This is a genomic window from Lysinibacillus sp. NPDC094177 (genome assembly GCF_050279145.1).
GTDB lineage: Bacteria > Bacillota > Bacilli > Bacillales_A > Planococcaceae > Lysinibacillus.
Genome location: NZ_JBNNTW010000010.1, coordinates 33,810 through 91,480 on the forward strand (window position 1 = coordinate 33,810; position 57,671 = coordinate 91,480).

The following is a 57,671-nucleotide window of genomic DNA, read 5'->3' on the forward strand; positions in this document are numbered from 1 at the left end:
AAAGAACCCCGCAAGCGACGGATAAAACTCGCCAAACGACGGAAAGAACCCCGCAAGCGACGGATAGCCCGTCAAGCGACGGAAAGAACCCCGCAAGCGACGGATAAAACTCGCCAAACGACGGAAAGAACCCCGCAAGCGACGGATAGCCCGTCAAGCGACGGAAAGAACCCCGCAAACGACGGATAAAACTCGTAAAGCGACGGAAAGAACCCCGCAAGCGACGGAAAGAACTTGACAATCGCCGTATAGCCTCATGCAACTGACGGATAGTGCGTCACATCACTTTTAAAATTTCAATAAAATAGCGTTACCTGACGGGTCCTCTGTTTGGAATCCTCCATCTATATTAGTAACCGGTGCACCAATTGCACGGAGATTTTCTTTCATTGTTGCTGCTTGTTCTTCATTGTCTAGACGCAGTGAAAATGTTTTTAAACCAACCATATTTTCACCAAGCTTTGGTGCGTTTTCAGAGTGCCAAGTGTTTAAACCGATATGATGGTGATAGCGGCCAGTTGAGATAAATAAAGCTTGTGCTCCATAGCGAGTGACAATCTCAAATCCTAATCCTTTTGTATAAAATTCCTCAGCAGCAGCTAAATTAGAAACTGATAAATGAATATGCCCCATAACCGTATCAGCTGGTAGGCCATCCCATCTACCATCGCCTTCCTCTAATATAGAATGGATCTTAAGAGGTTCAGTAACCATATGAACTTGGTCGAAATGCCAAGTCCATTCACTTTCAGGGCGATCAGCATAAACCTCGATGCCGTTTTTGTCAGGATCATTTAAATATAATGCTTCACTTACATCATGGTCGGATGCTCCGAAGTACACGCCGTTGTTATGGAAATGAGAAATGATATTGGCTAAATCACGACGAGTAGGCAATAAAATTGCAAAGTGATAGAGTCCAGTTGTTAAGCTCGTTTTTTCTTCCACTGTTTTGGGTTGGACGATTGTTAGTAAAGCCGTTTTGCCATCCGCTGTTAAAGTTGCTTTATGAGATTCCTGATGTAAAACTTTAAAGCCAATTACCTTCTGATAATAAGTTAATGAACGTTGTAAATCACTCACTTTAATTTCAACATTTGTAACATATGTGTTAGGTTTTTCATGAAAATGCATAGTAAATTACCTCCAAATATAAGTTGTATTTAATTATTAAGTTACTTTATGTAAGTAAGTTTATTTTATAAAGTGTAGAAAGTCAAGTAGTGATATTGATTCTGTCATTCACAACATTTGATGATGAGCGTTTTTTTTTTTTTTTTGAATTTTATCAATTTTTGCTTAATTTATAACAAAAATTGATTTTGAAACTTTTGTAAACTGGTAGCTTAAGCTTCTTAATAGGACTTTATGAGTACTTTAATGCCACTATATAAATGCAAAGTCTAATTTTACTAGGCTTCTTTTATTTCTATATGGAAATTATTTGTGATATCAAACTCCAAGTATCTATGAGTTATCTGATTTTTCCCAAGTTTTGTTCTAATTATAACAAAACTTGATTAGGAAATATTTATTTCCAATGATATGTTGTTAACATACCCGTGGGAAAACAGAGAAGGGGGGCTAAAAATTAATATTAGGTTAGGAACTATTTCAATGCAGATATGAACAAAATTAGGAATATCTAATAGTGGAGCTAATGCTGGTGGAGGATCATCATGGGCTACTACTTCTACTAAAACCAAGTATTGGGAGAATAGTAACGGAGCTAAGGAATCTTCATATAGTTCCAATGTGATTGTTTCACCTAAAGGAGATTATAGAACTGGAACTATTTCTGTTGTTAATACCGCTAAAGTAAAATTATCAGGAGATAAGAAGTCTTATGAGATTTCAGCAGGGGCATAAAAAAATATACGTAATATTATCCCTAATAACTCAAACTTCACAGACTGAAATCGACAAATAAGCCTTGATATAATTAGGAAGGCTGGCGATCCATTGCTGAAGTTGACTTTTGATTAGTTTCTGGATTTTTGTATTTGTCTTTTTTAGGGTATCTTCAAGAAGCTCGATTAATTGCTGTAAAGCGACAGCCCATTCGAGTTCATTTACTTCATCGCAAAGTTCATAGAAAATGCCACCTAATGTTCGCTGGTCGGTATGGCAGCGATTTTGCCAGGACAAAACGATATATCTAGAAAAGACAATGGTTGTGTGACTGATGAGTAAATCATAAGACATCCCTTGAAATTTTTTTTGAAGTTTCAATAATGATTTGGTTGTCTTAAAGAAGACTTCGATGTACCAACGCATGCCATAAATACGAATGATTTCTTGTTCAGAAAGCGTACAGTCCGTGCTAAGAATGGCAAGCCACTCACTCTTTTTATTTCTATTTTGAACAAATACAACCTTTACCTGGATGCCATTTGCCATCGTTGTATGAATCGATCGCAAAATTCCTTTCTTGTCTGGGACAGGTGTGGCAATCTTATACAATTCTTTTAAAGAGAGTCGTTGGTTGTTCATCAAATAACGTTGGTTCGTATTTTTCACCATACCAATGACATCCAGACCTAGTTCAACGATGGATTGGATGAGCGGTTGTTGTGTAAACCATGTATCCATTAACACATAATCAGCGGTTACACCTGCTTGTAAGGCTCTTTCAAGCATACTCGGAATGATTGTAGGAGCCGATTCTAACGCTTCTACACGACGTTTATAGCCCGATGTACGTTTGTCGATGTTGTTCGAAATGCCATTGATTTGTGCATTTTTTGAACTCAGTAACGTAAAATCAAGCGGCATAAATGTAAAGCCGTCTGACCAACCCAAAGTAAGCATACGAAAGCCTTTATAGAAGCGCTTCGTTAAAGAGGAATGATCCATACAACGTGCTAGAAGCTCAACCTTTTTACTGCGATTCCGATCAAACATCGAATCGTCAATAATCAGTGTTTTTGTGCGCTTTTCATCTGTAAGTGCATCGACTTTTTGAACGGCGTGTGCGCTTAAAAAGGTTAAAAATCGACGCCAAGCAAATTTAGAATGATTCATAAAACGATAAACGGCATCTTTGGCTGGATAACAATCTCCCTTTTTTTGATGATGAAAGGGTACACCAACTCTTATGATGAAAAATTAAACAGAATACGAGTTGAAACAAATAAGAATTTGTAAACCCAAACTTCTTCGTAATGCCAGCTTTTCATAAATGTTTAAAAATTTCCAATTCATTAAAAATAGATTTTAATTCTTTAGACAGTCGATTGTTTGGTCCATTATGCTCTATCATAATGAAAGCACCTCTTTCGTTTGGTAGTGTATTCTAGTCAAATTCACTATACCAAAGAATGAGGTGTTTTTTGTATTTATAAAACGTTTTGTCAAGAATCCTATTGAAATTGTAAAGAACCAAACAAGCTCAATGATTAAGCCGATTTATATTGGTACGAAGTTTGAGTAATAACTTATGCGTAAAATATATCTAATCGAAAGGGGGAGACATTGGTAAGTATTTTTAGTTTTTCACATCTTAGTTCAAGTTAAAAATATTCTCTATAAGTATTAAAATTCAATTTAAGGGATGGTTAAAAATGGAGAAATATTTAAAAATTTTGTTAGCATTTAGTGTTGTTTTTATTTTAGGGATTTTCAAAATAGACTATGCTCAAGCGGAAGAAAAATTTTCAGACAATACAGACAATAATTCCGAAATGTATGAATTAAAGAACATTGAAGAAGACAACAATGTCCTAACACCGTTTGCTACTTTTTGGGGTGACAGTGGAACATCGACATTTAATTATTCGCCAAATGCAAGAGCCTTCAGTTGGACTTTAAATATACCCGGTGCAGCAGGAAATTTTTTATCTTTTACTTGTAGAGCTGATATTTATACTCAGTCTACCGGTGCTTTTAAAGGGTCAATGTATTTTTCAGGAGGGGGACTGGTCCTGGAGTATCTGGTTTGGCTGATATAAAGGGCGTTTCTTTGACAAAAGGAGTTAGTTACCTTGCGAGATTTGTAGGAGAAGCAGTGGAATCCCCTTCTTTAAAAGTACACGCTGTAAGTTATTTAGCATATCAAAACGGAGTAGCTTTTACCTACTAGTATTTTAAAAAAGAGTGAGGTGCGAATTTTTGTTTGATTTAAATAATGCTGAAAATAATCAACTCAATTTAGAAACAACAGCTCCGTACTCTTTAAATTACTTAATATTTATACAAAACTTATTTTTAAATAATAATAATAATCAGCAGCAGTCTTTATTTCCTGATTTTAACAGTTCTGATTGGGGTATCTTACCTGAGGGTGAATTTGACATTGAGTTTAAAAAGATATGGAATGAAGTAATATATAAAAATGTGCAAAACCAATATTACGATAATAACGGTGTTTTGGAAAATGATAGTTCATTCTACCGACAACTGTTTGATAGAAATGTAAATGGAGAGTTTGGATTTTCAGAAAGTGTTAAATTATTTTTATCTTGGTGGAATGGATTCTATGGGAAAATAGCTATAGAAGGATTATTTGAAAGTGGAGGCGGACATGAAATATATAACGAGTTATCAAAGTCTCTAAAATTATATAATCTAAATAATAGTCAATTTAAGATAAATATTATTTACGATAAACAACGATTATTTTCTACAACTTATTCCTTATCTTATGCAGTTTTACCTATTCAAGAACTTTTTTTAAATAAAACAGAAATTGTACCGAATTTATTAGAAGGGTTTAAAAAACCATAATAAAACAAAAAAGGTATTGAGGTTTAAATTCCCAATACCTTTTTTTGGTTTATTCCAATATGGTGTAGTTAATGGTAATAGTAAGTTACGTACTTATTTATGTAGAAGTTAATATCTCAAACTTCGCAGCTAGATAAACTAGCTCAAAACAGATGGCTGTAGGTTGCCCTTTAATGGATTTATGTTTCTTGACACTATTTTTAGGTATACAAAAAGCACCTCTTTCTTGTGATTGCTAGAAAACACTACCAAGCAGAAGAGGTGCTCCCACTATGATAGAACGACCAAAATAATCAACTACCAAAAGAAATTTATCACGTCTTTCATGAATTAGAAATCAATAAACATCTAAGAAACGCAGGGATTATAAAAGGATTTGGCTTTTCGACAAGCTATTTATTTCAACTTGTCTTTTGCCTCGTATTCCAACACAAAAGCCGGTTTACCTTGCTTCAAAGTAAAAAAGGTGACCAATATCCAGGAAAAGATACGGTTTATCGTTTCCTAAACTATTCGAAATTTGCATGGCGTCGATTTCTCACTCTATTCAGTGCACATACGATTCAAAAAGTGAGTGTGCTTACCAACGCAGATCGACCAAAAGTACTCATTGTAGATGATTCCATGTATGACCGTAATCGCAGTAAAAAGGTAGAACTACTAGCGCGCTGTCGTGACCATTCTTCAACGGGTAAACGTTTTTATAAGGGCTTTCGGATGCTTACTTTGGGCTGGTCAGATGGTGCGACATTTATGCCCGTTGACTTTGCTTTACTAAGTTCAAAAAAGGCACAGGTGAATGGCATTTCCGAACAGATTGATAAACGTACTTCTGGCTATAAGCGTCGAATCGAAGCATTAGAAACAGCATCATCGCTTGTGCCAAGTATGGTTGACCGTGCGTTACAAGCAGGTGTACCGGCTCAATATGTGCTCATGGATAGCTGGTTTACACACGCACCCCTTGTTCAATCCATCGTTGCACTAGGGATGGATGTTATTGGTATGGTCAAGCCAACGAAACAGCATTATCTAGTAGACGATCGTTGCCTTTCGTTAAAAGAATTGTACAAAATCGCGAAGCCTGTACAGGGACCAAAAGACATTTTACGATCCATCCAAGCAACATTGAAGAATGGTGTGCCTGTAAAGATTGTCTTCATTCAAAATCGCAATAAGAAAAGTGAATGGCTGGCGATTCTCAGCACCGATTGTACGCTTTCAGAACAAGAAATCATCCGAATCTATGGCATGCGTTGGGATATCGAAGTCTTCTTTAAAGCGACGAAATCACTACTGCGTCTACAAAAAGAATTCCAAGGCACATCTAAGTAATCCTTTTATTGTTTAGTTTTATGAAATTTAAAAATTCTTCTGGAATTGATGATATTGGAGAAAATACGAAAGAATTGTATGTTTTGGAATATTGGGAGCAAAAATTAAAAGTATACAATCAAGATACTCATAAGTTTATTAGGTATTGGAATGATACTGAAAACGAGTTTCAATATAACTTTAAAGAATATAGCGACGTTTTGACGAGTGGAAATAGTATATCAAATAATTTTTCGATTATTCGTTATACAGAAACGGGAGTTAAGACATTATTAAAACTACCTGCAAACGAAGCGTTGTTTCCACTAACAATTGATAACAAAGATAATATGTATTTTTGTAGAATTTATTATAATGATGATAAAACTGAGAAAAAAAGGGTTATATCAAAGTATAGTAAAAAAGATAATCAATTGGATGATTTAGCTATTGATGTTGGTAAACTTATGGATGTTAGTGTTATAGGGAAAAAATTATTTTTTACTTCTTTCGATGAAAAAGAACAAAAGTATGAATTGTATGAATCAAGTTTAAAAGGTAAGAATGAAATAGAAATGATAGAAAGTAATTTAGAAGGTTCCGAGATCTATAATATTAATGGGGAATTGTATTTGAAGTCTGCAGAGGGAAAATTAGTTTCACAAGTGAAAGAATATCCTTCGGGAGAGATAACGATTTCTTATAAGGATTGGTTATTATTTTTAGATGTTAAAGAAAATAGCTCCCAAAACTTACGTATTTACTCAATTGATAGCGAAAAGTATATCTATAAAACAAAAAATTTAAATGGATATAATCTAAATGGATATAGACTTACAATTTTTAAAGATGATTCTACAAAAAAAATAGATTTAAAATCATTAAATTCAATATAGTTTTATTTTGATTATAAAAGGAATTAGTCATATCAATAAAGTTTCACTTCTGCGGAATTATGTCATCAGATTAGTTATTATCTTTTGATATGACTGTTTTTATGAAACGAATTTTTTATGCAGGGTGTACGTTATGACACAGTTGATTTTTCTTGTAAATAAAATTGTGAATCCGTATGCAAATAACACATATTAACACGCTGCACCTCTCTGAACTATAAAGGCATCAATTAAAGGAGGTGCCTTTTTCGAAAACAAGAAAATCACTAAGCATTTTATTCATGCTTAGTGATTTTCTTGAGGTATTATTTGTCTGATCTGTAGTCGCCTTCGTAACCAGCAGTGAAAATTGCAGCTAAAAACGCAACAGTTACACCAATAATTAATAGTAAACTCATGGAAGAACCCTCCTCATGTTTATAAAGACATCTTTTTTTAGTATAGCCTATCTACTATAAAAATGAAACGACATAGAGGAATAAAATATGTCAGAAATGGTTCAGAAATAACTATTTCGGGAAAACTATAGTAGAGGTGATGATAATGGAAAAAAAGGTTCCGAATATCGAAAACGGTACAATGGCTAGAAATTTTAAAGATTTAAAGGATTTAGGAAAGCAGATGGAGCATTTGCGTGATGGTCAAGAGCTTGTAGAAGACGATCGAATTCCAGACCCTATTCAAGTAGATGATTATGAAGAGGAAGCAAAAGATTGATAAGAAATTACCTCTGAAATTTTCCTCATTTTTCTTAAAACCAATTTTTTGTATAATGGAACTAGGAAAAGAAAGGGGTTGTTATTCTTGAATTTACAATCAACAAAAACATTAGCAAACGGTGTGGAAATGCCTCGCTTTGGCTTAGGTGTTTATAAAATGACAGAGCGTGATGAGACTTTGCAGGCTATTGATATAGCTCTTAAATTTGGCTACCGAGCTATTGATACGGCTTCTCTTTATGGTAATGAGGCTGAGGTGGGCGAAGCTATTCGTCACTCAGACGTTAAACGTGAGGATATTTTTGTGACGACAAAGGTCTGGAATAATGACCAAGGCTATGATGAAACATTACGAGCATTTGAAGTCTCATTGAAAAAGCTAAATATGGATTATTTAGATTTATATTTAACTCATTGGGCAGTACCAGAAACATTTGAAGAAACGTATAGAGCAATTGAACGTTTATATGATGAAAAATTAATTCGTGCAACAGGTGTCTCAAATCACCATGAGCATCATCTACAAAAGCTATTAGCTAAAGCAAATATTACACCAATGGTCAATCAAGTAGAGGTGCATCCATATTTACAGCAAGACGCATTAAAAGCATTTTGTAGTGAGCATGGAATTGCTGTTACGGCATGGTCTCCATTAGGTCGAGGTGGAGTACTTGATAATCCAACGATTACGGAAATTGGTCACGAAATAGGAAAGACAGCTGCACAGGTAGTGCTACGCTGGCATTTACAAAATGATACACTTGTCATTCCAAAATCAGTGACACCAAGTCGTATTGAGGAAAACGCACAGATTTTTGATTTTGAATTAACACTAGCTCAAATGGATAAAATAGCTGTGTTAAATCGCAATGAACGATTTGGACAGGACCCAGATAACTTTAAATTTAATTTTTAATAGAAATCCCGCTCTCTAATTTGAGAAGCGGGATTTTGTAAATATATTATTTAGATTCTTTTACAAAAGGAATGTAGTTAGAAAGCATTTTTGCCATATGTGCACGTGTAGCATTGTTACTTGGCATAAATTTGCCGTTCACGCCGCTAACAATCTTTAAGTCTTTCATAAGTGCAATAGCATTTTGAGTTTCAGCGTTATATTGAGAAATATCACTGAAATCTGCTTTTAAACCAGCTTTTGCATCGTGTTGTAGGTTGTATGCACGAGCAAACATTAATGCAAGTTGAGCACGAGTTACTTTTGTATTAGGATTGAATTTACCATTCACACCTTGTACAATTCCTGCTTCAGCAAGTGCTGTAATTTCTTTTTGTGTTGCAGGATTTACATTCGCAAGATCAGAGAATGTTGTTTGACCTTTTGCTTCAAGCTTTAAGGCACGTGCGATAAATGATGCAGCTTGTGCACGAGTTAAGTTTGCGTTCGGTGAATATGTTGTTGCAGTAGTACCATTTGTTAAATCATGGTAATAAAGATCACGAACATAGCCTTCTGTTTCTGAACCTTTTGCAATATCAGTGAATGGAATTTTTGCGATAATACGCCCTTCTACTTTAGGATCGACTGTTTTCAGCGTTTTTAAGTGATCGATAAACATTTCATAGTCAATTGTACCAGGCTCACTTACACGTCCGTCTGCATAGGCTTTTTTCAGTGTATCGTAGTTGTCTCCACCTTTAGCAGTGAATGTATTTGTTGCACCTTTATAGTATGCTGCTTTATCAAGCTCTTTACCATTTAATTTAATAGAGGTAACACGTTTACCAGCTGGTGCTTTTCCATCAAATTCAACTTGTAAACCAGAGAAGTGGAGGAAGCCACCAGCTTCTTTCGGGAACTCTTTCACACTATGTTCAACGATATCATATATTTCAGCACCAGTTACTTTTACGATTCCAAGTGCATTACCGTATGGCATGACTGTCATAACTTCGCCAAGAGTAATATCTCCTGCACCAATACTTTCACGGATACCGCCACCATTTTGGAAGGCAAATTGTACTTCAGGATCAATTTTCTTTGCGCCAGCAAGCATACCATCAGTAATTAAGTTACCAAGATTTGTTTCACGAGTACGAACGTGACTACGTTGTCCATCAAGTGCTGAAACAGCTGTTTTGCCTATTGATTGGTTTAAAATTTTCGAAACTTGTTCTTTATATGGAGCTAACAGTGCTTCAGCCTCAGCGTCAGCTTTGACATCCTTTAAAGCATGTAATTGACCAAAATAGTCAACAACTGCACCGTTATCGTCGAATGTTAGATCTAATTCACCTAAATTTTCGCTATATTGGCCTGTTTGAACGATAATTGTAGGGTTCTTAAATGATGTTTCAGCTTTCACAGGTTTGTCCAACTTTGTATGTGAATGACCACCTACGATTACATCGATGCCTTCTACAGATTTTGCTAGTAATTGGTCATTATCCCAATCTACGGAGTCATTGAAGCCTATGTGTGTTAATGCGATAATTTTGTTAACACCTTGTTTTTCAAATTCTGCTACTGCTTTTTTTGCAGTTTCGATATAGTTTGCAAATTGAACGTTAACAACGCTTGAAATCGTAGGTGTCTCTTCTGTTGTTAAACTGAAAATACCTACTTGTTCTCCATCGATTTCTTTAACAATACCGTCATAAATTTTACCGTTTTCAAAGTCTTTTGTGACAGTTTTGAATTGTAAGCCATCAAATAAAGAATCTTTCGAAAAATCTAGATTGGACCCTAGTAATGGGAACTCTGCGCCCTTAACAAATTTCGCAAGTGCAGCATGTCCTTCTGGGCTTGATCCTAAATCGAACTCATGGTTACCAAAAGTCATTGCATCGTAACCCATTAAGTTCATTAACTTCATATCAGCCTCTCCAGCAAATTCGTTAAAGTATAAAGTACCAGAGAAAACATCACCAGCATCTAACAGAAGTGAATTTGCATTTGCAGCACGAAGTTCTTTTACTTTTGTTGCACGCTTTGTAGCTTCCTCAGCGTGTGAATGTGTGTCATTTGAGTGTAGAATTGTTAATTTGAAATCGTCTTTCTTAGCTGTTGGTGTTGCTTCCGCTGCATGTGCGGCAAAACCGGGTGTAGCTAGTAAACTAGCAGCTAGAGTTGTTGCTACAATACTTTTAACCCATTTCATCAATGAATTCCTCCTCATATTAGTCAGATGACTGACAATTTAATTTTAATTCTATCATGAAAGAAATCCAACGTCATTACCAATAATGGAAATGTATATTAAAATTACTGTGAAAAATAGATGAAAGAAATGTTGAATAATATATTTATACTTTTTTGAAACTATAAGTAAATAGATTGAGGTAAAGGCTCATTACCATTACGTGTGGTTTATTTCCGTTCCGACTGGGATCTTTTAGCGCTGCCGCTTCGCTTTCGCGCAGAAAACATTTGTTGCTGTCGCTTCGCTTTCGCACAGTTAAAACATTTGTTGCTGTCGCTTCGCTTTCGCACAGTTAAAACATTTGTTGCTGCAAGGTCTCATCTGTGACGCTAATCCCCAAGGAATCGCCCAGTCGGTACGAAAGTCAATTTATATAAATGGATTACATTTTAACAAGTGTCATTGTCATCCATAACTTTTGGTGATGAGCCGAAGTAATGGAATCTATATTGACTTAGGATTGACATCTATTCTGGACTATGGTCGATGATGAGCGTAAGAAATAAAAAAGGAATACAAAAACTGCACTTCCTATTGTTAGCTGTCCAACAATAGGAAGTGCAGTCCAATAATTACTGCTCGTCTTTTACAACGATTGGCTTATTTAAAAATGGATGTTCGAATTCTAATTGAATAGCATGGAGCTCATAATCACCACTTGCTGTTTCTCTTGCTCCATACATTGTATCTCCTATAATCGGATGACCGATATGTGCTAGATGTACGCGAATTTGATGTGTTCTTCCTGTTTCAAGAATTAGATGGACAACACAAGAGCTTTTATAGCGCGCTACAACTTCATAGTGAGTAACCGCATGCTGTCCAGTTTTTGAAACGACACGTCTTGTTGCATGATGTCGGTCTTTTCCGATTCCTTCAGAAATCGTGCCAGATGAAGAGCGTAAATTCCCTTGCACCTCTGCGGCGTATGTTCGAATAATGGATTTTTCCTCAATCATACGGTCAAAAATTGATTTTGCTAAAGGATGTTTTGCTACAAGTAACAAACCTTGTGTCCCTTTATCTAATCGATGGACATGCTCCGCATAAGTACCGCCTTGCTCTTTAATATGAGCCATAACATGATTCATACAAGTGTGGGTATCGCGTGCATCATTTGGATGTGTCGACATGCCTTTTGGTTTTGAAACGATTAAACAATGATCATCCTCATAGACGACATCAATTGCACAAACCGGTGTCGGTTGATAATTGGATGTCGGCATCGGGAATGTAAATTTTAATTCTGTTCCAACCTGTAGTGGATCATTCCACTGAATAGGCTCTCCGTCAACTGTAGTGATAGCCTTCGCCATTCGCAATTCATGGACTATCTTTTTACCGAGTCGCCAATTATTACGTAGTAAATCCTCGACTGTCAAATTATTCGTGTTTATTTCATAGTGAAACATAAATCTTCCTCCGTAGAAAAGACCGTATTCCAATTGTAGAACACGGTCTCGTAATTAATTTGCTGTTTTAGCAGCCTTCATTAAATAAAAGCTTGCCCCTGCAATTAAAATAAATGCAGTTAGCGCTAAAAATGGGATTGTGATAAAACCTAACCAGTTAATATATTGACCAGTACATGAAACAAGACCACAAGAAGGAGCCGTTTCAGCTAAAAAACTAAGCTTTTGAATACCATAATGGTAAAGTGATATACTGCCTCCCATAATGGCAAAAACAGCGGTTGTTACAGCAATACGTGCATTTTTTTGAATAAAGGCAATAGTTGTCATAATAACAATTGGATACATGAAAATTCGTTGGAACCAACACATTTTACAAGGTTCATAATGACGAATTTCAGAAAAGTATAAGGAACCTAGTGTTGCAACGACAGAGACAATCCAAATAAATAATAAGCCATTTTCCACTTTTTTAGACATATAAATTCTCTCCTTAGTATAACCATGTACTTGTTCGATTATAGTTGTTCTAGTTTTATATGTAAATTAACTTACGCAAAATAAGGTATATTCTATCAATTATGCCTCGGCATAATTATTGCTGTCACTTCGTTTTCGCACAGGTAATTTGCCATATGACGTGGCGTTTTTAGACTGAGTTCCTCTATTTCAGCGGATGTCTTTTGTACCGAAAGCGTAGCGACAGGTACAGATGTGTTTTGCGCGAAAGCATAGCGTCAGCAGCAGATGTTTGGGCACCTGCTGAAAGAAGCTAAAAAAAGTTCAGTCTAAAGTATGAATGGATGAGGCAGACGTTCCAGACTTTGAAATGTTATCATTAAAATTAGTAATGCCAAAGAAGAGGTGTTTTTGTGAGGGAGAATGATCATTCCAATATTGGTATTTTAAAAGAGATTGCAGAGTTATTAAACGAAGAAACTGAAATTGTGTCGATGTTAAAGGGAGCACTTGTGAAATTTTTAAATGGCACAAATTTTGAAACAGGTTGGGTTTTTTTTATCGATGAAAAAGGGCGGTCAGAGCTTATTGTCCACGTCAATTTACCAGAAGCACTGGAGTATAAAAATTGCCATTATTTAAAAAAGGGAGGCTGTTGGTGTGTTTCCCGCTATCGTAATGAGGAATTAAAAAAAGCCTCGAATATTATTGAATGTCAACGTATTGAAAGTGCAATTGCAGCAAATGTTGGCGATCACGAAGGTATTACACATCATGCAACAGTGCCGCTTCAATCAGGACAAGAGCGTTTTGGTGTTTTAAATGTTGCATCGAAGGATACCGTGCGTTTTTCAGAGGAGGAGTTAGCATTACTTGAATCAGTTGCATTTCAGATGGGATCAGCTATTAAGCGTATTTTACTGACAAAGCAGGAGCAGGAAATGGCACTTGTGAAGGAGCGCAATCGTCTAGCTCGAGATTTACATGATTCTGTGAATCAGCTACTTTTTTCGGTTACATTAACGGCGAGAGCTGGTATTGAAATGACAAACGATAGTGATGTGAAGGAAACGTTTAAGGAGATTCAGCACTTAACACAGGATGCCTTAACAGAAATGCGTGCTCTCATTTGGCAGCTTCGTCCAAAAGGATTAGAAAATGGTTTGCTTGAAGCGATAAAAGTGTATGCTGAAATGCTTGGCTTGAAGCTTCATGTTACGGTCTCAGGTGTTCTGCAATTCCCATCACGTATAGAAGAAACATTGTTTCGGGTAGCTCAAGAAGCACTTAATAATGTTCGTCGTCATGCAGGTGTTCTGGAGGCTGCACTTTATATTACTGTTACTTCTACAGATATTTTACTTGTTATTCGTGATGAGGGACGAGGCTTCGTCATCGATAATAACACGAAGCTACTTTCAATAGGCTTGCAATCCATAAAGGATCGTGCAAAATCAGTTGGTGGCTCAGCTGACTGGGTTAGTGAAATTGGCAAAGGAACAGAGCTGTTAATCCGTTTGCCATATTAGGGGGGAAGAGTATGATACGTGTTTTAATCGCAGATGATCATCATGTAGTGCGTCGTGGATTATTATTTTTCTTAAAAACACAGAAAGATATTGAAGTTGTAGGAGAAGCGAAAAATGGATTAGAGGCCGTAGCTTTAGCAGAAAGTATACAGCCAGATATTATTCTCATGGACTTGGTAATGCCAGAGATGGATGGCATTCAGGCAACGAAGCGCATTAAAGCTAAGTTTCCAAAAATAGAAATTCTAATGCTGACAAGCTTTTCAGACCGTGATCATGTGGTGCCAGCTATGGAGGCAGGAGCTGCAGGCTATCAGTTGAAAGATATTGAACCTGATGAGCTGGTATTATCCATTCGTCGTATTATGCGAGGCGAAAATACATTACATCCGGAAGCAACAACGACTCTTGAAATGGACCGCCAAGAATCAAAAAATGCACCTCACGTTTTAAATCCACTAACACCTCGTGAACAGGATGTTCTTGCAGAGCTCACAAAAGGGAAAAGTAATCGAGAAATTGCGTCCTCTTTATTCGTTACAGAAAAAACAGTGAAAACTCATATTTCTAATATTTTCGCGAAGCTACAAGTGCAGGATCGTACTCAGGCGGCTCTTTATGCTGTGAAACATGGGCTAACAGAGGGTAGTGGTGTATAAAATATAAAAAATAAGTAAAACGGCGAGTTCCTACAAATTGTAGTAGCCCGTCGTTTTTTAATGAATGATATTTTTTTAACTTCTTTCAGCAAGTGTTTTGGTAGCGAAAACGGAGCGTCAGCTATAGAAGTCTCCGTTTAATAGCGCTGATTATAAGACCTAAGTTGTTTTTTATATAGACTTAAATAAAACTCAAAAAATACTTAAAATAGATAGGGAATAAGTAGGTAAAACGCAATTAGTATAGGACAAATAGAATTTATCGTAAAGGAGTACAAATATGAAATTAGAGCGTCTTTTAACGATGACAATGATTTTAATAAATCGTAAAAAGGTGACAGCCCAGGAGCTTGCCGATTTATTTAATGTGTCAGTTCGTACTATTTATCGAGATATTGAAACATTGAGCTGTGCTGGGGTCCCTGTTATTAGCCAGCAGGGGGTTAATGGTGGGATTAGTTTAATTGATGGCTATCGTGTTGATAAGCAGGTGTTGACAAAGGAGGAGCTTACGTCACTTTCTATTGCCATTAAAAGTGCGCTAACAACATACGAGGATTCACATGCTGAAGCAGTGCTTGAAAAATTAACAGGTGTTGCGGATGAAAAAGTAAAACAATCTATTGATCAACTTTTTATTGACCTTAGTCCATGGGGGCCAAATGTTATTTTTAAGAAACAGATTACGTTATTAAAAAATGCCATTGAACACGAGCAATGTATAAGCTTTACGTATTCTACTACACATGGTCGTATAACAAGACGATTATTAGAGCCGCACACTTTAGTACAAAAGGGGAAAGTTTGGTATGTTTATGGCTATTGCACATTGAGAGAGGACTTTCGCTTATTTAAAATTTCTAGAATGAAGGATATAAAAGAAGAGATGGAGGCATTCCAGCGTAAAGAAGTCAACTTGTCGGAACTCCCATGGGATAAAGAATGGCATCGCTCTCAAAATATTGTAAACCTTACGTTATCTTTCGAACCAGCAATAACGACCTTAGTAGAAGAATCATTTGGCGCTGAGCATGTAGATATAGAGAGTTCAACTATTAAAATTGCATTGCCTGAGGATGAATGGCTATATGGCTTTCTTCTTAGCTTTGGCCATCGCCTAAAAGTTTTGGAACCACTTCATATAAGAGAAATTGTATTAAAACGAGCCCGAGAAATTGTTGAGTTGTATAAATAATTTTAACTTCGACGCAATTGATGACATACAGATGTCAGGTTTCCTTTGTTATAGTCATAACAAATAGAAAGAAGGGTGGATTTAATCATGCAAAGTTATTGTCAAAGCTGTGGAATGCCATTAGTGGATGAAGCATTACTTGGTACAGAAAAAGTAGGACACAAAAGTCAGGATTATTGCACATATTGTTATGAATTAGGAGAGTTCAAGCAGCCAAATCTAACAGTTGAAGAAATGGTCGAAATCTGTGTACCACATTTAAAGGAAGATGGTATGGTGGAAGAAGAAGCACGTCGAATGTTGGCTTCTTTTTTACCAAGCTTAAAGAGATGGAGAAAACATGAAATAAAAGAACCAGTTGTGATGAATAAAGAGTCATTTCAAATCGTAGGAATTTCAGCACGAACAAGTAATGCGAATGAAATAACATCTCAAGCAAAAATCCCGCAATTATGGTCAAGCTTTTATCAGCAAGATGTTGTAGGACAAATAGCTAATGCAGTAAATCAAGTAACATATGGTCTGTATTCTGATTACGAAACGGATGTTAATGGAGAGTATTCAATTACACTTGGAGTGGAAGTATTAGCTGCCAACGAAATTCCAGAGGGGATGACTGCCAAAACAGTGCCAGCTGCCAAATATTTAGTTTTTACTTCTGACAAAGGTCCATTTGAAGAAGTTGTCGTAAAAGCTTGGCAGGATGTCTGGGCTTGGTTCGCAAGCTCGGATGTAGAACGAACATACACAGGTGACTTTGAAATGTACGATGAACGATGTGCCAACCCACAAGAAGCTCAGGTCGATATTTATATTGCCATTAAATAAATTTATTTTAAACAAATTAAGCTTCCTATCTATGGTGGATAGGAAGCTTGTTTACGTTAAAAATTTTACATTTGAAATAGTGTAAAGGCATACATTTCTATAATTATGTTTCTGTATAATGAAGAAAAGGAATATTATGGTGATAATTGCTGAGTAGCGAACCACGTTATGGTGATGAGTCGTTTATTGCTGCAAGAAGGGGATAAAGACAACTGAGGGAGGGATTAGTTGTTTGGCTAGGAGAAAAGCAGGAGACATTTTAAGTGTTATATCTTTATTACCCGCGATAGTAAGTGTTATCTTTTTCTATATACAAAGAGGGCCTGATTTTGATATTTATTTTGGTATCACTGTTTTTAGCATTTTATCAATAATTGGTATTATATTTGCTGTAATCGCTTTGATAATGTCTAAACTACGTATTTTTGGTTTGATCGGTCTAATCGCAAATGTATTAGTTTTGGTTTTTGCCTTTCTATTACTTTTAGCAATGGGGATTGGTGAACCATAAACCTTAAAGAATTTTAATAGCACTTTCAATGAATAAAGAGCTGTGATTGATTCGGTGACTTTCAAAGACATTTAAGTAAGGATCGACGGTAACTGTTACGTCTATAAAATGCTTGTTGCCATGAGCACGATCACTCCGTCAACATTGCGGATTAAAACGGATAATGTTTCGACTTCTTCAATGTCAAAGGTATCTGTGAGGCTTTGAACTGCTTCCAAAAAGATTTCTATAGTTTTGTTTCCTCCACACAAAACTTTCGCGCATGATAAAACGACCCCCTTCTCGTGTAAGGTGAAGGGAGTCGTTTTTTAGTATATATTTATTTTATTTCAGTAGAAGCTCTTGCCATTATAGGTTGTGGGCAAAATATTAATTTTATCGCCTGAATCATACAAGCGCGATTAGCTATTACCACGGCAAATACTATAAGGCAATTTATCTTCTTTCAGCGCTTGTCCAAACATCCGCTGAAATAGTAGAACTCATGCTTTGTGCAAGTACAAAGCCGAATCCGAACGCAATTATGCCAAGGCATAATTAATTTTAGTTATTTACTTCACCGTTGTCATTTGATAAATCACGTTCAGGTAATTTCAGAACTTCTAAGTATAAAATATGGTGAACATCTAATTCTTTTGCGATAAATTCATAACCTTGTTCTTCAATACTGTCTCCTTCGACCGCATCAAAGCGCTTTGTCATGAACCAACCACCGATTGTATCAATATCATCATCTTCTATGTCAGTACCTAGCATATCATTAACGTTTTCAACTAGCATCTTAGCATCTAAAATAAAATGATTTTCTGCAATTTCCTGAACCTCTGGAATTTCGTCCTCATCGAATTCATCTTGAATGTCGCCGACAATTTCCTCAATAATATCTTCAATCGTAACTAGACCAGATGTTCCGCCATATTCATCCATTAAAATGGCCATATGAATGCGTTCACGCTGTATTTTTAGTAACAAATCGTTAATTTGCGTTGTTTCCATTACGCGAATAATCGGCTGCATATAGTCAATAACTAGTTTATCACCATTTGCTGGGTCTTTAATGTAAGCAGTTAATAAGTGCTTCATATTGACTAAGCCAATAATATGGTCCTTGTCGCCATCGATAATTGGGTAACGGGTATATTGCTCAACGCCCATTAAATCGAAAACTTCTCTAATCGTTAGTTCTTTTTCAATACCGACGATTTCAGTACGTGGGACCATGATTTCTTTTGCAAGACGATCAGAGAACTCAAAAATACTGTTCACATATTCATATTCTGAAGTATTAATTTCTCCACCTTTTAAACTATCCGACAAAATCATACGTAACTCTTCTTCAGTATGGGCTACTTCTGATTCTGACATCATTTTTAAGCCGAAAAGGCCAGTTAAGCCACGTGCAGATCCGTTTAACAACTTAATGATTGGATACGTAATGTTGTGGAATAAAATTAATGGGCCAGATAAGTTTAATGTTACAAGTTCTGCTTTTTGGATGGCAAGTGTTTTTGGCGCCAATTCCCCCATAACTACATGCATAAACGTTACAATTGAGAATGCAAGTATAAATGAAAGGACAGTAGTAAAATTTTCACTCAAATTTAGAAATTCAAACACTGGATTCAAGATAATCTTAAATGTAGGTTCACCAAGCCAACCTAGACCTAAAGCAGTGATCGTAATACCTAATTGACATGCAGATAAGTATTCATCTAAATCTGAAATTACACGTTTTGCATTTTTCGCTTTTTTATTCCCTTCTGCAAGCAATTGATCAATACGTGTAGATCTTACTTTAACGATTGCAAATTCGGTTGCAACGAAAAATCCTGTCATTATTATTAGTAGGGCAAATGCCGCCAACCTTATGGTTATTTCCATTATGTCTCCGTCCAAATAATTCCTTTGTCCCCGCCCGAATGAGGGAGGTAAACAAAGTGTACACCTCCTATGATTTAAAAAAATTGTAGAATGATTTAATCATAAAATATTTACAGGCAAAACACAAATATTGACAACATTTTTTTTTACTTGATTTCCAAACCGTAAATTGAAGAAATTAAATAATTTCAAACACCAAAAGATTGAAAATAAAAATTTGTTATGCTAACTTTAAATGGAGCAAAGAAGATAGTTTGTTTAGAGAAAGAAGCATTTGCATCTCATATAAAACGACACGTCAAAAATCTCAAGAGAGCTTTACTTGCGGATTTTTTTAAATGAATTATTTTTAATAGCAACAAAAAGGAGCCACCTCATTCATATGAGGTGGCTCCTTTGTAATATTGAAAATAAAATGGTCAAAGAAATTTATGTAGATGTTGGAGAAAGTCGCTTCGCTTTCGCAAACAATTGTAGCAGAAGTTACGTTTTATCATTATAAATTAGAGTGATATGTCAAAAATATACCTTAAGTAAAGAAGTTGATTGGAGTGGAGACTGGGCGACTCCTTGGGGATTAGTGTCACAGATGAGACCCTGGAGCGAGCAACGCGAGTGAAGCGGCTCATCGGACGCCCCCAGGAAAGCGCCCAGTCGGAACGGAAATCAACCCCTTGTTTTGCTGAAGAGCGATAATATGACTCTTTAATTTCAGAATAATTTTTCATAAAAAAGGGGCCATTTTCATTTATATGAGATGGCTCCTTTTACTTTAATTATTTATTGCTGTTGAAAACGTAATTTCAAGCACGCTTTCTCCACATCGTGTAGCGTTTCTTTTAACGGTATCTCACCTGAGAAAAGTGAAATTGTAACAGGTGCTTTTTCTGTTATACCTTGCTGTGTAAAAATATAATTTTCGTCTTTATACGTTAAATACATATTTTTTACAGATCTTTTTCCGAAAGTACTAGCTGATGAATCGAAAAAGCCTTTTAATTGACTGCAGTATTCATTGTAGAAATCACTTTTAAAGCCAGAAAGAGCCTCAAATTTTTTACTATCAATAGATTCAGCCTCATTTACTAACTCGAAAATTTTAGCGGAAAATTCGGAAAAAACTTCTTTTACTTTTGCGCGAATTAATATTTTTGAATTATAACTGTTTAAGTCATCAGAAAGAGTGACGTTACTCATTGAAATAGCCTCCTGCATAAAAAACCTTTAATACTTAATATCCTAAATGTATAAGAAAAATAAGGGAATTTCAATATACTTAAACAATTTACGATAATAGCAGTGCAGAAATTAGTAAAAAATAGGTGTTTTTATGCAGTGTAAGAACAGAGAAATACTACTTTTAATATAGCATGTATCTTTTTTGTAGCGACAGCTTCGCCAAGGCGAAATTAATCAGTCGTAAACATGGTACAACATAAGCTCATGAATCATTTTTTTAACTTCCTCTTCGTTTGGAGGGATAGGTCCATTCCATTGTATAACACCATCTTTTAAGTACTCTGCTGTATAACGTTCGCGTTGATAAAAGAACGAAATAGACCAACCTGGGAGCTGAGAATTTTCAAATAAAGGCTTAAAGCTAAAATGCTGAATCATAACCAAACCCCATTTCTTAATATATGTAGTTAATATTATTCAAGGATAAAGGTAATTTTGCAACTATTCACTTTACGGGCGCATTGTGATTGACGGTTATATGCTTATACATAATCATAATGTGTGGTTGATTTCTGTCCTCTATCGCTAGTCCCCAAGGAGTCGCCCAGTCGGAACGAAGATCAACTTATATACATAGCATAAGTTTCAATAAATTACATTCCTATTTTTGATAGTTAGCAGATGGAAGCAGAGGGAAGCGGGTAGCCCGCAGCGGAAATCGGCATCTTCAAGTTAATGAAAATAGATAAAAATAGTTAATCTATACACTTAATAGGGGGTATTTCTTTCGTAGAAAATCATTGCTCTGCTATAATGAGTGCAGCAGGCGACAAAATACGCCAATAGTGAATACAATTGAAATGAGAGGATACTAATGGATAATTTTCTAGTGACATTAATATTTATGGCAGTCATTGGAGCTGCAATTGGTGGTGTAACGAATCACCTAGCCATTAAAATGCTTTTTCGACCACACAAAGCTATATATATTAAAAATTGGCGAGTGCCTTTTACACCAGGTCTTATTCCAAAACGCCGTGACGAATTAGCGAAGCAACTTGGACTAACAGTTGTGAATTATTTATTAACGCCTGAAACTTTTAGAAAGAAATTTTTCTCAAAGGATATTCAGGAAAAGGTTGAACAGTTTGTACAAACAAAGGTAGAAGAAACGATTTTTACAAATGATAAAACAATTCAAGATTGGCTATCATTAGCTGGATTTTCCAACATGCCAACAACAATTGAACAGAAGGTAGAAGCAATTGTTGAGGGACAATTTGCATCAGTTAAGAATACACTATCAACGAAATCAATTCGGACATTATTATCAGCAGATATTCAAACTACAATTGATGGAAAGATTTCGGTAGCGGTCGATCATATTTTAGAAAAGGGCGAGGATTATTTTTTATCACCTGAGGGTGAAATGACAATTAAGGCGATGATTGATGACTTTTTATCGTCAAAAGGATCGCTTGGTGGAATGATTAATATGTTTTTAGGTGATTCTTCGTCACTCGTGGCAAAAGTTCAGCGTGAGCTTGTGAAATTTTTACAGGCACCAGGAACATCAGCATTACTGACGAAAATTTTTACTCAGGAATGGGAGAAATTAAAAGATCGCCCAGCAATGGATTTCTTACAAGATATCCATTTTGAACCAATATTATCGAAATTACAAACTTATGTAAAAGAACAATTAGCAGTTGAAGAGCGCTTGAATCAACCCATTTCACATTATTGGCCAGAAGGTAATTCGTGGATGAAGGAAACAGTAATCCCAAAAGCTATTGAAAAAGCTTTTGTAAAAGCTGAAGACAGATTAGAAGATGTGTTGAAACGCTTAAATTTACAAGAAGTAGTACGTGAGCAGGTTGATTCTTTCCCTGTAGAGAAATTAGAGGAGCTTGTACTTGGTATTTCAAAACGTGAGTTTAAGATGATTACAGTACTTGGTGCAGTTCTTGGTGGATTGATTGGGATTGTGCAAGGGTTAATTGTTTACTTTATTTAAAAAGGAGAAATATGTTTATGATTAATATTTACAATGAAATTAATACGTTAGAGGCAACTTTCCGTAAAACACCTGAATTTGAAGCGTTAAAAGAAGCAGTGACAGTTGTTAAGGAAGATAAAGAGGCTTTAAATCTATTCCAAAGTTTCCGTAAGGTGCAAATGGACCTACAGAACAAGCAATTAACTGGCGAAGAAATACTGGAAGATGAACTTATATACGCACAAAAAACGGCACAACTTGCACAGCAAAATGCAAAAATTTCTGCAATGCTTGAGGCAGAAATGAATCTAAGTAAAATAATTGAAGAAGTAAACCGCATCTTAATAAAACCTATTCAAGTATTGTATGAAGAATTTTAACAGCTAAGAAGAGCATTCAAGCGGCGGAAAAGCATGATTTAGCGGCGAAGTTCAATATCCAAGCAGCAGAACAACAGGTTCTAGCGTCACAACCTGGAGTATCGAGCTGACCAAACAGCTTTCTTAGGCATAAAAATACTAATAGTTGCACATATAACAAGTAAGAAGAAAAACGTGTTTCCGCAAGCCGGAGCACGTTTTCAATTTATGGCTCAATACCTATTGGAGGTTATACTATGCATGTAATCATTGAATGGACCTATAAAGCGAAAAAGGGTGCGGAAACTGTTTTGCGTTCAGAAGAAATGCCGGCAGCTCAAGCATTACTACTTGCCGAGGACATGGAGCGCACTGGGAGAGTAAAATCACTGCATTGTATCGATCGACAGGATACAAATTGGTCTTTGAAGGAACTCAAGGCATATTTAAAGGAAATTGATACTGAGCCACACAATATTACAGTCTATTTTGATGGTGGCTTTGATCTTGCAACAAGACAATCAGGGCTAGGCTGTGCGATATATTATGAGCAAAATGGCAAGCCATATCGATTAAGACAAAATTCTTTTTCATCAGAGCTTAAATCCAACAATGAGGCAGAATACGCAGCGCTTTATTTAGGGCTAGTCGAGCTTGAGCTATTGAACGTTCACCATTTGCCCGTTTGTTTCACTGGCGATTCCCAAGTCGTTATCAATCAATTGAGTGGGGAATGGCCAGCACTTGAAAAGAATTTATCTAGCTGGGCAGATAAAATTGATGCGAAGCTAGAGGAGCTCAGTATCCAGCCAGAGTACAAGCTTATTTCACGTAAAGAAAACTCTGAAGCCGATCGTCTTGCAACCCAAGCATTAAACGGTATCGACATCACAGGATTAAGGGAAATTGTAAAGGATTAGGTATTAGACACCCCAAAAGAGAAATCACCAGTATTTATGAACTGCGCCCCAATTGTTAGACAGACCATCTAACAATTGGAGGTGCAGTTTTTTTGTCTAAATTTACTGCAGAAGATGGTAATGAAAGCTATAAAGATATTGAACAATCAATTGGTGAAATAATATCCAATCATTCCGTTCGCCATTGGTAATTATAATGGTATTTACTGGTGAATTAATTTTATCACAATTTTTCCTATTTTAATGAAACTTTTACCATTCTAAACCTACTACTACTATGAACCTAATAATAAGGAGAGATATTATGAACATGAAAAAATTTGCACCTGTAGCAATGACAGCATTATTATTTGGAAGTGTAGCAATACCAGTCGCTTCAGCAAATGAAAATCCGACAGAGACAGAACAGCAAGCACCACAAATTCAAATTGATCCTGTTCACATTTTCAACACTACTCAAGGAACAGTTGAAAAAGTCAATTCTAATGAAAGCCTTACATATTTCACAGTAAAAGATGGCGATCAAACTAATATTTTAGAGATAACAAAGGAAACACTTGTTTTCGATAATACAGGTAAAAAAGTGGAACTTAAAGAAGGGGATAAAGTAGTAGCTTATACATTTGCAAACAAGCCACAAAAATTAATTTATCCACCACAATTCAATCCTGATGTTGTCATTGTTGAAACTGAGGAAGCTGGATTTGCTGAAGTTGATTACTTCTTTGAAAACCTAACAAATACTTATGATATGTTAAAATTAATCATTGGTGAAAACACGGAGCTTTTAAATACAAAGGGAGAGAAAGTTGCAGCTAAAGATTTAACAGAGAAGAACTTAGTTGTTTTCTATACAGCTTCAACAAAAAGTATCCCAGCTCAAACAACACCTTCAAAAGTAATTGTTCTTGATGACGAGTCTGAAAATACAACAGAAAATACTGTACAAGCGGAAATAGCACAAATAATCGCGACAGATTATTATGAAGTAGATGGAACAAAAATGGTTCCATTGCGTTTGATTGCCGAAAAGCTTGGCTATAAAGTAGAGTCGACAGGTAAAGGTGCAATTGTATCAAAAGGTAATTTATCTTACACAATAACTCGTGGAGAAAAAATGTTTGGTTATAACAAAGCATTACGCCCACTTAATGCAGCGCCTGCCTTGTTAGAAGCGAATAAAACATATGTACCAGTTGAATTTGTAGAGGACTACTTAAAATAATTCAAGAAATCCCTGTAAAGGTAGGTTTGCCTTTATAGGGAATTTTTTAATTTTATATTTCCAATTATAGTCAATTAAGGAAACTTGAATGAACAAATAACGTCTTTATCAACGGAGATTACTTTACTTCAGGAATACAAACAGAAGAGAGGTATTAATTTGGAAAGAAAATCAAGAAGCTCTAAAAAAGCGAAACCTAAAAATAAAGTAATAAAAATAACCTTACTAGTAATTGTAATTTTACTATTAACCGTAACTAGTTATGGAGCTTATGCGTTTGTTAAATTTAAAAATGCCTATGATAGTTCAAAGGTCGATTTAAATAGGGAAGGAAATAAATCAGATTTAAGGGAAGAAGAAGTCTCATTTACAAAAGATCCAATCTCAATTTTATTATTAGGTGTTGAAAATTATTCTAGTCAGGCGGAGGATGGTCGAGCAGATACTCAAATGGTCATTACTTTGAACCCGGATACATCTGAAATTAACTTAATTACAGTACCTCGAGATGCAAGAGTTAAAATAGAAAATGCAGGGGAATATACAGGTATACATAAAATCAATTCCGCTTATAATTACGGATCAATTACAGGCTATGGGGCAATTAAGCTGCAATTAGAGACAGTTGAAAAATTCCTTAATATACCGATAGATAACTTTATTGCAGTAAACTTTGATGGCTTTAGAGATATTGTCGATGCTTTAGGTGGAGTAACAATCGATGTAAAAGAGGATTTCTGGGAAGATAATTTTTACAATAAAAAGAGGATAGAATTTCATAAAGGAGAGGCACATTTAAACGGGGAAGAGGCACTTGCATTTGTAAGAATGAGAAAAAGAGCTGTTAATGCTTCATACTCACGAGAAGAGAGACAAAGACAATTTCTGACTGCAACGATCAATCAAGCAAAATCGACGAATACAATATTTAAAATTGGTCAAATTGCAGATATTTTAGGGAAAAACGTAGAAACAGATTTAAACCCCAATGAAATCTACGCACTCCAAAAGCAATATTTGAATTCCAAGAACTTATCAACAAAAACGTTAGAAATAAAAGGGAAAGATCAGTATATCAATGATGTTTCTTATTTTATGCCCGATATGAAAAACTTGGAGAAAGTAAGCATGGAATTAAGAAAGATTCTTAAACTAAAAGAAGAAAATTTCAAAACAAACGCGGCTGAAAGATAAAAGATAAGAATCCATTTTGATAAATTTTTCAAAATGGATTTTTTTATTAATAAATTATGCCTCGGCATAATTGTAGCTGACGCTGTGCTTTCGCTACAGATAAACAATGCGTCCGGAATCGTTTTTGTACATCCCCTAAGAAATTTCTTTCAGCGGATGTTTGGACACCTGCTGAAAGAAATTAAACAGAATGTTCTGTTATAAATTGCGGCTTTGCTTAAAGTTATATAAATTTGTTAAACTATTGGTACTGTAATTATGAGAGAAAAGAGCGAAGAAAATGAAAATTATTCACATAGATCAAAAATATCCTGAGGATTGGATTCGCGTATTAAATCATATTGCGAATTTATTTTTTGAGGATTCCAAGCTAAAAGTAGAATCTGAAGGAACAGATATGAAAGTATCATTCGAATATAACGTTGGGGATGATTTCTCGATTTCTACAAAAGCTGTACTTGAAGTAGATGGTAAGCGTTATACGAATGATTATCGTATTCAATATGAATCTGAGGCTGAAGGACGTGAGCTAAATATTCGTATTAAGCGTGCTTTGTCTCACGTATTTTTAGATGTGCTAGAGCAACATACGGAAATGCATCAGCAATGGGGCATTTTAACAGGTGTGCGTCCAACTAAGCTTTACCATAAATTCCGGAAGGCTGGAAAGAGTGAGGAAGAAATTGCTGATATTCTTATTCGTGATTTCCGCCTGTCAGAGGAAAAGGTAGCGTTACTAAAAGAAATAGTAGCTCGTCAGTTAGTGACGATTCCTGATATAGATGCTATCGGTAAAGAAATTAGTATTTATATCGGCATTCCTTTTTGCCCGACTAAATGTGCTTATTGCACTTTCCCAGCGTATGCAATTGGCAGCAATCGCAAGCAAGGGCGTGTTGCTACATTTTTAGATGGGCTGCATATTGAATTACGTGAAATGGGGAAATGGCTGAAGGAAAATAATATGAAAATCACGTCCATTTATTGGGGTGGTGGTACACCGACATCTATTGAGGCAGATGAAATGGATGCATTGTATCAAACGATGTATGAATCTTTCCCGCATCCTGAAACAATCCGTGAAGTAACCGTCGAAGCGGGTAGACCTGATACGATTACACCTGAAAAACTAGAAGTGTTAAAAAAATGGGGCATTGACCGAATAAGTGTTAATCCACAATCGTATACAGATGAAACACTGAAAGCAATTGGTCGTCATCATACGGTACAAGAAACAATTGATAAGTTTTGGCTAGCGCGTGAATCAGGCATGAATAATATTAATATGGATTTAATCATTGGTTTACCGAATGAAGGGATTGAGGAGTTCCAGCATTCATTAGATGAATCTGCAAAAATGCAGCCAGAATCATTAACGGTACACACATTATCATTTAAGCGTGCATCGGAAATGACGCGTAATAAGGATAAGTACAAGGTAGCCGACCGTGATACGGTTGCACAAATGATGCATATGGCACAAGTATGGACGAAGGAAAATGATTATGTACCGTACTATTTATATCGTCAAAAAAATATTTTAGGCAATTTAGAAAATGTCGGCTACAGTAAAGCTGGCGAAGAAAGCATCTATAATATTGTCATAATGGAAGAAGTACAGACAATTTTAGGCATTGGCTGTGGAGCATCCTCTAAATTTGTTCATCCTGAAACAGGGAAAATTACGCAGTTCCATAATCCAAAGGATCCTGCTGCCTACATTATGACGTTTGAAGATGCAATCGGTAAAAAAATTGAGTTTTTAGATGAATTATATAAGGCATAAAAAAAGTGATGGCAATCTGACGTGGTGTTCAGATTGCCTCTTTTATTCCGATAAATCTCGATAATGTTCCGATAAAGTTGGAAAACATTCCGATAAATCCACAAAAAGTTCCGATAAAATTAAAAATCATTCCGATAAATCTCTAGTATGTTGTTAGTCTGAAATATAATGATTGAAAGCACCTAACTTAAATGATTGGGGGTATAAAATATGAAAGTCGTTATTAGTCCGGATTCCTATAAGGGGACTTTGTCGGCCATCGAGGTGGCTAATGCAATGCGTGCGGGAATCTTAGATGTTGATCAATCGATTGAAACAGTCATTTTACCAGTTGCAGACGGTGGAGAAGGTACACTAGAAGCACTTGTTGCCTCAACAGATGGTCAATATATTTCGCAACATGTGCTTGACCCATTGGGGAGAGAAATTGAAGCAAGATATGGTGTACTTGGTGATAATGAGACATGTGTTATTGAAATGGCTCAGGCATCCGGTATTATGCTGTTACAGGACAAGAAAAAAAATCCTGAGCTTGCATCGACGTATGGGACGGGGCAGCTAATCAAGGCTGCTCTTGATGAAGGATTTAAGAAATTTATTATCGGCATTGGTGGCAGTGCTACAAATGATGCTGGTATTGGCATGTTAAAGGCGCTTGGACTGCAATTGAAAAAAGAAGACGGCACGTTAATTGCTGATGGGGTGTCAGCACTATTAGATTTAGCTTCAATTGATGTTAGTCAGCTAGATCCTCGATTAGCTAAAGCAAAATTTATTATTGCATGTGATGTTGATAATCCATTGATTGGAGAGCGGGGAGCAACAGCTATTTTTGGGCCTCAAAAAGGTGTGAAAGAGCATCAAATTGCTTATTTTGATAGCTGCTTAAAGCAGTTTGCAGACATTGTTGAAAAGCAATTTAACATTCGACTGCATGACCTCAAAGGGGCAGGAGCTGCAGGGGGAATAGGAGGCGCATTAATAGCTTTTTTAAACGGCAATTTTCATGCGGGTATTGAGATTGTGATTAATGCAGTACAGTTACAAAAGAATTTAGAAGGTGCAGGGTTTGTTTTTACAGGTGAAGGAAAATCGGATCGTCAAACATTACATGGGAAAGCACCATTAGGGGTGGCGAAGGCCGCAACATTAGCGAATGTACACACTGTCTTATTATCAGGGGCAATAGATGAAAATGATAAACCTGAATTACTCAAATACTTTACTGTTGTTGAATCATTGGTAGATGAAAATATTAGTGTCCAACAGGCAATGCAAGAACCTTATTATTATATTCGCATGAAAACAAAGAGGATCTTTGAGTCTTGGGTACAAATGGGCAAGAATTAATGCTGGAACAATGACAGGTAACGATGAGAGCAGCTTATGGTTAGCTCTCTTAGTCACAGAGTGAATAAGTGACTGGAAATAGGCTCATCACTAGAAGATGGTGATGAGCCTATATTTTACTGGCCAACTCGAGAACGAAAATGCCTAAAAGCTATGCTAAATATTTTGAATATATGCTAAAATAATTATACTAACAGGAAGCTAGGAGCTGACACAATGTCAATTAACACAATTATTTTTGATTTAGATGATACGCTGTTATGGGATAAAAAGTCTGTCAAAACAGCATTTGAGAAAACGTGTGAATACGCAGCAACAATACATAATGTAAATCCAGGTGAGCTAGAGGAAGCTGTACGTAAAGAAGCACGTGCACTTTATGAAGGCTATGAAACATATGATTATACGGTGTTAATCGGCATTAACCCATTCGAAGGACTTTGGGGCACATTCGATGATCCAACAGATTCTTTCCAAAAAATGAAAAATATTGTACCAGGCTATCGTACAGAAGCATGGACAAAAGGCTTAGCAGCTCTTGGCATTGATGATGCACAGCTAGGGGCGGGGCTAGGGGAGCGCTTTGTGGCAGAGCGTAAAGTGGCTCCATTCTTATATGAGGATACTTTTGATGTATTAGATAAACTTAAAGGAAAGTATCAACTCGTTTTACTGACAAATGGAGCACCAAGTTTACAAAATTTAAAGCTGGAAATTACACCAGAAATCGCGCCATATTTTGATCATATTATTATCTCTGGGGACTTTGGTAAAGGGAAACCAGATGCCTCTATTTTCGAATATGTCATGGAGAAAGCAAGTATTACAGCAGACGATGCAGTAATGGTTGGAGACAACTTAAATACTGATATATTAGGCTCATCTCGTGTAGGTATGCGTAACGTTTGGATTAATCGTGAAAACAATGTACCAAATGGCGTTGTCACTCCAACATATGAGGTTGATTCTTTAACTGCATTATTAGAACTTGTGAATAAGCTATAAGTAAAAATGTACTGATTCATCAAAGGATCAGTACATTTTTTTTTACTTTTATCGAAGAAAAATGTCTAAACATTTTGTTGTTACAATTAAGTGAATTATCAGAAAAAATATTTTATACTATTATTGCAAATAAAAGTAAATACTTTCAATCTAGTGATTTCGATTTGGGGAAAATGTACAAGCCTTGTTATTGCAAGAAAAAATAGATAGGACTTCATGTTTAGAGGGGTGTATATGATGAAAGCAAATCGTTTAGTGTTTGAAAATTCAATTGATATTAATCCACGTTCAGGCATCATAAAGTTCAATGGGAATCGAATGATCTTAAAATCAGCTGAGGCACTTGGGTTCTTTAGGCGTGATATCATTCAAACGTTGAATATGGAGCGAGCAAAAGGCTTTTTATTACGCTATGGTTGGGCATGCGGTTATAGTGCTGGTGGTTCTATTGAGAAGATGTACAATTGGAAAGATTTGAAAGAGTTGATAAGAGCAGGCGCAGCGATCCATACATTAGAAGGCGTAGTTAGTGTAGAAATTGATGTTTTGGAAATAAGTGACGATAAATTTGAAATGGAAGGTAAGTGGTTCCATTCTTACGAGGCGGAGGAGCATGTCCGCCATTTTGGTTTTAGTGACGAAAGTGTATGTTGGACTCTGATCGGTTATGTAGCAGGTTTTCTAGCAAAAACCTATCCAAAGGAGATTGTCGTTTTTGAAGAAAAGTGTCGTGGTAAATGTGATGACTATTGTAAATTTGTCGTACGAACAAAGGAGCATGCTACAGCGAAGCAACTAGATATATTAAGATATTTTCAAGAAACCTCCTTAGCTGACGAATTAGACGCTACTTATAATGAGTTAAAAACGTTGAATAATTCTATCCTACATTCTGACACCATCCATAAGCAAATGACACTTGCTATGCTTGAAGGCTATACGTTGAATCAACTTTTACATCTTTTAAGTGATGCTTTACAATGTAGTGTAACAGTAGAACGTAGATATTTAATGAAGCCAATTGGTTATTATTTTATGCATAAGGATGATGAGCAACTTTATATAGAAGGAAGTCGTAAGAGAAAAGCGTTTCGACATGAATATGAGATTATGACCATGAAAAAACAATTGGGGACTTTAGTGATTCTTAGTCAAAATAATTTAACGCGCGAGCAGGAAATGATTATTGAACGCGCTGTTACGGTCTTCTCAATTTATTTATATACGCAGATGCAAATTGCTCAATCACAGTGGCAACGAAAGTCTGATTTTTTAGATGAAGTCATGAGTAGACAATCTTCCACAGAGGAGCTTATTAAAAAGGCACGTAGTATTTTCTATTTTGATCCGAGTAAAAACAATCGTGTAATTGTCATAACAACTGAGCATGAGGACCCGGAAGTATTGCACAGCTTTTTAATGACAGAGTATTTAAATGTGGAATGCTTTATTAAAAATCAAGAGGTCCTACTCATTCTAGAAGATTGTGAGAAAGATATCGAATATATGTCAGACTTTGTTAGCGTATTATCGAAACGCTTAAAAGAGCGATTCAAACAATCTATCTTCCATATTGGTGTAGGGAAAAACGCCGAGAAGTTAGAGGAAATTGGGAATAGTCACAACGAGGCAAGACTGATTTGTCAATTTTTACGATATGCAACACCTAGACAGACACAATCAGCTATTTACGAAAACTTTCAGCATATTATGCTATTTTTAAAGACGACAAACCCAAGTGAGCTTTTACAGTTTTACGAAGAGGTACTTGGTCATCTATTAAGCTATGATGAGCAAAATAATGCAACACTTGTTCATACGTTAGAGGTTTTCTTAAACAACAGTGGAAATGTTAATAAAACAGCGAAGGCTTTGAATCTATCAATTCCTGGTTTTCGTTATCGAATGGATAAAATCGAGTCTTTATTACAAGAAGATTTGCGGTCAGGAGATGTACGTTTCCGATGCCAGTTAGCTTTGAAAATCTATTATGTAATTAAAGCGTTAGAAAATGAAAAGTAAGTTAAAGTCAGCGAATTGCTGGCTTTTTTTATTTTTCACAGATATCTCTTTCAAATTTTAAAGAAAAGGAACAGAATACTATACTTTTTATAAATTATCTAAAAATTCAAAAAGTATTACATTTAAGTAGACATGTCAAACAAGAAAAAATAATTGTAGGAGGGAAGGGAATGGTTGTAAAGCAAGGTACGAAGCCATTGACAGGGCAGGAATATTTAGAAAGTTTAAAGGATAGTCGGGAAATTTGGTTACATGGTGAACGTGTAAAGGATGTCACGACCCACCCAGCTTTTCGAAATTCGGCACGATCGATTTCGCGTCTATATGATGCCATGCATGACCCAAAATACAAAGATATTTTAACTTGTGAAACGGATACGGGTAGTGGTGGTTATACCCATAGTTATTTCCGTGCAGCACGTAGCGCGGATGATTTAATTAAAGGACGCGATGCTATTGTTGCTTGGGCCCGCCTTACATATGGGCAGATGGGTCGGACACCAGACTACAAAGCTTCATTTCTTGCAACGCTTGGTGGAAACCCTGAATACTATTCACCTTACCAAGAAAATGCAAAGCGTTGGTACAAAGAAGCACAAGAACGCAATTGGTTCTTTAATCATGCAATTGTGAATCCACCTGTAGATCGACATAAAGATGTCCATGAAGTAGGGGATGTTTTTATTCAAGTGGAGCGTGAAACGGACGAAGGCTTGATTATTAGTGGTTCAAAGATGGTGGCTACAGGGTCAGCTATTACTAATTACAATTTTGTTGGTACGTATGGATTACCGATTAAAGATAAAAAATTTGCAGTTGTCTTTATTGCACCAATGGATGCACCTGGTGTGAAGCTTATTAGTCGTGCTTCGTATGAAATGACGTCTGCCATTATGGGGAGTCCATTTGATTATCCGTTAAGTAGCCGTTTCGATGAGAATGATGCGGTACTCGTATTCGAACAAGCACTTATCCCATGGGAGAATATTTTAATTTATGAAGATATGCAAAAGACAACTTCATTCTTTGTAGAAAGCGGTTTCATTAATCGTTTTACTTTCCAAGGAGTCACACGCTTAGCTGTGAAATTAGATTTTATTATTGGCGTATTGTTGAAAGCATTAAAAACAGCGGGCACCGATCAATTCCGTGGTGTACAGGTGCATGTCGGTGAAATTATAGCTTGGCGTCATATGTTTTGGTCATTAAGTGATGCGATGGCAATGAATCCTGAGAAAAAAGAAAATGGCACCGTTGTTCCGAATTTAAATGGTGGCTTAGCATATCGCGTCTTTTTACAGGAAGGTTGGCCAAAGATTAAAGGCATTATTCAGCAGATTGTAGCTGGGAATTTAATCGTCCAACCATCTAGTGCAAGAGATTTTTTAAATGAGGAATTCCGTCCGACATTAAATAAGCTCTATCGTGGATCAAATGGTATTGAAGCCCTTGAAAAAATTAAAACAATTAAGCTTCTTTGGGATGCGATTGGTACTGAATTTGGTGGCCGCAGTGAATTATACGAACGTAATTATGCTGGAAACCATGAGGATATTCGATTACAAACTTTATTCGGTGCACAAGGTAGTGGCAAAACAGATGAGTTTATCGCGTTTGCTGAGCAATGTATGGCAGATTACGATTTAACGGGATGGACAGACCCTACTTGGGTTAATCCAGATGATGTGAATTATTTTACCAATAAATAATGAAACAATTAGGGGGAATTTTTGATGTCAAATTTTGATGTAGCACAATTGGCGCATGTTGAACTTTTTACACCGAAGCCAGAGGAATCATTAAAGTTCTTCACAGATTATATGGGTTTACAGATTACTGCACGTGAGGGGCAATCAGTTTATTTACGAGGCTATGAAGATTTTTATCATCACACATTAAAGCTTACGGAAGGAAAAGAAGCTGGTCTTGGCCATTCTGCATGGCGAGCAAGTTCACCAGAAGCGCTAGAACGTCGTGTCGCATCTTTAGAAAAAAGCGGTTACGGAAAAGGTTGGATTGATGGTGATTTAGGTCACGGTCGTGCCTACCAATTTGTCACACCGGATGGTCACAATCAAGAAATCTTGTGGGAAGTAGATTATTTCCAGCCAGCTGAAGATCAAAAAACATTATTAAAAAGCCGTCCGCAAAAGCGTCCATTAATGGGTGTTCCAGCACGTCGGTTAGATCATATCAACTTAATGTGTAGAGACGTGGCAAAAAACCGTGAGTTTATGTCCGACCATTTAGGCTTCAAGTTACGTGAACAAATTGTGTTGAACAATGATGAGGAAATCGGAGCATGGATGAGTGTTAGCCCACTAGTACATGAGGTAGCGTTAATGAACGACCAAACTGGCAATAGTGGCCGCTTCCATCATATTGCATTTTGGTACGGCTATCCACAACACCTAATGGATACAGCTGATATTTTTGTAGAAAACGGTATTCAAATAGAAGCTGGGCCAGGCAAGCATGGTGTGAGTCAAGCGTATTTCATGTACGTGATGGAGCCTGGTGGCAACCGAGTTGAATTATTTGGTGATTCAGGTTACCTCATTTTCGATCCTGATTGGAAGCCAATTACATGGCGTGAAAATGAGTTAGATGAAGCGATTATTTGGTATGGTTCTCCACTACCGAATGAGTATTTCTTATATGGTACACCAGATCGAGCAGTAAAGGTTCCGGTGAAATAAACAATAGTAGGTCTCATCACTAAAAGTTAAGTAAGTTGATTGGAGTAGAGGCTAGGCGACTCCTTGGGAATCAGCGTCACAGATGAGAACCTGAAGCGAAGCGGCTCATCGGACGCCCCCAGGAAAGCGCCCAGCCGGAACGGAAATCAACTTATTTACATGGAATACGTTTTAACAAATGTTAATGCTAACTTTTAGGATTTATAAAAAATACACACCGCTGTCTTAAATACTACTTCAAAGTATTTGAGGCAGCACTATATCATGAGGAGGTTATGTAATGGAGGATCGACTGTTTAGAAATGCAATGGGGAAATTTGCAACAGGGGTTACGGTAATTACAACAAATGTAAATGGCAGTATCCATGGCATGACTGCAAATGCGTTTATGTCTGTTTCACTTGATCCGAAGTTAGTTGTTATCTCTATTGGTGAAAAAGCTTCTATGCTACAGCATATACAGCAAAGCGGGACATTTACTGTCAATTTTTTATCAGCACAGCAGCAAGGGCTATCCATGCTATTTGCCGGACAAATCAAAGAAAAACGTCAAGTAACATTCGGTGATTTACAAGGTGCACCTACAATTGAAGGTGCTATTGCACAAGTAAGCTGTGAGGTAGCAAGCACTTATATAGAAGGAGATCATACGTTATTTATCGGACGAGTGAAAAACATTCATCTAGAAGATGGGGAGCCATTGCTATTCTTTAATGGACAGTACGGTGCATTATCAGCAGAAACGACGCTACAGGTTTAGGAGGTTATGTATGGATAGACAACTATATGCAGAGAAATTACAGGAAGCTGAGGCAACGAAGCAACCTATCGCCCCACTATCATCTACTGTCCCAGACATAACTGTAGATGATGCTTATGCTATTCAATTACTTCAAATTGCTACAAAGCAACAAAAGGGAAAGCAAATTGTCGGTAAAAAGATTGGCTTAACGAGTAAAGCGATGCAGCAGCAATTTAAAGTTTCAGAGCCAGACTACGGACATATTTTATCGGATATGGTAGAAGTCGACGGTGCAACGATTTCACTTAATCATTTTATTCAACCTAAGTTGGAATTCGAGATTGCGTTTGTTCTGAAGAAGGACTTATATGGGCCAAATATTACAGTGAACGATGTCATTGAGGCGACAGATTACATTGTTCCTGCTTTAGAAGTAATTGATAGTCGCATAGTGGATTGGAAAATTCGTTTTGAAGATACAGTCGCAGACAATGGCTCCTCCGCCCTAGTGATTATTGGTGGAATGCCTACAAAATTGCTAGATGTAGACTTACCGCATATCGGTATGAATGTTTACCGCAATGGTGAGTTGTTTGATAGTGCCGCCGCTGCCGCTGTCATGGGTGATCCATTACGTGCAGTTGCATGGTTAGCAAATAAACTGAGTAAATATCATATCGGTTTGCAGGCGGGTGAATTTGTGTTAGCAGGCGCAATAACAGCGGCAGTTACAATTGAGGATGGTGATACGTTTACGGCAGAGTTTGCCCATCTAGGTGCTGTGTCCGCTACGTTTAGGCTGAAGGAGGAGAAATGAAGATGGCAAAGTTGAAAGTTGCGATTTTAGGCTCCGGTAATATCGGTACAGATTTAATGTACAAAATTGAGCGTAGTGATTACTTAACTATGAGTGTCATGGTAGGAATTGACCCGGCTTCAGAAGGAATTCAACGTGCAAAGGCTCGTGGCTATCATACAATTACGAATGGCATTGATGGTTTAGTAGCATGTCCAGAGCATTTTGATATTGTGTTTGATGCCACAACTGCAAAGGCACATTCTATACACAGTGAAAGAGTGCTTGCTCTTGGCAAAAAGATCATTGATTTAACACCAGCAGCTATTGGCCCATTTGTTGTGCCATGTGCTAATTTGGAAAAATTCACGACGGCCGATAATGTCAATATGGTGACATGTGGTGGTCAAGCGACTATCCCAATTGTCTATGCTATTAACCAAGTAGCTGATGTTGAATATGCGGAAATTGTTGCAACGGTAGCAAGTAAAAGTGCAGGACCTGGAACACGGGCTAATATTGATGAATTTACACGGACAACAGCAAATGCAATTGAGGACGTAGGCGGAGCAAATAGGGGAAAGGCCATTATTATTTTAAATCCGGCTGATCCGCCGATTATGATGCGTAATACTGTACATGTTTTAGTGAATGAAGGTGATAAGGAACAAGAAATTATCAAAGCAATTGAAGATATAGTGCAAGCTGTACAGCAATATGTACCTGGCTATCGCATGACGAGTGCTCCGATTTTTAATGGTCAACAAGTATCAATCTTTTTAGAAGTGGAGGGAGCAGGCGACTTTTTCCCAATCTATTCAGGAAATCTCGATATTATGACGGCCGCAGCAGTACAAGTAGGCAATGAAATCGCTAAACAGCACCACGAAACAGTGAAGGCGAACTAAGTGGAGGCGAGTAAAATGGAAAAATTAACAGTTTTAGATGTGACATTGCGTGATGGTAGCCATTCAATGCGCCATGCTTTTACAGAGCAACAAGTGAGAGATGTAGCTCGTGGTTTAAAGAAAGCGAAGGTGAAATATTTTGAGGTATCACATGGAGATGGATTAGGGGGCTCTTCTTTACAGTATGGATTTTCAAAAGTAGATGAACTGAAGTTAATCGAAGCGGCGCGAGAAGAATGTGGTGATTCGGCTATTTCAGTATTAATTTTACCTGGTATTGGGGTAAAGGAAGATTTAAAAAATGCAGTGAAGGCAGGAGCTAAAATGGCCCGTGTTGCAACACATGTTACTGAGGCCGATGTTGCTGGACAACATATTTACTTAAGCCGAGAGCTAGGACTGAAAACAGTCGGATTTTTAATGATGGCGCATATGGCTCCAACGTCAGTAATAGTAGAACAAGCGAAGTTATTTGAGAGCTACGGTGCTGAAATTATTTATGTGACGGATTCGGCAGGTGCCATGCTACCTCATGAGGTCAAGGAACGTGTAGCTGCATTAAAGTCACATGTTTCTTGTGAAATTGGCTTCCATGCTCATAATAATTTATCGCTTGCCATGGCAAATACGATGGCTGCTATCAAAGCAGGAGCTACGTATGTAGATGGTAGTTTACGCTGTTTAGGTGCTGGTAGTGGTAACGCACAAACGGAAGTAATGGTTGCTGTTTTGGATCGTCTTGGCTATGAAACTGGTATTGATTTATATAGTGTAATCGATGTTGCTAATGAAGTAGTTGCACCAATTATGCCACGTCCGCAAGAAATAACAGGCTCTAGCCTAATGCTGGGCTACGCTGGTGTCTACTCTAGTTTCTTATTATTTACGCAGGAAGCAGCGAAAAAATACAACGTAGATGAACGTGAAATTTTACTGGAGCTCGGTAAGATGAAAGCGGTAGGCGGGCAAGAAGATTTAATCGCAGAAATTGCTCGTACTTTATCTTTATCCAGCAAAAAACTCCCACCTCTAAAGGTAGTGAGGTGAATGTTGATGTGGCTCCTTAAACCTGCTGAAATAGAGGAACTCAGTCTAAGAACGCCACGTCCTGTGTCAACGACTGAGTGACCAACATCGTGTTGGCCTAAAGCCTCCGGCGGATGTCACGGATTTTAAAAGGAATGAATTGTGCGGACACAATTCAAAATCCGGACGCAATTACGCCAAGGCGAAATTGATCCATTCATAAACAGACAGTTTAGTAGAAACGGAGGAACGAGCCATGATGAAAACTGATACGCTAGATCAAATTGCGTATGAGTTGTATAAAGCAGAGCGAGATGTGTCTGAGGTCACAAAGTTTGTTGATCAATATCCAGAGCTGACGGTGGAAACAGCCTATGACATTCAAGACAAACTAATTGAACTCAAGCGCATGCATGAGCAAACAACCATTTCAGGGTTAAAGCTTGGCTTAACGAGTAAAGCAAAACAACAAATGATGGGTGTACATGAGCCGTCTTACGGCGTGCTATTAGCAAATATGGAGTTAAATCCACAACTGCCGATTTCCTTAAAATCTTTAATTCATCCGAAAATTGAGCCAGAGATTGCCTTTAAATTTAAGGAGGATTTACAAGGTCCGATTGTAACCGCTGCGCAAGTTTTGAAAGCAACTGATTATATTACACCTGCAATGGAAATTATCGATAGTCGTTATTTAAATTTCAATTTTACCTTGCCGGATGTAATTGCTGATAACTCTTCTTCTTCGCGTTACATAGTGAGTTCACAAAAGTATGCGGTGAACGAAGTGGATCTTGTGAATATGGGCTGTATTTTCACGCACAATGATGAAATTTTTGCGACGAGTACAGCAGGTTCAGTCATGGGGCATCCAGCACGTGCCATTGCATGGATGGCAAATAAATTAATCGCTCGTGGACAACACATTCGAGCTGGAGATGTCGTGCTTAGTGGCGCGTTAACAGGCGCTGCAACAATGCATGCAGGAGATTACTTTACTGTAAGCTTTGACGGAATGGAGTCATTAACAGTTGAAGTAGAGCAATAAAGAAGGAGGAAGGTGAAATGCCATTTATTCAAGTAACATTTATTGAAGGACGTACACCAGAACAAAAGGAGCGGTTAATTGAAGAAGTAAGCAAAACTGTGTCAACTGTATTAGACGCACCACTTGAAACGGTTCGTGTGTGCTTAAATGAAATCCCGAGCACTCATTGGGGAATTGCAGGGAAGTCCATCCAACGTCGACAAAATGAATAATAAGGAGTGTCTACTATGGGGAATACACAAACGAAATTGAAAGAAGTTAAGCTATTTATTAATGGGGAATATGTTGAATCTTCTTCTCAAACATTGTTCGAGGTAAAAAATCCTGCGACCCAGGAGATTATTGCAAAAGTCCATGAAGCAAGTTTTGAAGACGTGGATCGAGCGTGTGAGGCAGCAAGGAGAGCTTTTGAAGAAGGGCCATGGCGTACAATGCCTTTATCTGAGCGTTTGGCGAAAATTCGTCGGATGGCAGAAATTATTCTAGAACGCAAAGAGGAGTTAGCGCGCCTAGAAGCATTAGACGTAGGTAAGCCTTATCAAGTAGCATTAGAACGTGAAATTCCTCGAGCCGCAGAAAATTTAAAGTTTTTTGCTGATTTTATGGAACAGCAGGGCGGCGAAGTATACCCGATGGATGATGCCTATTTAAATTATACGCGCTATGAGCCAGTAGGGGTTGCAGCGTTAATTACCCCTTGGAATTTACCATTTATGCTAACAACGTGGAAGCTTGGTCCATGCTTAGCATCAGGGAATACAGCGGTCATAAAACCTGCAGAAATTACACCTTTAACTGTATCGTTACTTGGTGAGATTGCACAACAAGCGGGTATTCCAGACGGTGTCGTTAACGTTGTTCATGGCTTTGGAGTACAATCAGCGGGGGAATTTATGACGACACATCCTGAAGTCGATTTAATTTCCTTCACAGGGGAAACAACGACAGGGAAAGCAATCATGAAAAACGGTGCCGATTCATTGAAAAAAGTTTCCTTTGAATTAGGTGGTAAGGCAGCGAACATTATTTTTGAAGATGCAAATTTAGAAAAGGCCATCCCGGTATCGATTCAAGCAGCATTTATGAATTCCGGTCAAGTTTGTCTAGCAGGGTCACGTATTTTAGTGCAACGTACGATTTTAGATGAATTCCTTACACGTTTTAAAGAAGCGGCTGCCGCATTAGTCGTTGGTGATCCTCAAGACTCAAAAACGAATATGGGACCTGTCGTAAGTGAAACACATTATAACAAGGTGACAAGCTATTTAAGTATAGCGGAATATGAAAATTCTACGCTTATTTACGGTGGTGAACGTCCTGAGTTACCAGCGAATTTAAGTACGGGTTATTATTTAAAACCGACAATCTATTTACAAGAAAATCCGCAAGCCCGCATTTGCCAAGAGGAGATTTTCGGTCCTATCGTTACAATTATTCCGTTTGATACGGAAGAAGAGGCACTTGCGATAGCAAATGGAACAGAGTACGGTTTAAATGCAGTTGTCTGGACCGAAAACTTACAGCGTGCACACCGTATTTCACATGATGTACGTGCAGGTACGATTTGGGTAAATTGCTGGTTTGTACGTGACTTACGTGCTCCGTTTGGAGGATTTAAAAAGAGTGGCGTAGGGCGTGAGGGCGGTCACCATAGCTTAGAATTCTTCACGGAAGCGAAAAATATTTGTATAGCGTTGAAGTGAGGGCTTGCATTGGTCTAAGTCGGAGATGGTATCTCAGAAATGTTTCTGGGATACTTTTTTATTTTTGGGGTGTAAAAAAAGCTGTCCAATAACTTATTGAACAGCTAGTAGTGTATATTGAATGCAAGATATAGCGATGTAAAAGCTATTGCAATACATAGTTGAACAAAGGCACTAGCTACTAGGTAACCTCGGGGCTCACCTGCTTTTTTGCGATAATAAATTTGCATAATAGAGTAGAGCTTAAATAAGCTATATATAATCGTTGCGTGTAAGGAGTGTATCAGTAAATAGATAGCCAATAAAATACCTGCAAACAAGACTAGCATAATAGCGTTGGCGATGGCATGTTCAACCGTTGCTGCAAAAAAACGTCGTTCAATATGAGGCATTCTTTTCTTTGCAAGCCATAGTATGAAGTGTGTAAGTAATACGAAGATATTTCCGATGATAAGCTTGGTTGAGCGTTTATCATCATAGTAATATGCCAGTGAATCAAATGTATTGTCGAGTTTTATGGCTTGCTCCGTTTGGACATTAAAGAGGGTATCGTTATTTAGTACCTTCCATTTTTCTTGAGTACCATCAGAATAGACAATCAACACATCTTGAGGTGTAAAGTAACCATTATCTTCCCACTGTTGAGCTGTTACTGAAATTGAAGGTGCATGTTCCATTTGTTCTTGTAGCTGACTTAAAAGTTGCTTATTTGTATAGCACTGCTGGGGTATATAAAGGCATGATGCTTTTGTTATAAACGTTTCTTTGTTTTCATTAGTGTTTACATAGACTTCAGCAATTGTTTTGTTTGTATCTGTTGTCAGTGGAGAGTTAGTCGGTCCTTGGATAAAGGACAAAATTAAAATAGCAAGAACTGTGATAAATAGTAAAGACACTGCCGGCATTTTCCAAGATTTTTTAATTGGTTTTTTTTCTATTGTAGTAGGTGTAGTAATATTGTGCAGTATTTTTTCCTGCTGCTGCTTAGTTAATTTGAGATCGCGTAAATGTTGCCAGGATTCCTCATTGTTCTTCATCAAATTCACCTCCAAGCTGCTTTTTCAATGCAACAAGTGCACGTTTTAATGTGTTTTTTACTTTTCCTTCATTCCAGCCTAGTACATCACAAGTTTCTTGAATGGATAAACCCTCTATTTTACGTAAAATAATGACATCTCGATAGGTGAGCTTCAAGTTGCTAATTGCAAGATAAAGCAGCTTTGCATCTTCTTGCTGAATTAGCCATTGGTGTGGTGAAGTTGGCTCAAGCTCTTCATGATCGTTTAAAAACGGTACAAATTGAATAAGTCTTTTCCGGCGGTAATGATCGTAGGCTAGATTACGTGCAGTACTCCTAAGCCAAGCGAGTTCTGCACCTTCTTTAATTGTCTGCTGATATTTGAAATAGCGAGCAAATGTCTCCTGTGTGAAATCCTCCGCCAATTTCTCATCATTGAGTAAGTAATATAAGTATTTAAAAATGGTTTGATTATGTAAGTAAAATAGCTCTTCAATTGTCAAAATGTGCACCTCCTTTCTCTTAAAGACGAATGACTTTCTGAAAAGTATCATTTTACCAAAACAATGCTTCTATTAAAAATTAGGTATGACATTTTTGAAACGTAAACTATGTATATAGGTTGATTTCCGTTCCGATGAAAATCTCCAAAAATAAAAAAGCAGAGAGTATTTATACTCCCTGCTTATAAATCAAATATTATAGGTTAATCGCTTTTACTTCATCAATATTTTCAAGCTGTGCAACGAATGTTAGATCTTCTTCTGTTACAACATTGTCGATTGTTAGCATCATGACAGCTGTACCACCAACTTGTGCACGACCAACTTGCATTGTTGCGATGTTCACATCTTTTTCTGCTAGCTTTGTTGCTACGCGGCCGATTGCACCTGGTTTGTCAGTATTTTTAATGTAAAGAAGGTGACCTTGTGGAATAACGTCAACAACATAGTCTTCTACTTTGACAATACGTGCACCTAAACCATTTAATAATGTACCAGCAACTGTATGTGTTTCGTTTACTGTTTTAATTTCAATCGTAATTAAGCTAGTGAAACCTTTAGCAGTTGTTGTTTTATGCTCATTGATTTTCATTCCGATACGTTCAGATAAGTAGCGAGCATTTACGTCATTAACATGATTACCGTGGTTTTTAGATAATAAGCCTTTTAACGCGTTTGACGTTAATGGACGAACATCATAATTTGCTACTTCACCAGCATAAGATAAGTTGATTTCTTTTACAGGCTCAGTTGTAAGTTGAGATAAGAATGAACCAAGTTTTTCAGCTAATTCAAAGAAAGGCTCTACTTGTGCAAGCAACTCTTTTGGAATAGATGGCATGTTCACTGGGTTAGTTACAGTACCTGTTTTATAGAATTTAATGATGTCGTTTGAAACGTCTACAGCTACAGACTCTTGTGCTTCAATTGTAGATGCACCTAAATGAGGTGTTGCGATTACTTGTGGTAATGTAAGTAGCTTGTGATCTGTTGCTGGCTCAGATACGAATACGTCTAGAGCAGCACCCGCTACTTTACCTTCTACGATTGCATCGTATAAATCATCCTCATTGATAATACCACCACGTGCACAGTTAATGATACGCACGCCATCTTTCATCATAGCGAATTTTTCTTTGTTAATAAGGTTGCGTGTCTCAGGAAGAAGTGGTGTGTGTACTGTAATGAAATCTGCAGCTGCACAAATTTCTTCAACTGTTGATTTTGTTACCCCTAATTCTTTAGCGCGTTCATCTGTTAGGAATGGATCGTATGCCATAACGTTCATGCGTTGACCTTTTGCACGATAAGCAACTTCAACACCGATACGACCGAAGCCTACAACACCTAGAGTTTTATTTTTAAGCTCAACTCCAACATAAGATTTACGATCCCATTTACCATTTTTAAGCGTATTGAATGCTTGTGGGATGTGACGAGCAAGTGAAGTCATCATTGCAATAGTGTGCTCAGCAGCAGAGTTAGTGTTACCGTCTGGTGCATTCACAACGATGATACCATGTTCAGTTGCAGCAGTTAGATCAATGTTGTCCACACCTACTCCAGCACGTCCGATAAGTTTTAAGTTTTTAGCCGCTTCAATTACTTCGCGTGTTACCGTTGTTTGAGAACGTACTAGTAAAACATCTACATCCGCAATTTTTGCTATTAATTCTTCTGGTGCAAGACCAGTATCAACAATGATATTCAAGTCTAAATCTTGTTCTTGTCGTAGTGGGAAAATACCATCTTCACTTAGTGGGTCAGCGATAAATACGTTAATTGTTTTTGTTGCAGTAGTCATTTGTAATTAGCTCCTTTTAATAAAAATTTTTTAGTGTTCTTTATATACGAAACAGTCTGAATTTTGTAAAAATAAATATCTTACAGCATGCAAACAATCTCCTTTCTAGAATAAAAAACAATAAAAAAGCCTTCCGCGCCTTACAAACACAAAGATTGTGTTGTAAGGGGCGAAAGGCTGAATAAACATTGGTTCGCGGTACCACCCTTAATCACTGCTTGGAAAATTTCTAGCAGTCTTAGCTATATGCGTAACGTGCATGTGACGGATAAGCTTACTTTGAAGATGTTCGGCTTATCTATTCAGGAGTGGAACTATTATCGTAGAAATCACTGATTTACACCAACCATCAGCTCTCTTTGGATTTTCTTGCGACTAGCGTGTCTCCGTCGTTATATTTTCGTGTGATTAAATTTGTTAACATCATAATCCTTATTGTTCACCTTTGTCAATGATATTTCTAAAAAAGATTAAAAAACTTGACTTTGATAGTTAGAAATATAACTAAATACGAATATTTATCTAAATTCAATAAACGATTATTCGTCTTTTTAGAGAGGACAATGAAAGCGCTACCGATATATGTTAAGTCTGATTACATGGGCGTTTAACAAATATTGAGGTTGAAAATTATACGGAAATAAATAGGGTTTAAATGGATTATACGTATAGGAACTTTCTTTGTTTAGTGGAGGAAAGCGAACATTTTTTTCTTGTCACATTTTCGTCAAAATTAAAATGTGTAGAAGGTAAACCATCAATTAGAGAAGAATGTAAGTAAAGTAGGATTGATTTTTAGGGGGTGTAGAATGGTGTATGATGTAGCAATTGTCGGTGCAGGACTGGCAGGGTTAGTAGCTGCCTGTGAGTTAGCTGATGCAAAGAAAAAAATTCTTTTAGTAGATCAAGAACCTGAAAATTCAATGGGGGGACAGGCATTTTGGTCCTTTGGTGGTATATTTTTAGTGAATTCACCCGAGCAAAGAAGGCTTGGGATTAAGGATAGTAAAGAGCTTGCATGGCAAGATTGGCAAGGAACGGCTGGCTTCGATCGCTTAGAGGATGAAGATTCGTGGGCGTATAAATGGGCCAAGGCTTATGTAGATTTTGCATCTGGTGAAAAATATAATTGGTTAAAGTCTAAGGGTATTAAGTTTTTTCCTGTCGTCGGATGGGCAGAACGTGGGGGATCATTAGCAGGCGGACACGGAAATTCGGTACCTAGATTTCATGTTGTTTGGGGGACTGGACCAGGCATTGTAAAGCCTTTTGCTGAAAAAGTGAAAAAGGCCATAAAGGATGGTTTTATAGATTATAAACCAAGACATCGTGTAGATGAGTTTATGCAACAAGATGAAAGAATTACAGGGATTAGTGGAACAATCTTGGCTAAAAGCTATGCAAATCGCGGTGAAAAAAGCTCTAGGCTGGGCATTGGCGAATTTTCTTATGAAGCTGGAGCAGTTATTGTAGCCAGCGGTGGAATAGGTGCAAATTTTGATTTAGTCAGAAAAAATTGGCCGGAGCGGCTTGGAACACCACCAAAAAATATGGTCTGTGGTGTACCTGCTTATGTAGATGGAAGAATGTTAGAAATTACTGAGCATGCTGGGGGACGTATTGTTAATAGAGATCGTATGTGGCATTATACTGAAGGCTTGAAAAATTGGGATCCTATTTGGCCAAATCACGGTATTCGAATTTTACCTGGCCCATCATCATTATGGTTTGATGCAGAAGGTAATCGATTTGGGGCACCTAATTTTCCGGGTTTTGATACGTTAAGCACTTTAGAAGCAATACAAAAAACAGGCTATGATTACTCGTGGTTTATTTTAACTGAAAAAATTATTGAAAAAGAATTTGCATTATCGGGCTCTGAACAAAATCCTGATTTAACAAATAGAAGCATTAGTGATGTTCTGAAACGAGTATTGCCAGGACCACCAGCTCCAATTCAGGCATTTAAAAATCATGGAGAGGATTTTGTTGTTGCTAATGATTTAAAGGAGCTAGTTGATGGAATGAACAAATTGGCTGGCAATGACCTTCTTAATTTTATCAAAATAAAAGAGCAAATTTTAGCAAGGGATCGTGAAATGGACAATAAATTTACGAAGGATTTACAGGTTAACGCTATTCATGGTGCCAGAAACTATGTTGGCGATAAATTAGTGCGCGTTGCGAAGCCCCATAAAATATTAGATCCAAAAAATTGGCCACTCATTGCTGTACGCTTAAATATTTTAACGCGTAAAACATTAGGAGGCTTACAGACAAATTTGAATGGTGCTGTGCTAGGAATGGACGGTCAGCCTATACCGGGTTTATTTGCAGCTGGGGAAGTTAGTGGTTTTGGTGGTGGCGGTGTGCATGGTTACCGTGCTTTAGAAGGGACATTTGTTGGTGGTTGTTTATTTAGTGGCAGACAAGTAGGGCGTTACTTGGCGAAAGAAAATTTAGAAAGCTCTGGTGAGAGAAGAAGCCGCTCTAATACAAGGGGGAATTACTCGGATGAAAGGAGTAACCCTCACATACATGGAAGTGAAAAGCTGTAAAAGTGATACGAATTTTAGAAATATCGACAATATACGGGCTCATTACAGAAATTTGGGGATGCGTATATTGAAAAGTATGCCCTGTAAATAAGTTGATTGGAGTGGAGGCTGGGCGACTCCTTGGGGATTAGCGAATAGAGGAACGAAGGCTAAAACCATCACATCCTGTGATAACGCCTTCGTGACCAACATCGGTGCTGCTGACGCTGCGTTAGCACTACGCTTTCGCGCAAAAAACATCTGTTGGCCCGAGACCCTGGAGCGAGCAACGCGAGTGAAGCGGCTCATCGGACGCCCCCAGGAAAGCGCCCAGTTGGAACGGAAATCAACCCACGTTATGGTGATAAGAAAATATACTAAATTAGGAATTTTAGAATATGAAAGAGCATCACCACAAATGGATGATGCTCTTTTTTCTTATAAAGAAGGATTTTGAAATTCAGCGATTTTAGCGATTTGTTCCTCAATCTGCTCTTTTGTCCAACCATTCTCTTCAACAAAGAAGTTGCGTTCTGCGCGGCGGCATTCGTCTGAACAGCTACGCATATAGAAGGACTCATGCTTCTCCTCGCAAAGCATTAATTTATGGCATTCTGGATTTGCGCAGTTTGTATAACGTTCTGTCGGTTCGCCAGTGAAGAAATCCTTGCCGACAATCACATGCTCAACCTGATTAATCGGTACGCTACGACGTCTATCAAAGACAAACATTTGCCCATCCCATAGTTGACCTTTTACCTCAGAGTCTTTAGCATACGTGGCAATTCCGCCATGTAACTGACCAACGCTTTCTCCATAGCCTTCACGTTTTAACCAGCCAGAGAATTTTTCACAGCGAATACCACCTGTGCAGTAAGTTAAGATTTTCTTGCCATCAAAATCTTCTTTATGAGCTTCCATCCAATCAGGAAGGTCACGGAAGTTTTCAATATCTGGACGTAGGGCACCACGGAAATGTCCGAGGTCATATTCATAATCATTACGTGCATCAATAATTACCGTATTATCCTCCTGCATACGTTCCATAAATTCCTTTGGTGATAAATAATCTCCTGTTATTTCTAAAGGATTAATATCATCGTCCAAACCAAGGTGTACAATCTCTCTACGAGGGCGCACATGCATTTTTTTAAAGGCATGCCCTTCAACTTCATCAATTTTCCACATTATATCGCTAAAACGAGGGTCTACCTTCATATGATTCATGTATGCATCAGTTTGCTCGACTGTACCTGAAACCGTTCCATTAATCCCCTCATATCCAACTAAAATACGACCAAGAAGTCCGATTTCTTTACAAACTGCTAAATGTTCCTCTGCGAATGCCACAGGGTCTTCAATAGCTATATATTTATAATAAAGTAATACACGATAGTCTTTCTGTGTCACAATTATTAACCACCTTTAAATCAATATTCGTCCTTTAATATAGCATATCAAGTGCAATTTTGCGTAGGATAGAAGGAGTTTTCTAAAAAAACACGAATAGTACATAGTGAATGACTATTCATATTTGGGGGTGTATTGGGATGGAATTTTCAACGATTACATTAGAAAAATTAGAACGCCGTGCAACATTAACTTTAAATCGACCACATGCCATGAATGCCATGGACGGTGTGATGATGCGTGAACTAGCAGAATGCTTTGAAGCACTACAGCAAGAACAAGAAATACAAATTCTCGTTATTCGTGGGGAAGGAAAAGTCTTTTCGGCAGGTGGCGATATTAAAGCGATGCTAGATCCAGATAAGCCACTTGATATTAATGAGGCCATGGTTTATTTAACACGTATTGTCAAAGCATATTATCAGCTACCGATGATCGTCATTGCAGCGGTTCATGGAGCATCAGCTGGATTAGGCTTCAGTCTAGCGCTAGGGGCAGACATAGTTGTGGCATGTGAAAATAGTAAGCTCGCTATGAATTTCATAGGCATAGGGCTCATCCCTGATGGTGGCGGTCATTTCTTTATGAAGGAACGTGTGGGGATTGTCAAAGCTAAACAAATGATTTGGGAAGGTAAAGTATTAACTGCATCGGAAGCACATGATGAAGGGTTAATTGACTACGTTGCACCAGATGGGACCGTTTTTGCGATTACGGACCAACTAGTTGGAAAAATGCTTGCTTCTCCAATTGCATCGATGATTACAACAAAAAAAATTCTACATGCTCAAAATTTACCGCAATTAGAGAGTATTTTATCAATGGAAGCAGCGGGGCAAGCAGCGATGCGTAAAACGGCCGATCATTTAGAGGGAATCCATGCATTTATAGAGAAAAGAGCACCTGCCTTTGTAGGAAAATAAGCGATGGAATGAATAAAAGGCGCGTAGAAAAGTTTACTACGTGCCTTTTATTAGCCATTTTTAGACATGGAATAAGATTAATTTACCTGAAGAGTTAATGAGGCGATGAGTTTTGTCGGCAACACCCTTTTCCAGGATTTGCTGTTGACCGTTAATTTTTGCAGTTTCATCGTTTTCGAAAGTCCAAGTTTCATCAAATAACGTTTCCCCAGTTTTTTCAAAAGCTGTAAAGCGATAATTCTCCATAAAACCCCACCCTTTACTTAAATATATATCTATTATACATAGAAGATTTATAAACTTCACGGTAAAACTAGCGAATATTTTGATAAATTACGAAAGTTGTGGAAAATTTAAGGCAATACTATTGATGAATATTCCTTGTATACATTTCTCATCTAGCGTGAAGTATGATAAAATAGAACAAATATTCGGTTTCGGCGTGGTTCACGAATGTCTCAGCATAAAACTGAGACTACAGCGGTTAGTAAATGATTGAAGTAGAATTAAGATGTACTGAATTATTTACTGCAGGCGAGTGATATATGAATGACGTCAAGGTATAGATTATTATTACTTGAGGTGATTGGATGTCAGCAATTCGTTTTTTTCATATGGCGGATTTACATTTAGATAGTCCTTTTAAGGGCTTATTTGGTTTACCTGAGCAAAACTTCAAAAAGATTCGAACAAGTACTTTTGAAGCTTTTGATAAAATTATTCAAAAAGCTATTCAGGAGAAACCTGATTTTTTATTGATTGTCGGTGATATTTATGATGGTGAAAATCGTAGCTTACAGGCACAAAGACGATTTCAAGAGGCTATGGAAAAACTTTTTCAACATAATATCCCTGTCATTTTAAGCTATGGTAATCACGATCACTTAAATGGTGCTTGGACACGCTTTTCTTTACCGAGCAACGTTTATGAATTACCAGCTGAAACAAGTGTTGTGCAATTAAAAATACGTGGTCAGCAAGTTAATATATATGGCTTCAGCTATAGTGACCGTCATATAACGAAATCAATGATTGATAGTTATCCTGTTGCACAGGACCAGCATGCTATTCATATTGGTATGCTCCATGGGAGTGAGGCTAGCGATACCTCACATGCTGTTTATGCCCCGTTCACAAAAGATCAACTTCTTGAAAAAAACTATCATTACTGGGCTTTAGGGCATATTCATAAACGACAACTTTTACATCAAAATCCACCGATTGTTTATCCAGGCAATATTCAAAGTCGACATCGGAAAGAGCAGGGGATCAAAGGCTTCTATGACGTAACCTTGACACAAACGTCTACTGATTTGGAATTTGTGCCGACATCTGCTGTTGTTTATAACGCGGTAGAGGTAGATTGTACAAGTGTGTTTCATGCAAATGAACTACTAAAAAAATGTGAAGAAGCATTGATGCTTAATCGTCAAGAGTATGGGGCATCTGTTGTTGAGCTCCATTTAAAAAATATAGATGAACAATCACAATCTTTATTTGAACATGCTACAGTTGATGCATGGCTAGAAACTATTAGAGAAGCTGAAGATGGGATGGAACCGATGTGTTGGGTTCAAAAGCTCGTGTTACATCAATCGTCAGTATTGTATGAGCATACTGCTGCAACTGAATCGGTGATGAATTTAATGGAGCAATGGGATATTTCTGAATGGAAGGATATTTTAAAGGAATTATACCAACATGCTGGTGGTGCAAGACTAATTGAGCCTCTAACAGAACAAGACGTTAAAAATTTAATGCACAACGCGCAAGAATTATTAGCAGAAGAAATTCAAAGGGTGTGAATACATGCTAAAGATACAAAAAATCCAAATTTATGGCTTTGGCAAGCATGAAAACATCACTATTACTTTACTTGAAGGTGTTACCATTTTTTATGGTGTGAATGAAGCGGGTAAAACGACCATTCAACAGTTTATTTTACAAATGCTTTTCGGATTTCCCACGAGGCAGCAAACACAACGTAAATATGAGCCGAAAGTATCGACTAAATTCGGTGGTCAGCTTACGATTTGGCACCCGACGTATGGGCAATGCACGATAGAACGTATTAAAGGAAAGGCGGCTGGAGATGTCACTGTTTATTTAGAAGACGGAACAATTGGGCATGAGGAGCTGTTGGCAAAACTATTATACGGTTATTCAAAAGCCTCCTTTGAGTCCATTTTCTCCTTTTCATTACATGAGCTTCAGGGCATTGAAAAAATGTCAGAGGAAGAGCTAACACATTTGTTGCTTGCCTCTGGGACAACAGGGATCCAACAACTATCGTCTCTAGAAAAGAAATTGGACAAAGATGCTAGTGAGCTTTTTAAAAAAGCAGGTAAAGTGCCACTTATTAATCAAAAAATAGAGCATTTAAAAAAGCTAGAACGCACAATTAAACAAGAGCAAGGTAATATTCAGACCTTTGAGGATAAATTATTACAATTGCAACAACTCGATCAAAGGCTAGAGGGGTTATATAGTCAGCAAAAAACACAGCAGCAAAATTGGCAGCAGCTCACAATTCTTAAGCAGGCTATGCCTCTTATAAAACAGCAAAAAGCTTTTGAACAGACGCGAAAAAGCTATGGACATGTGCAGTTTCCACCAGAAGGAATCCGACGTTATGAGCAATTAAAGGATCGGCTTATGCATGAAACACTACAAATGCAGCAGCTGAAAGAGCAGTATCAAGCATTGCAAAATAAGCTACAATTAACAATGGACGAGCAAGTTATTACTGAAATGTCTCGACTTTTAAATAAAGAAGCAACATGGAATCAGTTAGTTGTAAAGGAACAGAACTTAATGGATGAGCTGTATTTAATCGAGCAAGAAATAGAAGCACAGTTTCGGTTATTAGGTGTTCAGGAAAAAACAGCGCAGGATATTCTGCTTGAGGAAACAGTATCATTACAGCAAGAGGAACAATTTCAACGACAGTTAAGCTTATTAGAAGAAGCAGAGGAAGAGCTGAAATTCCATTTGCGCTCGTTGGAGCAAATACATGCAGAATTAGATACAATTGCTCAACTGAAACAACAGCTTCTACAAGAGTCATTATCTACGGAAGAAGAACATATTTTAGCACAGTGGCCTCAGCGTAAGCGAAAGCTAGAACAATTACGTTATGGAAGGTCACAACGCTCGAAACAACAACAACCAAATGTTTTTATATTTATTGTGTTAGCCATAAGTGTACTTTCGTTTATCTATGGTGTTATGGAAAAAAATATGGCTGTAATCGTTGTAGGAGCAGTTATGTCAATAATCATTATTTTATATTTAAAATTTGCTAGACAAGCACATGAAGCGCCGAGTAAACAACAGAGCCAGCAAATACGTGAGTTAGAGCAGGAGGAGAATATTGCACAAGCCATCCTGCTAAAAAAACAAAAACTTGAAGATCGCTTTTTACATGTAAATGAGCAACAGCAAGAAAAAGAGCGTCAATATGTGAAACTTGAACATAAAATTCAGCGGGCTGAGCAGGTGAGTCAAGAGGCTACTCAGTCGCTTCAACATTTCTTAGGGCGCTATCGGCTAGAGGAGAATATACCGAAAACATTATTACCAGAGCTGTTTATGCGCATTCGTGGTGCTCAAGAGTTAGCAGCCAAAAAGAAGAGTACATTTACTCTTTTACAGACGATACAAGCTGAGAAAACCGAGCTGCTAGAACAAATACAACGAGTCTTAAAGGCAGAGTATAGTGAGCAAGAAATCTTTATGCATTTACGTACTACATTCCTTACCTTACAGCAGGAGCAACAGATATCTCAACAAGCGAAAGAGCAAATGACTAATCTCCAGACAAAAATTCAAGGTGTACAATCGCATATAGACAGCTATGAGTCTGAAGTTACTCAGTTATTTACCGCTGCGAATGTTCAATCAGAGAAGGGATATTATGAAACTCATGAACAATTTGAGCAACAACAAAAAATAAAAACAGAACTTCAAGCCATTCAGAGTCAGCTAGCCTCGTTGAATGTAGACAGCAAACAGTTATTGATAGACGAGGACCAGCTTAATGAAAAACTGTTTGCGTTAGAGGAAGAGCGAGGTACGATGCAATTAGCAATAGATCATTGCTTAGAGCAACGCGCGACACTACAAATCCAAAAGGAGAATCTTCTAAATGACGAGAAATATGGTCAGTTGCTTCAACAGTTTGAAGAAGAGAAATCAGTGTTGCAACAGCTGATAGGACAATGGGCTACAAAAAAGGCATTGGCTACTGCGATACATGAAACATTGTTCCGCCTAAGAGAAGAAAAACTACCATATGTTTTGACAGAGGTTAATGCAATATTTAATTTGTTAACAGGTGGACGTTACGAAAAGCTTTTAATAAATGATGAAGGTTATTTTGTTACACAGGATGTTACTGGATTACGCTATCAAATGGCAGAATTATCACAGGCAACGAAGGAGCAAGCTTATATTTCGTTGCGCATGGCACTAGCAAAAACACTTACGACTTCTGCTCCATTTCCATTTATTATGGATGATCCTTTTGTCCATTTTGATCGAAACCGTACAGACAAAATGGTACAATTAATGAAAGAAGTAGGATATGAACGTCAAATTTTATATTTTACTTGCCATGACGGGATGCTTGAACATTGGCAGAAAGACCAAATTGTCGATGTAGGTGCACTAGCAAATGAAAGGGGAGTGGCGTCAACATGAAGGGTATTACGACGCTCCAGGTTGGAGAATCAGTTGATCAATTTTTATTAATTAAACAAGCGACAAAAGGGGTTACCACAGTTGGAAAGCCATTTATGTCACTGTTATTACAAGATAAAAGTGGAGATATTGAGGCGAAGCTATGGGATACAAATGAAGAGCATGAAAAAATGTACCACGCTGAGGCAATTGTGCGTGTAGGTGGAGAAATTCATGACTACCGCGGCAAAAATCAATTGCGTATAAAAGCAATCCGTGTAGCAAAACCAGAGGAGGGAATTGCTATTAATGATTTAGTTCCCTCCTCAGCAACTCCAAAAGAAGAATTATATGATGAATTGACGCAATTTTTCTTTGATATTAAAAATCCGAATATATCTCGAATTACACGTGCAGCTATTAAAAAACATCAGGATGCTATTTTAGTATATCCAGCTGCAACGAAAAACCATCATGATTATGCGTCTGGTCTACTGGATCATATGGTGTCAATGTTGAGACTAGGAAAAGCCATTGCTGATTTATACCCTACATTAAATCGAGATCTGTTATATGCAGGTATTATTTTACATGATATTGGTAAGGTTGTTGAGCTATCAGGGCCAGTTGCAACAATGTATACAGTTGAAGGGAATTTACTTGGTCATATTACAATTATGGTCAATGAAATTGCCAAAGTTGCTAGTGAATTAGAGATCGAGGGCGAGGAAGTAATGCTATTGCAACACATGGTGCTATCTCACCACGGTAAAGAAGAATGGGGCAGCCCGAAAAAACCGATGATTCAAGAAGCGGAAATCTTGCATTATATCGATAATATTGATGCAAAGATGAACATGCTAACACGAGCATTAGGAAAAACAGCTCCAGGTGAATTTACTGAGCGACTATTTCCGCTTGATAATCGATCGTTTTATAAACCGACTATTGAGTAAAAGTAGATTTAAGGCTCATCATCAAAGGCTGGGGGATAACATTTATTAGAGGGTATGGCCAATAGAGCGAGCCCGCAAAAGAACGAAGGCTACTTCATGTGATAACGCCTTCATGACCAGAATCTTATGAAAAAGTATCCCTTAATTCAAAAATGAAATAGCATTTAAAAAGAAAGAGGATTCATTTTGATTAAACTTTATTCAAAATGAATCCTCTTCATTTTCCTTACATACGTGTTTTCAAGATACTTTTGATCATTTTTATTTCAAAGCGACAGTATATAAAAAGGGTTACGCCTGTATGAGCGTAACCCTTTTTCATATAGTAAAATAACAACTATTTAGATTATTTTTTTTCAGTATCTTTTGTTTCTTTTTTAGCTTTTTCTTCAGCTTTTTTAGCTGCTTCTTCAGCTGCTTTAGCTTGTTCCTCGCTTGTTGTTGTAAGGGCCTTGATAGCAGGTTCTAATTCTTTATCGGATGTTTTAATATCCGCATCTTTTGCCATTTTTGCAATGATATCTTTAAGAACTTGTTGATCTTGACCTGTTTGTACTAATTTTTGTAACATTTGTGAACGGATGTTTGCTTCTTCGTCTTTGAATGAGCCAACACCTTTTACATCACGCTTGTCCGTAACTTCAATTACGTGGTAACCAAAGCTAGTTTTAACTGGTTCACTTAATGTTTTTAAAGGAAGGGCATAAGCAGCATCGTTAAACTCATCTACCATTGCACCAACAGAGAACCACCCAAGCTCTCCACCTTTTTGAGCAGAGCCAGTATCAGTTGAGTATTCTTTTGCTACATCGGCAAAAGAAGCGCCGCCTTTAATTTTGGCAATAACTTCTTTAGCTGTTTTCTCATCAGCTACTAAAATATGACGAGCATTTAACTCTGTTTTCATTTGCTCATAATGTTTTTTTACATCTTTTTCAGAAAAGGCTTTATCTTTTAAAGCCTTTTCTGAAAGAAGCTGAACACGTAAAGCATCTTTATAGCCATCTTCAGTCAAGCCATTTGCAGCAAGTGTTTCTGCAAAGTTATCACCGAATTGTGAAGCAGTTGCGTCATATGCCTCTTTGATTTCTTTATCTGATACTTTATATTTGTCAGCTAATACTTTTTCAGTCAACATTTGTTGAAGAATATGAGAACCTGCTAAAGTTTTAGATGTTTTGTTAAAGTCAGCAACTGTAATGTCGCCCACTTTTGAAGTTGCAATCGTTTTGTTGTCCCCTCCGCTACAAGCACCAAGCGCTAATACCGAAGCAGCTAATGTTAATGATAAAACTGTTTTTTTCATAGTGGATTTTCTCTCCTTACATGGTTTCGTCCATTTTTTACTATAACATAAACGTTTTGAAAACAAAATGGTTCCCCCTTGAGTATAGCCTATATTTCAAATTTTCAAGCGCATAGGATATAGAAAAGAAAGGGGGTGAAGTTATGAGCAGCGGAGGATACGGTGGCGGTGGCTACGGCTCAGGCTTTGCTTTATTAGTTGTGTTATTTATCTTATTAATTATTGTTGGTGCAGCTTTCCTATACTAATTAATAAAAATAACGAAAAGCTAAGGGGTTAACGTCCTTAGCTTTTCTTAACAATGTTAGGCATTCGCGCCGCACGTTTGAGGTCACGTCCACAAAATATGATCGGTCAGAAAGAGTTGTCACATGGGGTGTCCAACTTACCTCCGTGCGTGCGGACGGGCGCGGATGCACTTTTCTTTTTTACTTTTCTCAGCAAATATTTTTTGTACCGAAAGCGTAGCGACAGGTACAGAAGTCTCCTACCTCTATAGGTGGTTAGATGAACACGGATTTAAGTTACTTTTCAACGGTTATCCAAATATCTGCTGAAATAGAGGAACTCAGTCTAAGAACGCTACGTCCTGTGGCAATTTATCTGTGCGAAAGCGAAGCGACAGCAACATGGTTTTATCTGTGCGAAAGCGAAGCGACAGCAACAACACACGACTGAGTGACCCACATCATGCTGCTGACGCTTAGATCAAATATGCAGAGGCATATTTGATCTATACAGCATATAAAACTTCAATATAAAATGAGACAAGTAAAATTGTAATAAGTATATTTATAGTTCGGAATACTTTTGGTTGTTTTTCTTCGGGAATTTCACGTCGCATGCACAGCGCATAAGTCATGCGGTTTATTTGAAATAAATAGAATACCGAGAATAGAACTACAATCATTAACAGCAAGTCTATTCCTCCCCTCTTTCAGTATTAATAGCATAACAAAAAACGTCAATAAAACACAAGTACAAGCAATTTAATGAATAGTGGGCGGCACTAAAATTTCATAGCCTTTAGGTGTCTCCTCAATCTGGGAGTCTTTAGGTGAATTCAGTAAATATTTTACATATAGAACATCAATTACACATAGACTACAATGGTATGCTAAAAGTAATGCGCCGTAATGGGTATATGCAGGGAATAGCAGTGTACCTAATAATATGCTTGTATTTAGAACAATAAATGGTGTGAGTAAAGCTAAAATATAACGATTTTTTGATAAAGGTTCACGGATACGCATATGTAGAACAGGAATAACATAAAATTGGGTA

General features: G+C 37.3%; 51 protein-coding genes, 3 pseudogenes and 1 other annotated feature (1 of these 55 only partly in view). Of the genes and pseudogenes, 36 read left to right on the forward strand and 18 right to left on the reverse strand.

The genetic code is table 11. From position 1 onward, the window contains the following. From ACQKNC_RS16105 to ACQKNC_RS16115, 3 genes and pseudogenes are all read right to left on the reverse strand, one after another. Positions 1-241, reverse strand: a 241-nt coding sequence (locus ACQKNC_RS16105; RefSeq protein WP_427425787.1) for a hypothetical protein, incomplete at its 3' end; no start/stop codon positions are given. 47 nt (positions 242-288) lie between these two features. Further along, positions 289-1,134, reverse strand: coding sequence for a VOC family protein (locus tag ACQKNC_RS16110; protein WP_427425788.1), 846 nt, complete (start codon positions 1,132-1,134; stop codon positions 289-291). Between the two features lie 765 nt (positions 1,135-1,899). Then, positions 1,900-3,262, reverse strand: a pseudogene (locus ACQKNC_RS16115) (IS4 family transposase). A gap of 301 nt (positions 3,263-3,563) precedes the next feature. Here ACQKNC_RS16115 and ACQKNC_RS16120 point away from each other — a divergent pair. From ACQKNC_RS16120 to ACQKNC_RS16150, 7 genes and pseudogenes are all read left to right on the forward strand, one after another. Next, positions 3,564-3,950: a hypothetical protein gene (locus tag ACQKNC_RS16120; protein WP_427425789.1), complete on the forward strand. Its 387-nt coding sequence runs from the start codon at positions 3,564-3,566 to the stop codon at positions 3,948-3,950. Beyond that, on the forward strand, positions 3,938-4,081 hold the full coding sequence (locus tag ACQKNC_RS16125) for a hypothetical protein (protein WP_427425790.1): 144 nt from the start codon (positions 3,938-3,940) through the stop codon (positions 4,079-4,081). Before ACQKNC_RS16120 ends, ACQKNC_RS16125 begins: the two co-directional genes overlap by 13 nt. Positions 4,082-4,110: 29 nt before the next feature. Next, positions 4,111-4,725, forward strand: a complete 615-nt coding sequence (locus ACQKNC_RS16130; protein WP_423475515.1) for a group-specific protein — start codon at positions 4,111-4,113, stop codon at positions 4,723-4,725. A gap of 309 nt (positions 4,726-5,034) precedes the next feature. Continuing rightward, positions 5,035-6,054: pseudogene (locus ACQKNC_RS16135) on the forward strand (IS4 family transposase); the annotation flags it as partial. A gap of 26 nt (positions 6,055-6,080) precedes the next feature. Then, the gene (locus ACQKNC_RS16140; protein WP_427425791.1) at positions 6,081-6,935 is read left to right on the forward strand and encodes a hypothetical protein; all 855 of its coding nucleotides are present in this window, start codon (positions 6,081-6,083) and stop codon (positions 6,933-6,935) included. A gap of 543 nt (positions 6,936-7,478) precedes the next feature. After that, positions 7,479-7,652: a hypothetical protein gene (locus ACQKNC_RS16145; protein ID WP_427425792.1), complete on the forward strand. Its 174-nt coding sequence runs from the start codon at positions 7,479-7,481 to the stop codon at positions 7,650-7,652. A gap of 87 nt (positions 7,653-7,739) precedes the next feature. Continuing rightward, positions 7,740-8,570 (forward strand): aldo/keto reductase, encoded by an 831-nt coding sequence (locus tag ACQKNC_RS16150; RefSeq protein WP_427425793.1) that lies wholly within the window; start codon positions 7,740-7,742, stop codon positions 8,568-8,570. Between the two features lie 46 nt (positions 8,571-8,616). Here ACQKNC_RS16150 and ACQKNC_RS16155 read toward each other — a convergent pair whose 3' ends face one another. The 3 genes from ACQKNC_RS16155 to ACQKNC_RS16165 all read right to left on the reverse strand — a co-directional run bounded on the left by ACQKNC_RS16155 (position 8,617) and on the right by ACQKNC_RS16165 (position 12,707). Then, positions 8,617-10,773: a 5'-nucleotidase C-terminal domain-containing protein gene (locus ACQKNC_RS16155; RefSeq protein ID WP_427425794.1), complete on the reverse strand. Its 2,157-nt coding sequence runs from the start codon at positions 10,771-10,773 to the stop codon at positions 8,617-8,619. A gap of 614 nt (positions 10,774-11,387) precedes the next feature. Next, positions 11,388-12,227, reverse strand: coding sequence for an RluA family pseudouridine synthase (locus ACQKNC_RS16160; RefSeq protein ID WP_427425795.1), 840 nt, complete (start codon positions 12,225-12,227; stop codon positions 11,388-11,390). 54 nt (positions 12,228-12,281) lie between these two features. Next, on the reverse strand, positions 12,282-12,707 hold the full coding sequence (locus ACQKNC_RS16165) for a disulfide oxidoreductase (RefSeq protein WP_427425796.1): 426 nt from the start codon (positions 12,705-12,707) through the stop codon (positions 12,282-12,284). A 392-nt stretch (positions 12,708-13,099) separates the two neighbouring features. Here ACQKNC_RS16165 and ACQKNC_RS16170 point away from each other — a divergent pair, with 392 nt between their 5' ends. The 5 genes from ACQKNC_RS16170 to ACQKNC_RS16190 all read left to right on the forward strand — a co-directional run bounded on the left by ACQKNC_RS16170 (position 13,100) and on the right by ACQKNC_RS16190 (position 17,408). Further along, positions 13,100-14,215, forward strand: coding sequence for a GAF domain-containing sensor histidine kinase (locus tag ACQKNC_RS16170; RefSeq protein ID WP_427425797.1), 1,116 nt, complete (start codon positions 13,100-13,102; stop codon positions 14,213-14,215). A gap of 11 nt (positions 14,216-14,226) precedes the next feature. Next, complete coding sequence (locus ACQKNC_RS16175) at positions 14,227-14,874, forward strand: response regulator (protein ID WP_427425798.1); 648 nt, start codon at positions 14,227-14,229, stop codon at positions 14,872-14,874. Positions 14,875-15,154: 280 nt separating this feature from the next. Further along, entirely contained in the window at positions 15,155-16,069 is a 915-nt protein-coding gene (locus ACQKNC_RS16180; protein WP_427425799.1) for a helix-turn-helix transcriptional regulator, read from the forward strand. Positions 16,070-16,156: 87 nt separating this feature from the next. After that, positions 16,157-16,897 carry an effector binding domain-containing protein gene (locus tag ACQKNC_RS16185; RefSeq protein ID WP_427425800.1) on the forward strand — a complete coding sequence of 247 codons (741 nt, stop codon included), beginning with the start codon at positions 16,157-16,159 and terminating at the stop codon, positions 16,895-16,897. Between the two features lie 232 nt (positions 16,898-17,129). Beyond that, positions 17,130-17,408 (forward strand): hypothetical protein, encoded by a 279-nt coding sequence (locus ACQKNC_RS16190; protein WP_427425801.1) that lies wholly within the window; start codon positions 17,130-17,132, stop codon positions 17,406-17,408. A gap of 3 nt (positions 17,409-17,411) precedes the next feature. On the opposite strand, the pseudogene ACQKNC_RS16195 reads toward ACQKNC_RS16190, so the two are convergent. From ACQKNC_RS16195 to ACQKNC_RS16210, 4 genes and pseudogenes are all read right to left on the reverse strand, one after another. Further along, a pseudogene (locus tag ACQKNC_RS16195) lies at positions 17,412-17,638 on the reverse strand (transporter); the annotation flags it as partial. A gap of 313 nt (positions 17,639-17,951) precedes the next feature. Beyond that, positions 17,952-19,289 carry a hemolysin family protein gene (locus tag ACQKNC_RS16200; protein ID WP_427425802.1) on the reverse strand — a complete coding sequence of 446 codons (1,338 nt, stop codon included), beginning with the start codon at positions 19,287-19,289 and terminating at the stop codon, positions 17,952-17,954. A gap of 780 nt (positions 19,290-20,069) precedes the next feature. Next, positions 20,070-20,486, reverse strand: a complete 417-nt coding sequence (locus ACQKNC_RS16205) for a hypothetical protein (protein WP_427425803.1) — start codon at positions 20,484-20,486, stop codon at positions 20,070-20,072. Between the two features lie 216 nt (positions 20,487-20,702). Further along, positions 20,703-20,906 (reverse strand): YheE family protein, encoded by a 204-nt coding sequence (locus tag ACQKNC_RS16210; RefSeq protein ID WP_053485851.1) that lies wholly within the window; start codon positions 20,904-20,906, stop codon positions 20,703-20,705. Between the two features lie 436 nt (positions 20,907-21,342). Between ACQKNC_RS16210 and ACQKNC_RS16215 the strand changes: the two genes are divergently transcribed. The 18 genes from ACQKNC_RS16215 (at position 21,343) to ACQKNC_RS16300 (ending at position 41,250) form a co-directional block, all read left to right on the forward strand. Then, complete coding sequence (locus ACQKNC_RS16215; protein WP_427425804.1) at positions 21,343-22,485, forward strand: DUF445 domain-containing protein; 1,143 nt, start codon at positions 21,343-21,345, stop codon at positions 22,483-22,485. Positions 22,486-22,502: 17 nt separating this feature from the next. Beyond that, positions 22,503-22,847: a YlbF family regulator gene (locus ACQKNC_RS16220; RefSeq protein WP_427425805.1), complete on the forward strand. Its 345-nt coding sequence runs from the start codon at positions 22,503-22,505 to the stop codon at positions 22,845-22,847. 236 nt (positions 22,848-23,083) lie between these two features. Continuing rightward, positions 23,084-23,746 (forward strand): ribonuclease H family protein, encoded by a 663-nt coding sequence (locus ACQKNC_RS16225; protein WP_427425806.1) that lies wholly within the window; start codon positions 23,084-23,086, stop codon positions 23,744-23,746. Between the two features lie 304 nt (positions 23,747-24,050). Further along, the gene (locus ACQKNC_RS16230; RefSeq protein ID WP_427425807.1) at positions 24,051-24,971 is read left to right on the forward strand and encodes a stalk domain-containing protein; all 921 of its coding nucleotides are present in this window, start codon (positions 24,051-24,053) and stop codon (positions 24,969-24,971) included. Between the two features lie 159 nt (positions 24,972-25,130). Then, the gene (locus tag ACQKNC_RS16235; protein WP_427425808.1) at positions 25,131-26,165 is read left to right on the forward strand and encodes an LCP family protein; all 1,035 of its coding nucleotides are present in this window, start codon (positions 25,131-25,133) and stop codon (positions 26,163-26,165) included. Between the two features lie 280 nt (positions 26,166-26,445). Then, complete coding sequence (locus ACQKNC_RS16240) at positions 26,446-27,951, forward strand: coproporphyrinogen III oxidase (RefSeq protein ID WP_427425809.1); 1,506 nt, start codon at positions 26,446-26,448, stop codon at positions 27,949-27,951. 210 nt (positions 27,952-28,161) lie between these two features. Then, positions 28,162-29,301 carry a glycerate kinase gene (locus ACQKNC_RS16245; protein WP_427425810.1) on the forward strand — a complete coding sequence of 380 codons (1,140 nt, stop codon included), beginning with the start codon at positions 28,162-28,164 and terminating at the stop codon, positions 29,299-29,301. Between the two features lie 216 nt (positions 29,302-29,517). Continuing rightward, positions 29,518-30,306 (forward strand): HAD family hydrolase, encoded by a 789-nt coding sequence (locus ACQKNC_RS16250; RefSeq protein ID WP_427425811.1) that lies wholly within the window; start codon positions 29,518-29,520, stop codon positions 30,304-30,306. A 234-nt stretch (positions 30,307-30,540) separates the two neighbouring features. Beyond that, on the forward strand, positions 30,541-32,328 hold the full coding sequence (locus tag ACQKNC_RS16255) for a XylR N-terminal domain-containing protein (protein ID WP_427425812.1): 1,788 nt from the start codon (positions 30,541-30,543) through the stop codon (positions 32,326-32,328). A 170-nt stretch (positions 32,329-32,498) separates the two neighbouring features. Continuing rightward, positions 32,499-34,037 carry a 4-hydroxyphenylacetate 3-hydroxylase N-terminal domain-containing protein gene (locus tag ACQKNC_RS16260; protein WP_427425813.1) on the forward strand — a complete coding sequence of 513 codons (1,539 nt, stop codon included), beginning with the start codon at positions 32,499-32,501 and terminating at the stop codon, positions 34,035-34,037. Between the two features lie 24 nt (positions 34,038-34,061). Then, positions 34,062-35,027 carry a catechol 2,3-dioxygenase gene (locus ACQKNC_RS16265; RefSeq protein ID WP_427425814.1) on the forward strand — a complete coding sequence of 322 codons (966 nt, stop codon included), beginning with the start codon at positions 34,062-34,064 and terminating at the stop codon, positions 35,025-35,027. A gap of 280 nt (positions 35,028-35,307) precedes the next feature. Continuing rightward, positions 35,308-35,787 carry a flavin reductase family protein gene (locus ACQKNC_RS16270; protein ID WP_427425815.1) on the forward strand — a complete coding sequence of 160 codons (480 nt, stop codon included), beginning with the start codon at positions 35,308-35,310 and terminating at the stop codon, positions 35,785-35,787. Between the two features lie 10 nt (positions 35,788-35,797). Then, positions 35,798-36,586 carry a 2-keto-4-pentenoate hydratase gene (locus ACQKNC_RS16275; protein WP_427425816.1) on the forward strand — a complete coding sequence of 263 codons (789 nt, stop codon included), beginning with the start codon at positions 35,798-35,800 and terminating at the stop codon, positions 36,584-36,586. A 2-nt stretch (positions 36,587-36,588) separates the two neighbouring features. Continuing rightward, a complete protein-coding gene (locus ACQKNC_RS16280; protein ID WP_427425817.1) occupies positions 36,589-37,473 on the forward strand; it encodes an acetaldehyde dehydrogenase (acetylating) in 885 nt (294 codons plus the stop codon). Between the two features lie 15 nt (positions 37,474-37,488). Continuing rightward, positions 37,489-38,520, forward strand: coding sequence for a 4-hydroxy-2-oxovalerate aldolase (gene dmpG / locus ACQKNC_RS16285; RefSeq protein ID WP_427425818.1), 1,032 nt, complete (start codon positions 37,489-37,491; stop codon positions 38,518-38,520). A gap of 235 nt (positions 38,521-38,755) precedes the next feature. Then, entirely contained in the window at positions 38,756-39,547 is a 792-nt protein-coding gene (locus ACQKNC_RS16290; protein ID WP_427425819.1) for a 2-keto-4-pentenoate hydratase, read from the forward strand. Between the two features lie 17 nt (positions 39,548-39,564). Next, entirely contained in the window at positions 39,565-39,759 is a 195-nt protein-coding gene (locus ACQKNC_RS16295) for a 4-oxalocrotonate tautomerase (protein ID WP_427425820.1), read from the forward strand. Between the two features lie 15 nt (positions 39,760-39,774). Continuing rightward, complete coding sequence (locus ACQKNC_RS16300; RefSeq protein ID WP_427425821.1) at positions 39,775-41,250, forward strand: aldehyde dehydrogenase; 1,476 nt, start codon at positions 39,775-39,777, stop codon at positions 41,248-41,250. Positions 41,251-41,354: 104 nt separating this feature from the next. Here the strand turns inward: ACQKNC_RS16300 and ACQKNC_RS16305 are convergent, their stop codons facing one another. The 3 genes from ACQKNC_RS16305 to serA form a co-directional block, all read right to left on the reverse strand. Continuing rightward, positions 41,355-42,287, reverse strand: a complete 933-nt coding sequence (locus tag ACQKNC_RS16305) for a hypothetical protein (protein ID WP_427425822.1) — start codon at positions 42,285-42,287, stop codon at positions 41,355-41,357. Further along, complete coding sequence (locus ACQKNC_RS16310; RefSeq protein ID WP_427425823.1) at positions 42,274-42,771, reverse strand: RNA polymerase sigma factor; 498 nt, start codon at positions 42,769-42,771, stop codon at positions 42,274-42,276. The genes ACQKNC_RS16305 and ACQKNC_RS16310 overlap by 14 nt, the downstream gene beginning before the upstream one ends. 196 nt (positions 42,772-42,967) lie before the next feature. Then, positions 42,968-44,575 carry a phosphoglycerate dehydrogenase gene (serA, locus tag ACQKNC_RS16315; RefSeq protein ID WP_427425824.1) on the reverse strand — a complete coding sequence of 536 codons (1,608 nt, stop codon included), beginning with the start codon at positions 44,573-44,575 and terminating at the stop codon, positions 42,968-42,970. 162 nt (positions 44,576-44,737) lie between these two features. Further along, positions 44,738-44,977, reverse strand: a binding site (T-box leader). Between the two features lie 407 nt (positions 44,978-45,384). Between serA and ACQKNC_RS16320 the strand changes: the two genes are divergently transcribed. Next, entirely contained in the window at positions 45,385-47,133 is a 1,749-nt protein-coding gene (locus ACQKNC_RS16320; protein WP_427425825.1) for an FAD-binding dehydrogenase, read from the forward strand. Positions 47,134-47,550: 417 nt separating this feature from the next. On the opposite strand, the gene ACQKNC_RS16325 is transcribed toward ACQKNC_RS16320, so the two are convergent. Next, positions 47,551-48,522 (reverse strand): rhodanese-related sulfurtransferase, encoded by a 972-nt coding sequence (locus ACQKNC_RS16325; protein ID WP_427425826.1) that lies wholly within the window; start codon positions 48,520-48,522, stop codon positions 47,551-47,553. 140 nt (positions 48,523-48,662) lie between these two features. Here ACQKNC_RS16325 and ACQKNC_RS16330 point away from each other — a divergent pair, with 140 nt between their 5' ends. After that, positions 48,663-49,445: an enoyl-CoA hydratase gene (locus ACQKNC_RS16330; RefSeq protein WP_427425827.1), complete on the forward strand. Its 783-nt coding sequence runs from the start codon at positions 48,663-48,665 to the stop codon at positions 49,443-49,445. A gap of 60 nt (positions 49,446-49,505) precedes the next feature. Here the strand turns inward: ACQKNC_RS16330 and ACQKNC_RS16335 are convergent, their stop codons facing one another. Continuing rightward, positions 49,506-49,691: a YhzD family protein gene (locus ACQKNC_RS16335; protein ID WP_427425828.1), complete on the reverse strand. Its 186-nt coding sequence runs from the start codon at positions 49,689-49,691 to the stop codon at positions 49,506-49,508. A 344-nt stretch (positions 49,692-50,035) separates the two neighbouring features. Between ACQKNC_RS16335 and ACQKNC_RS16340 the strand changes: the two genes are divergently transcribed. The 3 genes from ACQKNC_RS16340 to yhaM are packed head-to-tail and all read left to right on the forward strand — an operon-like array spanning position 50,036 to position 55,081. Then, the gene (locus tag ACQKNC_RS16340; RefSeq protein ID WP_134024467.1) at positions 50,036-51,250 is read left to right on the forward strand and encodes a metallophosphoesterase family protein; all 1,215 of its coding nucleotides are present in this window, start codon (positions 50,036-50,038) and stop codon (positions 51,248-51,250) included. A gap of 4 nt (positions 51,251-51,254) precedes the next feature. Then, positions 51,255-54,146 (forward strand): AAA family ATPase, encoded by a 2,892-nt coding sequence (locus ACQKNC_RS16345; protein WP_427425829.1) that lies wholly within the window; start codon positions 51,255-51,257, stop codon positions 54,144-54,146. Beyond that, positions 54,143-55,081: a 3'-5' exoribonuclease YhaM gene (yhaM, locus tag ACQKNC_RS16350; protein WP_427425830.1), complete on the forward strand. Its 939-nt coding sequence runs from the start codon at positions 54,143-54,145 to the stop codon at positions 55,079-55,081. The genes ACQKNC_RS16345 and yhaM overlap by 4 nt, the downstream gene beginning before the upstream one ends. Positions 55,082-55,427: 346 nt before the next feature. On the opposite strand, the gene ACQKNC_RS16355 is transcribed toward yhaM, so the two are convergent. Continuing rightward, positions 55,428-56,387: a peptidylprolyl isomerase gene (locus ACQKNC_RS16355; protein ID WP_427425831.1), complete on the reverse strand. Its 960-nt coding sequence runs from the start codon at positions 56,385-56,387 to the stop codon at positions 55,428-55,430. 143 nt (positions 56,388-56,530) lie between these two features. On the opposite strand from ACQKNC_RS16355, the gene ACQKNC_RS16360 reads away from it, so the two are divergent. Beyond that, positions 56,531-56,635 (forward strand): YjcZ family sporulation protein, encoded by a 105-nt coding sequence (locus tag ACQKNC_RS16360; protein WP_082337661.1) that lies wholly within the window; start codon positions 56,531-56,533, stop codon positions 56,633-56,635. Positions 56,636-57,120: 485 nt separating this feature from the next. On the opposite strand, the gene ACQKNC_RS16365 is transcribed toward ACQKNC_RS16360, so the two are convergent. Together ACQKNC_RS16365 and ACQKNC_RS16370 are read right to left on the reverse strand one after the other, a co-directional pair. Further along, a complete protein-coding gene (locus ACQKNC_RS16365; RefSeq protein ID WP_049668928.1) occupies positions 57,121-57,306 on the reverse strand; it encodes a hypothetical protein in 186 nt (61 codons plus the stop codon). A gap of 70 nt (positions 57,307-57,376) precedes the next feature. Further along, positions 57,377-57,671, reverse strand: partial view of a DUF3267 domain-containing protein gene (locus ACQKNC_RS16370; protein WP_427425832.1) — the 3' portion only. The gene runs 251 nt beyond the window's last position; 295 of the gene's 546 nt are visible here — the last part of the coding sequence; its start codon lies beyond the right edge, outside the window; the stop codon is at positions 57,377-57,379.

Coding starts and splice junctions, on each gene's coding strand:
- ACQKNC_RS16340 (WP_134024467.1), top strand. CDS start 50,036: ATGTCAGCAATTCGTTTTTTTCATATGGCGGATTTACATTTAGATAGT.
- ACQKNC_RS16270 (WP_427425815.1), top strand. CDS start 35,308: ATGGAGGATCGACTGTTTAGAAATGCAATGGGGAAATTTGCAACAGGG.
- ACQKNC_RS16180 (WP_427425799.1), top strand. CDS start 15,155: ATGAAATTAGAGCGTCTTTTAACGATGACAATGATTTTAATAAATCGT.
- ACQKNC_RS16245 (WP_427425810.1), top strand. CDS start 28,162: ATGAAAGTCGTTATTAGTCCGGATTCCTATAAGGGGACTTTGTCGGCC.
- ACQKNC_RS16205 (WP_427425803.1), bottom strand. CDS start 20,486: ATGAGTAACGTCACTCTTTCTGATGACTTAAACAGTTATAATTCAAAA.
- yhaM (WP_427425830.1), top strand. CDS start 54,143: ATGAAGGGTATTACGACGCTCCAGGTTGGAGAATCAGTTGATCAATTT.
- ACQKNC_RS16185 (WP_427425800.1), top strand. CDS start 16,157: ATGCAAAGTTATTGTCAAAGCTGTGGAATGCCATTAGTGGATGAAGCA.
- ACQKNC_RS16220 (WP_427425805.1), top strand. CDS start 22,503: ATGATTAATATTTACAATGAAATTAATACGTTAGAGGCAACTTTCCGT.
- ACQKNC_RS16165 (WP_427425796.1), bottom strand. CDS start 12,707: ATGTCTAAAAAAGTGGAAAATGGCTTATTATTTATTTGGATTGTCTCT.
- ACQKNC_RS16240 (WP_427425809.1), top strand. CDS start 26,446: ATGAAAATTATTCACATAGATCAAAAATATCCTGAGGATTGGATTCGC.
- ACQKNC_RS16225 (WP_427425806.1), top strand. CDS start 23,084: ATGCATGTAATCATTGAATGGACCTATAAAGCGAAAAAGGGTGCGGAA.
- ACQKNC_RS16175 (WP_427425798.1), top strand. CDS start 14,227: ATGATACGTGTTTTAATCGCAGATGATCATCATGTAGTGCGTCGTGGA.
- ACQKNC_RS16320 (WP_427425825.1), top strand. CDS start 45,385: ATGGTGTATGATGTAGCAATTGTCGGTGCAGGACTGGCAGGGTTAGTA.
- ACQKNC_RS16230 (WP_427425807.1), top strand. CDS start 24,051: ATGAACATGAAAAAATTTGCACCTGTAGCAATGACAGCATTATTATTT.
- ACQKNC_RS16120 (WP_427425789.1), top strand. CDS start 3,564: ATGGAGAAATATTTAAAAATTTTGTTAGCATTTAGTGTTGTTTTTATT.
- ACQKNC_RS16275 (WP_427425816.1), top strand. CDS start 35,798: ATGGATAGACAACTATATGCAGAGAAATTACAGGAAGCTGAGGCAACG.
- ACQKNC_RS16335 (WP_427425828.1), bottom strand. CDS start 49,691: ATGGAGAATTATCGCTTTACAGCTTTTGAAAAAACTGGGGAAACGTTA.
- ACQKNC_RS16265 (WP_427425814.1), top strand. CDS start 34,062: ATGTCAAATTTTGATGTAGCACAATTGGCGCATGTTGAACTTTTTACA.
- serA (WP_427425824.1), bottom strand. CDS start 44,575: ATGACTACTGCAACAAAAACAATTAACGTATTTATCGCTGACCCACTA.
- ACQKNC_RS16200 (WP_427425802.1), bottom strand. CDS start 19,289: ATGGAAATAACCATAAGGTTGGCGGCATTTGCCCTACTAATAATAATG.
- ACQKNC_RS16155 (WP_427425794.1), bottom strand. CDS start 10,773: ATGAAATGGGTTAAAAGTATTGTAGCAACAACTCTAGCTGCTAGTTTA.
- ACQKNC_RS16330 (WP_427425827.1), top strand. CDS start 48,663: ATGGAATTTTCAACGATTACATTAGAAAAATTAGAACGCCGTGCAACA.
- ACQKNC_RS16280 (WP_427425817.1), top strand. CDS start 36,589: ATGGCAAAGTTGAAAGTTGCGATTTTAGGCTCCGGTAATATCGGTACA.
- ACQKNC_RS16290 (WP_427425819.1), top strand. CDS start 38,756: ATGATGAAAACTGATACGCTAGATCAAATTGCGTATGAGTTGTATAAA.
- dmpG (WP_427425818.1), top strand. CDS start 37,489: ATGGAAAAATTAACAGTTTTAGATGTGACATTGCGTGATGGTAGCCAT.
- ACQKNC_RS16345 (WP_427425829.1), top strand. CDS start 51,255: ATGCTAAAGATACAAAAAATCCAAATTTATGGCTTTGGCAAGCATGAA.
- ACQKNC_RS16300 (WP_427425821.1), top strand. CDS start 39,775: ATGGGGAATACACAAACGAAATTGAAAGAAGTTAAGCTATTTATTAAT.
- ACQKNC_RS16140 (WP_427425791.1), top strand. CDS start 6,081: ATGAAATTTAAAAATTCTTCTGGAATTGATGATATTGGAGAAAATACG.
- ACQKNC_RS16160 (WP_427425795.1), bottom strand. CDS start 12,227: ATGTTTCACTATGAAATAAACACGAATAATTTGACAGTCGAGGATTTA.
- ACQKNC_RS16210 (WP_053485851.1), bottom strand. CDS start 20,906: ATGATTCAGCATTTTAGCTTTAAGCCTTTATTTGAAAATTCTCAGCTC.
- ACQKNC_RS16215 (WP_427425804.1), top strand. CDS start 21,343: ATGGATAATTTTCTAGTGACATTAATATTTATGGCAGTCATTGGAGCT.
- ACQKNC_RS16305 (WP_427425822.1), bottom strand. CDS start 42,287: ATGAAGAACAATGAGGAATCCTGGCAACATTTACGCGATCTCAAATTA.
- ACQKNC_RS16145 (WP_427425792.1), top strand. CDS start 7,479: ATGGAAAAAAAGGTTCCGAATATCGAAAACGGTACAATGGCTAGAAAT.
- ACQKNC_RS16110 (WP_427425788.1), bottom strand. CDS start 1,134: ATGCATTTTCATGAAAAACCTAACACATATGTTACAAATGTTGAAATT.
- ACQKNC_RS16295 (WP_427425820.1), top strand. CDS start 39,565: ATGCCATTTATTCAAGTAACATTTATTGAAGGACGTACACCAGAACAA.
- ACQKNC_RS16250 (WP_427425811.1), top strand. CDS start 29,518: ATGTCAATTAACACAATTATTTTTGATTTAGATGATACGCTGTTATGG.
- ACQKNC_RS16360 (WP_082337661.1), top strand. CDS start 56,531: ATGAGCAGCGGAGGATACGGTGGCGGTGGCTACGGCTCAGGCTTTGCT.
- ACQKNC_RS16260 (WP_427425813.1), top strand. CDS start 32,499: ATGGTTGTAAAGCAAGGTACGAAGCCATTGACAGGGCAGGAATATTTA.
- ACQKNC_RS16355 (WP_427425831.1), bottom strand. CDS start 56,387: ATGAAAAAAACAGTTTTATCATTAACATTAGCTGCTTCGGTATTAGCG.
- ACQKNC_RS16255 (WP_427425812.1), top strand. CDS start 30,541: ATGATGAAAGCAAATCGTTTAGTGTTTGAAAATTCAATTGATATTAAT.